Raw genomic sequence first — 51,019 nt, 5'->3', positions numbered from 1 at the left:
CAGCGCAAAGGACGGATCAGCCATCGCCCAAACCCTCGGCCGCGCGCTTCAGCGTGTTGCTGACCGCGTGACTGATGCTCGCCAGGATGAACTCCTTGTTCACGTCGTACGCCGGACGCAGCCAGGGGTGAGCTGGGCGCGCCGGGATCTTCGGGTACTTACCGAAAAAGTGAGCACCGTCAGATTTGTTGGTTGCGCGCTTGTTGCGACCGCCCGCCCGCTTACCCTCGGCGTAGCCCTTGGTGCCGTATTCGATGAAGCGAAGGTAATAGAAACGCTTGTTGGCTTTCTTCCCGCGCAGACCGATCTCGGCATCAAGACCGCTCTTCGAAACGAAAGCTGTCAGAGCAGCCGCGCCATCCCCGCTATCCTTGGGAACAAACTCCCTCATCGTTGCCAAGAGCCTGTCCGCCGCCTCCTGCATCGCCGGCTTCAATTCGTTGTCGAGCTGGGTATGGATGTTGCGAAGCGTCTTCCTCAGCTTGAAGTCGCCGGACATCCGGGATCTGCGGGCTGCCATGTCTTACTCCTCGGCAGCTGCCTTGGACTTCGTAGGCTTTTCGGCAGGTGGCGCCGGCGCAACCTCTACAGGCACCGGCTCTACCAGCTTGCGGTCAATCAACGACTGGGCATCGCCAGCACCGACGACAAACTCATCGCCCGCGACTTTGCGGCCCATGGGGCCAGAGATACTGGCCAAGGCACGTACTTTCATTTTGATAACCTCTAGGGGTTGGTGACGCTCGAGCACAACAGCCGGAGCATCGCGGGATCTCGGTCCGGCAACGCCGCACCGATCAGGTAGGTTCCGATTTGGCTTACTAGGCGCATGCCGGCGACCACATCAGCCCGGTACCGGATTTTGATTTCAGCGGTGACAATTGCTTCAAGGCGGTCCGCCACTGGGGCAGTACGCCCGGTTGGAATGGAGATTTCAGCCCAAACCTTACAGATCTCAACCCAGGTTACGGGGCGCCCACCACCTGGTCGTTCGACCGACTGAGACTGCATTAAGGTGCAGTGCTTGTTCATTGAGCCCGCCCGCATTCACACCCCCCAGCCGACGCGATAAGGTGTCAGCAGCGAACGCGACCCCATAGGCAGCTCGCTCGAAATGGTTCCGACCACAACGTCCTCCCGGTTCGCGTACAGATTGCCAAGGATCAAAAGGCAGGCTGCTCGAACAGAGGGATTAATCAGGATCGGATTAACTCCGCCTGTGCCGTCCAAAACCGCAGCCGTCAACGCGTCTTCGTCACCATAAAAACGCCGATTCATGAACTGAGCAGCACTATCTTCTGCAGCCGCCAACAGCAGCTCAACATGTGCGCGGTCGTCTTCCTCCGCACGCACATGCTGCATGGCCTCGTCGGTTGGGATTGCGTTCATGTCATGCCTTTGGATTCTTATCAGTGGCCAGGCCTGCGGCGATGAGCGACACAGCATCGTGCTTAGGTGACTTGTAGCCGGCACCGCCAGCACGACGCACTTCTTGACCGTCGAGATAGCTTCGCAATGGGTAGATGGTGACCTCGGCAGTCTTGGCGCCTTCCGACGACAAGGCTTCAAGGGCGGCTTCATCGGAGGCAGCCAAGGCGGGATCTGTCGATGCTTTGGCCTCAGCAGGCGGAATGCCAACTTGACCTACTGCTTCACCAGCATCAGCCGACAAGTTGTCAGCCACTGGTGCGGCCTCGTGTGCTTGCGGCGTGCCTGTCGCCGGTTCGGGCGCTACAGCTTTGTCCGTAGCGTTTGTGGAGGTACGGGCCATTTGATGTTCTCCTGGAAAGCGAGGCCGCGCTCGGGCGGCGCTCTGTGGTGTGATATCAGGCGGCGGTCAGCTCACCGGTCACGAAGGCTTCAGGGCGATACACGGCGAAGGCCAATCGCTCTTCAGCGCGGATCGTCACCATGTTGTTTTCGAAGTCCTTGTCGTTCTCGGTCGAGACCAGCACTTCGATGCCCATGCGATCGTAGATCTGCGCGGCCAAGCTGAAGGCGCCCACCAGGAACTGGTCCTGAACAATCGCCTGGGTCTCTACAACAGGCAGATTCCAAAGGCGCGGCGCGGTACCGTCCTGAGGCTTGCCAATGATGTAGCGGCCCTCGCCATCCTTCAGCAACTCGATAGCGGCCCAATCGATAGGGTTGAGCACGATGCCAGTCGACGGAAACTCGGCCAACATCGCCTGAAGCAGTGCCAGTCGAATTCGGTCGATCCGCTGTTCGGCCTCGACTACGATGCCTGTCGGCGGCGCATAAGCTTGCGCTTGCGGAATGATGCCCTTGAGGTTGTTTCCTGTGCCGTTGCCGTAGAGCAACTGAGCCTCCTCGGCCAGCAGCAGGCCGTAACGGGCACGGGCGTCGATGTAGCTTTGCAGAGCTGCCGCATCATCCAGAATCTGGCGGCTGCCTTTGAAAAGGTGCGCGATGGTACGCACGTTGGCATTTTCGAGTGCGAAGGTTAGATCGCTGTAAGGCTTGGCCATCCCCTCGCCCACGATTGCCGCATTGTTCGTAAAGCCTGTTTCACGAACGTACTCAACAGCATTGGCTCCGGTCGTGCCAGGCGCGACCAGGTCGCGAATAGTGAGACGGCGCTGGGGCGCCAGAATCACTCCAACCCGCTCAGGCTGGACCAACGCGCCACCAGAAGTCGGCACTGAAGTGATTGCAGCGCGGGGTACTTCTACGCGACGAGAACCGCGAAACGAGCTGGTGACGCCTTCTTCGGCCATCTTTGCCGATACCAACGCGCCTGCAGATTGCTGTACCTCCGGCTCATGCTGTTTGCCAGCATTGACCAGCTTTTGCTCAGCATCCTGCATACGGGCCTGCAGCTCGCCCTGCTTCATCAGCAGCTCGTCTACCTTGCCACGGGTTTCGGCCTGCATTTCACCGGAGGCCTTGATTTCCTTCTCGGTGCGCTCGGCGTAGGTTTTGATCTGGTCACCGACAGCTTTCAGGTCGGCCTGGGTTTGCTTCTGGGAAGCTTCAATGGCGGAAAGATCTACAGGCATGGTTTTGTCCTTTCAGAAATGAAAAAACCGCCACGCGGGCGGTTGATAGTCGATTGCGATTCCAGCCGTTCAGCAGCCGGGGATGAGGCTCCGGAGTGCCGACGCCTGGCTTGCGGTTTCTTCAAACGCAGATACATCAAGGGCAGCGCTAGGCTTGCCCGGCACGACAGCGCGAGGCGTGTCGCCGCCAGCAGCGTTATGCGTGCTGGTCTTGATTTCAGAAATGAGCTTGCGCCGCTCACTACGCGGCATACCGGATTTCGCCAGTGCGGCGTCCAGCTTGCGGGCCGAGTGGGCCTGCGAGCTTTCTTCGCTCGGAGCTTGCTCAACCTCGGAAGCAGAGATCAGTCCGGTGGCGAAGCCCTTCTCGACGGCATTCGACCCATTCATGTAGGTCTCGGCGTCGAGCATCTTCTCCACCGCCACCTCGTCCTGACCGCTGGTGTCCGCGTAAAGGCTGATCATCGCGCGATCGAACTCTTCCATCGTGTCGGCCAGTTCGCGAATCGCGTGTCGGTTGCCAGCGAAGTACGTCCAGCAATTGTGGATCATCAGGAAGGCAGTCTTCGCGACTTCGCGCTTGGTGCCGGCCATAGCGATGACAGAAGCCGCCGACGCCGCCAGACCCAGCACCTTGGTGGTGACGTCCTGAGAGTGCTCGAGCAGGCGGTTGTAAATCGCGATGCCCTCGAACATATCGCCGCCCGGAGAATTGATATAAACCGTCACCGGCTTATCGCCGATAGCTCGCAAGGCTGCATCCACACGTTTGAGGGTTACACCCTCCCCGTACCAGTCTTCACCGATGATGCCGTACATGGTGATGGTGTCGGTGCCGGCTTCCAGCGCAGCGCGCAGATCCGGGTTCCACAGATCAAGCGCGCGAGGGCTCAACTCACAGTTGAAGCTGCGAGCATTGATGTTCAGTGGCATGTTTACTCCTGATCCTGGCCGAGCCAGTTCTTCAAAGCGGCCTGAGCGGCCTGGCTATCGGTGGACGTACCCAACTGATCAATGGGAGCCAAGTTAGTCTGTACGGTAAGCACTGCGGCATTGCCGCCATGACGTGGAAGATTCTCTTTAACCCGGCACTCGTCGCGGGTCATGATCCCGTTTTGGGTCATCTTGCTGTACCACTCGGCGCGTCCGGCGCTGTCAGCCTTGAGAAACGCTTCCAGCGAGAATTCCGCGTAGTACGACTGGCGCTCCACCGGTGTCAGCAGACGCTTGTTCACACACTGCTGGATCTGACTGGTGATGGAGCTGATGCTAAATGTCAGGAACGCGATCATCTGCTGTTCAAGACCGGTCCCCCAGTTGCTGCCGGAATCCGTCTTGCCCACCATCCAAGGCGGAACGCCAAACCAGCGGCAAACCTCCTCAATGCTGTACGCACGGGACTCAAGCAGTTGAGCGTCAACTGGGTTGATGCCAATCGACTCCGGTGTGATGCCCTGCTCAAGTACCGGCGAACGGCCGGCGTTAAGCGCACCCGAAACCTGCTTTACATAGTCCCGGAACTCTTCGCGCTGCTCAGGCTTTAGTACCCGGTCGACCTTGAAGGCCACCGCGGGTAACAAGCCATTTTTGAAAGTGCCGTTTGCCGCGTCATCCGCCGACATGGCAGCACCGAAAACATCTGCTCCGTAGCGGATGGCCGATAGGCCCACCCGACCGTCCAAGCTGAACGCAGGGATATGCAGTATGTTCGGGCGCTCGATCTGACGCCGCGCACCTTTGCGTGGCCGGTACCAATAGGTGATCCGGCCATCATCATCCAGGTCCAGATCTACCCGGCCCGGTAAGAGGAAGTCCAGCGCAACGATACGGCTCCCGGAGCGGTGGATCTCTGCGAAGGCATTTCCGCGCAGCAGCATCGACGCCACCATCGCTTGCCAGAACTGAAAGGCGGTCATGTCCTCATTCGGGCTGGTGTGGATGATGTCGTAGAGGCCGAAGTCCCGAGCGTCCTTGCGACCGCCATCGGGCTCCCTCCGGTAGACGCCCATTGGTAGACCTGCAACTGATGTCGAAATGATCCGTACGCACGACCAAACCGCGGACAACTGCATCGCATTGTCGACGGTCACCGTCTTGCCCGAGCTGGATTGGCCGCCGATAAACTGACTCCAGAACCCGCCATCGCTCAGCTTTATGGATTTGCCGAACCATTCACCCAGCGAGGCGCTGGGTGCTCTCGCAGCGCGATCTATCACGGCCGATAAGGATCTATTCACCTGTCAGCCCCTTGCGCAAAAAGCCTGCTATGAGAAGCAGCGAAACTGCGCCAGCCAGCAATGCCCAGCCCAATCCAAGCAGGACGTACACACCGGAAACCGCCAGAGCGAGTCCGGCCAAAGCGGTCAGAATGAATATGAGAAGTGGATTCATACGATAATTGGGTCCCGAATGGCGGCCATGAAGTCGTCATTCCCCCGGCCTTCAGGGTTCAAGGAAATCAGGGTCACTGCGTTAAAAAGAGCCATCAACGGGTCAATCTTGGCCGACCCGCTGGCTTGCTTGGTGATGAGGATCGAGTTGGCGCGCGGCTCGACTTTGGCGTTACCTACACACCAGGCCATCATCGGCTGACCACCGTGCTTCATTCCGCCTTCGGCCAGCTTGCGCTCAGCAGTCTTGATAGCACCGCCAAGCTTCCACCCCTGACTCACGGCTGCGATCTTCTCCGGTGGAATATCACGCTCAATCATCGCGTCGTAAATTGCGCCGATTCCCACCGGGTCACAGCCCACCTTGTCCAAAAGACCTGACGCCTCAATCTGCTCGACGAGGTCGGCAACGTCATTGACGTCATCACCAATACGGGTGGACAACGTAAGGTTTCCTTGCTTCTCAAAATCGTGGAATCGGGGAGCCTCTGCTTTGCGTCGTTCCAGCACCGAAGGGTGGGCCCAAGCATGAGTCCAAACGAGCCAGTCGCGGGTCCGCTTGTCGCGCCCGACCGCTGCAAAACCAAGCAAGTCATCGAGGCCGCCGCCATCAATCCCGACGGCGATCACCTCAGACATTTCGATTAGCAAATCCAGCGTAAGCACTGGCACTGCAGCCGCCTCCCAGAAGTCGGCCCCCGCCCAGCGGCTGGACAGTAAGGCCAGACCGATCTCTACATTCATGTGCTTGGCGAGAAAGTCGCGTATGGCCTCCTCTCCGGTCTCCCGGGCTTCCTGGTACTTTTGCTCAATGACCTGCTGGTCAACCGATACCCCCCAATTAGGGTTCGTGACGTAGGCGTTCGACAGATCCTTATGCAGGTCCTTTTCGATCATCCACTTTGGAAACTCGTAAATGATCGGCAGGAACCGCTTGTCAATGATCCTTCCGTCCCGGACGCCGCGTGCGTAGTCCAGTTTGGCTTTGAAGACGCCAGCGGGCGGCGAGGCCGACTGAGTAGTGCAATAAAAGACGAAACCCTCAGGCCGCGAAGCCAAGCCACCAGTGGCCTCCGTCAACATGGTTGCAGACTTGGCCTGTTTGCCAAATTCATGCAGCTCGTCGATGAAGACGCCAATCGCTTTCTTTCCCGTAACCGTCGCGCTGTCCGCGGCGACGACTTTGAGCGTCGCCTGGTTGAGCCGGTCCGTGACGGTTCGCAGATGCTCCTGCTCATGGAAGCGGGCCTCAAGCTCTTCGTCCGCCTTGATCATGTCGCGGATCGGCTTGTACGCGTTGTCTGCAGCTTCCTTCGTTGGCGCAAGGATGATGAACTCACCAGAGGCCCGAGCATTCAGGATCAGTGCGGTGAGCATGATGCCGGCCGCAATAGTACTTTTACCGTTCTTCTTGCTGACCATCAAAAAGTAGTTAGTGATCAGGCGTCGCCTGGCTTCCTGATCGTAAGAGCCAAACAGCACCGCAACGAGATCGAGCACCCATGGCTGGCACGTTTCACCCATCAACGGGCTGCCAGTCGCATCCACCATCCTCAGGTTGCAGAAGACATCAAGGGCATCATCGGCCTGATCTTGAAATATCGGTGCCAGGGGCATGATCGACTGGCGGTCAGCAATGCGAGACTCCCAGTCAGGGCAAGCGGTCGTCCACTCCATTACTTCACCGCCCTAAGCTGACCCGGCTTGCGTAAGCCAAACCTGCCAGACGCTACCTGCTCGGCAGCCTCTTGGACCTGTTCTTTCTTTCCCTTTTCGCCTGGTTTACTGACTGTGAAACTTGCCAGCGCTTTTGCAGCATCCAATCTAAGTTTCGGATCTATTTCTTCGTCCAACATCATTGACTTGAAGAAATACAAAGGGTCGTCATCCAAATTTACGGGAGGGCTAACTGCCCGCTCAATGCGCTTACTCGCAGGCAGTGCCCCGCGGACTACCCCTTCTGGCGTGCTGGGGTTAACACCCGCTTTAACATGGGTTTTAACATCAGCTTTAACATCCGTTTTGACAGGAAAAAGCGCGTTGAGCTTGTGCAGCTCACGAACCACGTCTGGGTCTTTCGCGAGCCTAGAACCAGCTGCGGACGCCGTCTTTTCAGGACATCCGGCCGCTATGGCCGCATCTTTATTAGACGCACCTTCCCTAACCGCGACGATGAAAGCGCGCTTTTTGGAGGTGAGTGCCATCTTTAACAGAATCCTGTGAGGGGGAAAAAATCTCTAAATGAGATCGGGGGCGGTGTCCGAGGCGAAAGGTCCCACGGTTTTGACCCACCCCACCGGGGCAGTGGCGTGCCGCACCACAACAGTGCGATTTGGGTCAGGTTTCCGGGCCATCGGCACGACCGACCTAACAGCCCGCCCCAACAGCCGACTCCACCGCAGTCTTCGTCTTGTGGCACGGGACACAAAGCGACTGGAGGTTGGCGTCATCGTCAGTGCCGCCCTGGGCAATGTTGATGACGTGGTCAACCTCTAGATCGAGAGTGACCAGGCCGCAGGACTGACACGTGTATTTGTCACGCAAGAGAATCGACTCTCGCTTGCGCCGCCACGGGCGCCCGCCACGGCCAGAACCCCAGCCGCCTCCTGCCTCAGGAGCAACCGGCGCTGCGTACTGTCGGCCCTCAGCCTGATTCATTCGAGGCTTGAGCGTCGTAAGTCGGGACATCACCAACCTCCTACCATCTTGGCGCCGAGCGCAAAACCAGCCAGAAAAACAGCGGCTACCAGCATTACTGCGAATCCATCTGCGTGCGGCATTGACCCGCCGCGCATAGCCGGCGGCTCAGGCGGCGGCTTATAACCTGCAGACCTGCCCGGCCACTCAGTAGTAGGTGGAGGGTTGCGGTATGGAGGCTTCTGACTATTCACCTACGTCAACCAGCTTCGGCTCAACCCGTACATCACCCCAGGCGTAATGGCTGTCGAGGCGCTCTGTTCCGGGGATAATCTCAAGCGGGTCGTGGTGGGCAATGATCAGCCCAAGCTGGGTGTCAGCGAAGGTGACGTGGTTCACCTTGAAACCATCGAGATACACGTCGCGTGCGCCTCGTCCATCATCGACGGTATGGACGTGGTCCTGGGCGAAGTAGTCGGTCTCTGCCTTGGTGCTACTCATGATAAGTCATCCGCTCAAGCTGGATGGCCAGCAGCGCATCAAGGTGAGTGCCGAGCCGGTTGCATAGTGTTGTGTCCTGCTTGGCACCTGTCTCCGCCATCTGCTGATGCTCGTCGCGCAGCATGCGTACCGTTGATTCAATGGCCTGCTCCAATGGATCAAGGCTGAGGCCGACGACTTCGCCCAGAGTGGCGGTGACAGTCTCAACTGTAGGTGCGCAGCATGCAGGGCGGAACATCAACCGGTTTCCCATGTATTTATCCGGCATGAGTGCCAGGTCACCGCTGTTGGTTAGGCCTTCGAGCAGGACCATGGCCTGCCGAGCCTCAGCACTGAACTCCACAGGTTTGCCGCGCCAGTTGCGACCAACGACGTGCACGTTATCGGGTTGGCTCATTGCGCTCTCCGGACTTGCTGAAGGGTTGCGAAAGGGTGGACGTTGGCGGCTCATCGGGCTACTCGACGGTTGCGTCAGGCCAGATAGCCCTGACGAATGCCAGCGCTCCAGCGTGGTCGTGGGCTTCCGGCATGATCATTGGGAACGGTGGATAGCCTGGTGTGGTGACCAGCCATGACTTCTTCACTTGATCACCACCGTGAAGCCGCGTGCGATGGTGGCCGCTACCTTGTCGTAATCGGGATCTAGGCCTGTCAGATCACTGAACAGTTGAACGCCGTAGATGTACGGCATTACCCACCAGGCGCGCTTGATGGTGATGATAAGGCTGATGTTGGCCATGCGCGGCTCCAATACCACGCCACGATTTGACGCATTCGAAAACGTGGCGCGAGATAGGTAGCCAAGTCTGGCTTAGGGATTGCAGGTCGATCGCTGTAGCTTCAGAGCGTCGGTAATCTGACGCGATGGCAACCAAACAATGTTCAGGAACTCGGCGATACGCTTGTTCAGCCCACCGGAGATGTAACGTGTCAACTCTCAATGAAATCGCAATGAACCACTCGAGAATGACCAAGGCAAAGGAAGACCCCGCGACCAAGTTAAGCGAGCGACAGCTTCAAGTAGTCAGCGATTTCGAAATCCTAGCCGTTGATACGCAACAGCTGAATTCTTTCCGTCTCTCGATCACTACGCAGGACAGTTCGATTGATCAAGGCGCAGGCTATTCACTCTGACTGCGCATGATCTGCGCGTCCACCTGGTCTGCGCAGGTGTCCAGCAGGTTCACTGCCCTATCCTTCAACGCCCATAGATCACCATTCAGAGCGAGATCGTCCTCGCTCTCAGCGATCCGCTCACATGGGATCAGCTCAGGGGGTTCGAGCCTTACTGCTGTTGTCTTTACCACCACCGGCGGCTGGCTTCCCGCGCAGGCCGTCAGGCAGAGGCTGAGCAGCCCAATCACGAACAGGCTTACTGTTGCGCTTGAGTTCTTCAAAGTCTTTCCTCGCCTTCTCGGCTTTCTTCTCGCTGGCCTTGATTCGCTTGGCCAGGTCAGCGGTGTAAGCGGCGTTGCGAAGGGCCTCGGCGCGCAGCGTGGTGATGGTGGCCTGGCTCTCAGCGTTCGCGTCGACGGCTTTCTTTTTCTCGGTCGCCTCAAACTGCACTTCGGTGCGCAGGGCGATAACCCGGTACTGCTGGATGCCGACGAGCAGAATGCCGACCAGCGCGATGATGATTGCCGCAGCGATCGCCTTCATGCTGAGTCCGCCTTTCTGCCCAAGAACCTGATGATCAGGTCACGGATCGCCGTCACGCCGATGAAACCAATGGCACCGCCGGCTGCAACCGAAAGACTGGGCGGCCACTCCATCCATTCAATGATGCTGCTGGCCGAAAGGCTCAGGGCTCCGCAGATCAGGGCTTCGAACACGATCCGCCACTTGTTGGGCTCTTTGGCCTCATAGAGCACACGCAACAAGGTGATCGTGAACGCCATGATTGCGCCCTGCCAGAGCGGCGTGCTGAGGACGAGCCACACCTGCGCCCAGAAGTCAGGGTTCTTGTCCGGCATAGGTTTCATCCGCTGTCCTCCCTTTCGGGGAGCGTGATAGATCGGCCCCATCAGCACTCCCGGCCATAGCAACGGGTGTGGTGGAGCCGAAAACAAAAAAAGCCCCGACATATGCCGAGGCTCGAAATAGGTGTGAGGGTATTTCCCCTCGGTCCATCAGCGCTACCCGCGAGGTAATGGAGCATGGGCACGCTGATTGCGGGTGTTCTGTAGCACGCGCGACTACCGGCTATACCGCGTCCAGGCCTTCCCGAAGGACCACCCTGGCAATGGTCTACCCACAAAAACGAAGGCATAAAAAAACCCCGCACTAGGCAGGGTCAGGCGTATCACTAGATACAAAGGGAAATCTATGGATCCTTATGATTGAGAGAGCCGCCACAAATATAGGGGCTCAGGTCAATCGGATCAAAAAGGCCCAACACATGGTCGGGCCGTCTGCCAGCCCTGGAACAGCTCCCAAGCGAGAGGGAATGGAGAGCTAACCAGAGAAAGCAGTCTCAATAATGCCTAAGTGCCACTACACAAGCAAGAGGCGATGACATTGAACCGGCCAATACGCCTAGAAGGATCACCCAGCTCAGAGCGCAACCCTCCTAGTGCCGCTGTCCAATACGCCCCCCCCCTAGGGTATCTTGCGCGCCTTATTGACTAGGAGATTCTCGTGATGAGGGTAAAACGCACCTTGGAAACTGATCAGTTTGAGGTTCAAAACGATGCAGGAAAAATCTACACAATCGTTGAAGAGACTCAGCAGAACGGTCGCATCTCAAGCGGCACGACAGAGTGGGAAGACGGAACCAAATCCTATCGCATCATGGACAACGGCTATGCCAATAGGCTCAGCGAGACGACATTCCATAACTCCCGAACAGGCGAAACCTTGATTCGCTCTTTGCGCCACTGAGTCAAAACTCAAACGTGAACCGCTGAACCTGCAGGCTGCGAAATCGGCATCTAGAAACGAAAGAGGCCTGCACTGTGGTGGGGCTCAGAATTTTTGTTCATCTCTCATAACGCGCAAGATCGACATGATCGGGTTAATTTACGGCCAGTCGGCCAATGGGTCAAGCGGCATCTACAAAGATTTGTTCGCTGTCGAATATCTCGGTCGCATGGATCACGGCCTGCTCTTCGAGCTTCTCCAAACGCTTGTGGATTCCGCCTCGCCAGTTGCGACGAGTGCGCTCCGGGGAGCCAGCCAGATCCCAGGTGTTCATGTCGTAGAACTCGGGAGGCAGCACGATCATGTCGGTGGAGCGCTTGCCGACCTGCACGCCTTTCAGCTTCGGTATGGCCCAGGCAGTCAGAGCCTTATAGATGAACAGCTGAGGCGCCGGGGAAACCATGCGAGCTACGAGGCGGCCAATGGCCCCGACCTTGTTGGCCTTATGGGTTGAGTACTTTGCCACCAGCACATCCCATTGAGCTGGCTCAAGCTGCCGGTGAAGCAGCGCGTAAAGGCAGCAGTCGTAATCGAACTTGTCACGCACTGACAGCGTGCTGCCGGTGCCACCCTGGCGAAGGTCGGCGTCGATCAGCTTCTGCCATGACTGCTTCGTGCTGTTGTCGATGTTGTCGGCGGCCAGTACGCGTACCAGGGTGCCCATCACGTCTTTATAGATACCCATCGATCAATCCCCTGTGTAGTTCGATCCGCCGGCGCCGCGACGGTTGTTCTGTTCGTATTGCTCGTGGGCTCCGCCGATAACGCGGCGATCCTTGGCGATCTCGGAGAGCGCGTCTTTCAAGCGAGCGTTCAGCACCCGCACCACATCGCTCAACGGAAGAGTCTGGAGTGTATGACCGCAGACCCATCCAGAGCCCAGGCAGTGATCGCACTCGAGGTAATGGAAAAGCCCGAGCAGTTCGCCCTTTCCTAAACAGATGTTGCACTCGACGATGAATTTCAGTTCGCGGCGGAAGGCTGGGCCGTGGGACTTCTTCATTGAGCCTCCAGCAGCTGCTCGTGCAGGCGGTAGACGTTTGGGCCATCACCATGCGGCCAATGCTCCACCGAAAGCTCTTTGCCGGTTTGCATGGTCAGCACCAGGTGCTTGCCTCCATTCCAGTTCTCGTACCGCATTGAGCTGACTTCGGCTGGATTCACGGCGAGGCCGGATGCCTTATCGAGCAAAATCATCATTTTTAAACCTCGCCTTTTATGGTTTCTGGATTTGGCTAGAGGCCGCGCCATTCAAGGCATCGGCGTCATTGTGCGAATTTCCGTTTCTAGTCATGGTCGAGCGGTGAATCAGGTTAAAACCCTTCCCGTCTAACCAGTCGTGCCACTTGTTCAGGGCCTCGCGCTTGAGCAGTTCGGCCGAGGTGTGGATATAGGTCTGCACGTTGCGGGTCATGGTGTGGTTCACCAGCATCTCGCCAATGAGGAAGTCGACACCCAGGTCCGTCCAACCGGTTCGGGCTACCTTGCGCAGGTCGTGGCTCGTCCACTCACCTTTGCCGAGCCTGGCGAACACTGCGCACGCCTGGCTGTCACTGATCGGCCCACGCCCCCGTGCAGGAAACACGTAGGTGCCCTTGTACCCCTTGGCCGACTGCCAGTCCCGGTACCGCTCCAGCAACGCGCACACCTGGTGGGTGAGTGGGAGGTGATGCTCGCAGCGGGTCTTGGTGTTCTCGGTGGGAATGAACCACTCGCCCTGCTCACCCAACGTGAAGTGGGACCACTGCGCTTGCCTGGTCTCGCCGGCGCGGGTGCCGTGGCACAGCATCATCAGGGCCAGCATGCAGTCCTGTGGGTGCTGGTCGAAGCCGGCAGCCAGGTCGCCGATCACTTCCTCGAGCTGCACGGCGCGCAACCGTGACGGCTTGGGCTGGATTCGGGCCTTGGTGAAGTCAGTGAACTTGAAACCGGCAATGGGGTTGGCGGTGATCAGGCGCAGTTTCTCGGCCTGGCGGAACGCGACCACCAACACTCCCCACATCAGACGGACGTAGGACAGGGACATTTCAGCCTGCATCGGCCACATCACCAGCTTATCGAGGGTGGAACGGTCGACGTCTTCCACGGCGATATCGGCGAGCCGCGGCTTCAGGTGGCAGGAAATGATCGAGGTGTTGGTAGAGCGGCGCTTGGACGACAGGCTGCGGTCAACGGCCTGGCGGGCGGTGAACCAGTCCAGCAGCTCGCCAACGGTCTGCAACGTGCCGGCCGCGGCTGATGCTTTGGGATCGGCGGCCAGGCGCTCGCGGATCTTCGGCAACGCGACGATCAACCCCTTCGCCGGCAGCTGAGGAAACGCGGCAATCTTGTCCCATTTGCCACCAGACACCAGGTACCACGTGCCGCGATCGCGGTTTCGATGGAAGCGGAAGTACACGCCCGGGTATCGAGCATCGCGCAGATCGCGGATCTGGGCATTACCAGCCTGCCGCCGGATCTCCGCATCTGTAAACGAAGTGAGCATTGTCTGAGTCATGCGGCGGCCTTGGTTTGAGGTTGAAGAAGGTAGGCCCTGATTGCCTCAATAGCGTCGAAGTGCCCACGGCAGACAATGGCCAGGTAACCCTGATCGGTCAGTGCCTGCAGGTATGCGTCCTGGGCCGGGGATACAGCGGCGTCGTGCGGCGCGGTCGCCTTGAATTCGATGTACAGTCCGAAGTAACCGCCGCGCGCCATGGGCAGCACCAGGTCAGGAACGCCAGCCTTCACGCCCTGCTCTTTCAGCTTGATCGCCACCAGCTTGTGCCGGTGCCCACCGTTCGGGACGTGGTAGATCAGCTTCGCGGCCGCCGGATAGCGCAGGCTGATTTCCTTGATCAGGGCTGCTTGCTCCAGGCCTTCCCGGTCCACGGCCTTGGCCCGCGCCGGCTTCGGGCTGAATGGCTTCACAGTGAAAGGCCTCATTGCGCAGTCGCCTTTTTTCCATCCGGCTGATGTCCGGGAGAGGTGCAAAAATCGAATGCCCAGCAGCCCTTCCCCCAAGTCCAAGGCTTCCATGTTTCCGCGAAAGAAACCCAGCGGCCGACCACATCACGAAAGCCTGTTCGGCTTCCGCATGAACCACACACCCGGCGGTGATCGAACGCGTTTTCGTGGCTCGCACCAAATGGGCAGTCGTGCACCGCTGAACAGTCCTTGCAGATCACCACGTTCTCGCAGGGGCCGGCGCGCTCTTTGAGGACAGTCATCTGCTCAAGGAGCCGGTAAAAGTTTGACGTTGTCAGCGACGCCGCATCCATCCGGGGAGGGAAACCGATGCGTTTGAGTGCCTCAGCCTGAATTTCTATGTTGTCTTTCAGTTTCAAAGCTTCACCTTCCCTTCGCTGATCAGGATGTTCTGGGTTCGCATGACACCCTCGGCGAGAAAGAGGCGGACCTCATAGCGGGTCAGTTGGTTGGGTGCACGCAAGCGACCGTCGGCAACGTCATGGCAGTAGCCGCAGGCCCAGGCCGCCTGGAAGTCGTTGGGTTTCATCCCCATTCCGCAGGTTCCGGCCAGCCGGTAGTGAGCCAAGACGGTAGTGGACGGTTCGCACGAACAGCCCGGAAACCGAACTTGGCATTCGCGATCGCGGGCGGCGTTTGTGAGTTTGCTCATCGCGATCCACCTGCAAGACGGGCACGTAGCTCGGCAATAGCGCCCTTCCCCACCTCGGGAGTGATTCGCCCGTCAACCTTGGCGGGCAGCGCCTTTGGCATCGCCTGCAGCGGCAAGCCATCGAGCAAGCGGCGAATGGTGATCGTGTAGTTCCGCTCGAACAGCTTCAGGCTCAGCGCGGCGTCGAGCTTGTTCAGGCTCTCGAACCCGCATTCCTTGGCCGTGTGCCAGACCGCATCGTGTGACCACTTGCCCTGCCCTGCCATTCCGGGATGCGCGTTTCGCACGGCCTCACGGTGAGCGGTGGCCAGCGGTGGTAAGCCGAGCATTTCCGGGGTTGGCTTGCACCACTCGATGAACTGCCCTGGACTCGGAATGAAATCGGAAACCTGCTTGCGCGCTTTGATCATGCCGAACTCGATCTGCCCCTGTGTGCGGATACCTTCATCAAGGAATGCCTGCATCCACTGGACCTTGGCGGCGCGGTAGGTCTCCTTGTCCGGCCATGCCTGACGCCACGCCGAACGAATCAGGCGAAGCTCAGTGAAGAGATCGTTGATCGCCACGGCCATCTGGCGGCGGCCTTCATCCTGTGGAGCCTGGACCTCATCTTTCGGGATGAACTCACCGGCTGCGGGGTTGGCCCAAAGGCCCTGGGTAACGGCGGATACCTGTTTCATCACGATTGCACCCCGTTTTGCCAGTCGGTGCTGTCGTCATCGAAGTCCGAAGCAGCTGCTGGCCTCTGGCGAATGGGCGTGACGTTGTTGGCGGCCGCTCGGTTCTTGTCGTTCAGCACCCACTTGACCAGCATCTGCACCCACTCAGCCTGAGTATTCACTTGGCCGCGCGGCTCGTAGTGAGCAGTGAATGCGCGGCGCGCCTCTTCGGTGAATAGGTCCATCGCTACACCAGAATGAACCGAGTAGGTCTTCAGCAGCTTGTCATCAGGATTCCAGTCGAGTGCCATCTCGCTGGGCATGCGAGGATCGACACGCTCATGCGCAGAGAGAGGGTTTTGATCTTCTCTTCTCTTCTCTTCTTTAGGTAACGCACCGCTAACGTTCACAGCGTTACTTTTACCGTTACTCGCTTTGTGGTTTGCCACCCGTTTTGCCGTGAGAAGCCTGTTTTTAGCGGTCTTCCCGTTGTGCCGGTCGAAATGAGGGAGGCTGATAACACCGTCGCTCTCGATCATCCAAGCGACCGATTTCATGTGCTCGCAGAAACCGGTAACGCCTACCAGACGATCCAGTAACTTTTTGCTAACGCTCGGAGCGTTACCGTTTTCAGTTTGTTGATCGAACCATCCCCACACGCGCATCAGCTTTCCGACGACGGCATCAGGGTCGATGTCGGCAAGGTCAGCAATCTGGCAGACCTCTGGCTTGTCCAAGGTGGTGAGTTCGAATTTGATCCAGTCGCCGGCCATTACAAAGCCTCCTGCATGACTGTTGCGAGATGGGTGATGCCTTTGCGGGTGACCATGACCTGCTCGACAACCTTGAGGTCTTCCTCGACGCCCTTCCCGACCTTGACCAGCTTGTGCTCAAGCAAGCCGGCGGTGAGGCGGGGCTGATACGCAGACCAGGCCGAGAACGCAGCGCGGCGATAGATCCAGCGGTTGTCGCTGAGCCACTTGAAGAGCTTCAGCGGGCCGATGCCAAGCTGCTTGGCGGCCGAGGTAATGCAAATTGAACCGTTGGTGGCGGACAAGAGCTCCAGGGCTTGAACCTTGGGAGCCTGCTGCTGGATAACCTGGTGCAACGAAGCGTTCTGCTTGGCCTGATCAGCGGCGAGTTGAAGGGCTTCGGCGAAGTTGGAAGGCATTGATACTGCGTGTCGCGACACGTTTTCGAGTTCTCCAAGGCGTGTCACGACACGGTGGCGAAGCGCGATGCTGTACCCGGTCAGAAGCGTCTCGGTGAGCAGTCGGTCAAGTTGGAACTCGGCGGTGTAACCCCGTCCGTCCTTCTGCTCCTGAAGATGGCGCAGATTTGCGCCATCCTTCGCCAGGGCGTCACGCATCACGCGGATGTCGCGGATGACATCCTTGTGTTGTTTGCCGGTGAGGTCGGCGATCTCCCGGCTCGACATGGTGACGGTATTGCTTGGAGCGACGAGTGTGTTCATAATGGCCCCACAAGTTTTATTGCTGTTGAAAGGACCGCCCTGCCAGGCGGTTTTTTTATGCCTGCGATTCAGGCGGCCTTCAGCGATTCGCGCAGGATGTGCAGCGCTTCGATTGCTTCCTGAATGGCTTTCTCGCCCTGGGCTTTCTCGTGCTGGCTGATGTGGTTGTCAGCGGCTGCATCGAAGATCAATCGACCAACATCACCGCACTCGGCGGACAAATGACCGAGCGCGACCATCAGTGGTTTGGCAGTCGGCTTCTCGCGCGACACCATGTCGAAACCGAATTGATCAGCCAGTGCAAGCAAGGGACGCATGTCGCCGGTGTGCAGCAAGACCCCAAACAAATGCTCGATGGTCAGGTGGTGCGCGGCGTTGTCTGGGTTCGATCGCTGTAGCAGGCTCACATGCGCCATGCACATTTTTCCCGCGAGCTCCTCTGCCCCGCTTTCCTTGATGGTGGTGTGGCAAGCCCTCAAGAAATTTTCCATTCGTAAAACCTCAAATTTGTTTCCGTGGTAGCGGACGCCAGGTGCGGCGATCATTTGCTCAATGGAACGGCGGACAGGGATGTCAGGCGGCGGTTTTCTTGGCGCCTTGGGCGTCCAGCTCCTTGAAAACCTCCGGCCTGGCAATGCGCAGAAACATCATTCGCGCCCTTGGAATGCCGTGCTTCCTCCAGTCGCTTACAGATGGAGGTCGTACTTCACACAGCTCGGCGACACGGAAAGTGCCGCCGAGAGCGTCGATAATTTCATTTGGGTTCATGCCTGATTTCTCCGGCTATTCGCATAGGTACGGATATTAGGCATACCTTTTATTTAGGTCAATAGGAATACCTTAGATGCCTGGTGTTAGGCTCCCCTAATGAGGACACTTCAAGAACGGTTAAAACTGGCGATGGCCGGCCCGCCAAAAGTTACGCAGGCCGCCCTGGCTCGCGCTTGCGGCATTCGCGCGCCGTCTGTAAACGACTGGATTTCAGGGAAAACCAAGACGATAGAGGGGCAGAATCTTTTGATCGCTGCCGACTATCTGAAAGTGATGCCGATGTGGCTGGCTACTGGAAAGGGGCCGATGCGCAAGGGGTCGGATGGTGAGGCGCAGCCTGCGAGCAAGGAGAGCAATGTCGTGCCGATCGAATCTCGCCGAAAGTCGCAGGATTCCAGCTTCATCACGATCCCACAACTTGACGTGGCTGGTTCGATGGGGCCTGGAAGAGTGCCGCCCGATCACATCGAAGTGATCAGGGATATTACCGTTCATCTCGACTGGCTGAAGACGCAGGGCTTGTCGTATTCCAAGCTAGAGAACCTGGCCATCATTGATGGCGACGGTGACAGCATGGAGGGCACGTTCCGTAACGGTGACGCCCTGCTGGTGGATCGCGGAATAACCGAAATACGTACCGACGCGATCTACGTCTTCACGCTGGAGGGCGAGCTTTTCATCAAGAGGCTCCAACGCCTGACCGGCGGATCTCTGCGCATGATTTCAGATAACCCGGTGTACCCGGCAATCATGATCGAGGGCGATATGCTCGCCAAGGTGCATATCCAGGCTCGTGTTCTGCTTGTCTGGAATGCTCGCAAGCTATAACGACCACAAGGAGGTGGTGAATGGGCATGAGATTTCAAAAGCGGATTCAAATACTCCCCTGGGTTTGGCTAAACATCAGCAAGTCCGGTTTCAGCTTTTCGTTTGGTCCACCAGGGCTGAGCGTCAACAATAGCAAGAAGGGAGTGAGGGTCACTGCCGGCCTTCCAGGGACAGGCCTATCAGCTAGCCATCTGATCAACGGCGAGCCCGCCAACGAGCAGGAGCATGAGCGAGCCGTGGCGGAGGTCCTCGCGAGCGCCGATCAAACAATAGCTGATCTAGATATTCTTCTTTCTGAATGCAGATTCGCTGGCTGGCTGGAAAACTACCTGGATCCTGACAGCTACGCTGCCGACCCTATGTACGGCAGAGCGGTTATTGCAGCCCTAACAGGGAAGCACCTAAGCGCAGCTTTTGTTGCTCGCCATCTGAACGTGGGCATTGCTCGCGGCAAAAAGCTCGTCGAATTGATGGAGGCTGATGGAATTGTTCCAGAGGAGCCTGGCTCGATTACCCCGAAGTCGCCGCTGGATATTGTTGCACTTAGAGAGACTTTCGATAGGTACGAGGCGGAATCTGGTGAATGGCAGTCCGCGCACTGAGTTTGGAGCCATAAATGTCCCTCACTAAACCCAACCAAGACCTTAAGCGCGACCTCCAAGGCATTGCCTCAGACCTCAAGTGGTCAGCCGTAGAGCTGATGAGGATTGCAGAGCGACTGAGCCTTGCCGGGAATGAGGCGGACGCCCAGGCCGTGCTGAAGATGTGCACGGTGCTTCATGCGGACGAGGATCGGCTGGCTGGATATGCGGATGAGGTGAAGGCGGGAAGGATTGCGCGGGGGCGCGCCACCTAGGTTGACAAATCCCAGTTTTAGCAATGAAATCTGGTTGACAAATCATTAAATCAGCAAGAACATGCTACCCATCAAAACTTGGTGAGAGCAAGTCACATGCCCCATAACCCCTCCTTTTTTCACTCAGACCTTACCGATGACCGCCTTAGCGTGATCGCTGAGGCGTTGCTGGACATCAGGTTTACGACAATCCAGGAAATGCAGTCGGAATTCGACTCCAATTTCAGTCGCGAAGTGGCCGCTTTCGAACGCTCAAAAAACATGCTGATTTCCATGTGCATGTCCAAGTCCCACAAGTGGCTTTCACTGTTGAATCCGGGCATGGATGTGACTTTTTGCATCGGCGGCGTTCCGTGCCGATTCTTTCGCGATGACCCTGAGAGCCCCGACAAGAAAGGGTTTTTCAAGCGTAATGCAGTTGATGACATGTTCTCGGAGGATGACGGCCACCCAGTGATCTGGCGTTTTGTCATTGAGCGAGCGGAAGGAGATGAAAGCGAGGATCGAGCGCACTTCATCGGTTACAACGTTTACCAGGAAAAAGTCTCTCAGTGGACTCATGGCTCCAAGGGCGCTTACCTGCATTCTGTTGGCGGCCCTGCTCCTGCACCTAAGACGTTGCTTCCCGCCCAGATCGATATCCTGGAAGATGACATTGATAACACTGGCAACAATGATGCGGTTAACGAGTAATACATGAGCCTTGCATTTGACGGAGCATCTCTCAAACTTGCGCGGGTGTTTTCCGCGATGGCTCTTGAAGAGGTTGGTTCTCTGGTTGGAAAAACCAGGCAATATGTTCACAAACTTGAAACAGGGCAGAGCGCGCCGACTGAGACGCTAATTATCAGTCTTGCTGAAGCACTCAATGTCGAGCCTGAGTTTTTTCAGTCCAGAGTCAATCGCCTTCATGAAGATCAGTTCCACTTCAGAAAGCTTCTTTCGACAACCAAAACCACCAAGCAAGTAGCTGTTGCTAGGGGTGAAGTTGTCCATTCGCTCATTGGCTATCTTGAGAAGCAGCTTAGGCTCCCGTCCGTCAACATCCCTAGCATTCCAGACATCCATAGCCATGACTGCATTGAGCGAGCGGCCGAAAGCTGCCGTAAAGAATGGGAACTGGGGCTTGGGCCCGTGGATAATATGACGCGGCTTGCAGAAAATCTTGGCGCCGTTGTTTTGAGCTTCGAAGGTCTTACAAAAGAAATTGATGCGTTATCAGTCGCAGTCGAAAGACCATTCATTGTGAGGAACAACGCGAAAGAAAGTACTAGTCGGTATCGATTCGACATCGCGCACGAGCTTGGCCATCTTGTTATGCATGAAGGCGTTGTAACTGGCGATCGAGTCACCGAAAACCAAGCCAACCGATTTGCTAGCGCTTTTTTGTTACCAAGAAGCATGATGATTAAGTTTTTCCCACGTCCAAACGGGACAAGACTTGATTGGAAAGGTATTCGAGAGTTCAAGGGAAACTGGAAGGTCAGTAAGGGCGCAATTCTGTACAGGGCTCGTCAGCTTGAAATAATTACAGACGCCCAATACAAGACAGGCGTTATTACTTTAAAGAGGCAGGAAGGTACACGGGAGAAGGATGACTATCTAATCCCGGAGGAGCCACCAGAGGTGTTGCTCAAGTCTCTGACTTTGCTCGCCTCTAAGAAAGGACTTAGTGAAGAGCAACTCGCAAAGGCGCTTAATGTGAAGCCTGCTTTTCTCCGAGAGCTTCTTGGCTCATCGACCTTGGCGCCTCTGCAGCAAGTCACTAAGCAAGCTCGCCACCTTCGAGTTATTAAGTAATACACATCAGCCCGGCCCTGCGCCGGGCTTCTTGTTTCTGGCAATCATTCGATTCTGTTATCGTGGCACCCTCTGAACGCAACGGATGCAACGAAGAATGAATTCATGGAAGGCTCTGGGGGTTGCCCTGCTAGCATCGGTCAGCACACAGGCCGTATCAGGTGATGACGTCAACCCTATCGCTGCAGGGATATTTATCACAATCTCCGCGCCAACCATTTTAATTGGTGCAACCACGTCTCTCACGACCGACCCGCCTAAGATCTTCAAGTCAGCCAAGACCGACGCTCTGGCGTTCATTGGTTCGGAAGGCGAAATAAGGGGCGCTCAATTTGAGCAAGCCTCCCAATACTATCGCGCAACCTACGCCCCGCCGTTGATGTCGGACACGCAACTGGCCCTGGCAATCGCAACCTCCCTCTGACAGCGACTCTCAAGCCGTCCCTAGCGCCGGGCTTCTTGTTTCTAGTAAGCGTACTCTCACGGCCTATCGATCAGCGGCCATGCCGTCCCATGCGGCTATGGCCTAAAATCAGGTTGAGCTATGGAGGGACCGCCTATGGATATGCCGAAAAACGCTGAAGATATCCGAGCGCTGCTACTCAGCCAGCACCCAGATCTGAAAGATGACCTTGCGAAGATTTCAGACCTTGATCTGCTGCAGTGCTTGATCTGCGCCTACGAATGCGCGACCGACATCAAGCAAGCCGACCTGGCGGAGATCGAGAGGCTTCTGGACGATGTCGCAAGGACACTGTTCTCTCCCGTGCCGCATTGACCTCCCCAAGCCCGCCTGTATCTGCCCTCTCCCATCTGAATCCGTAGCCCGCCACTGAGCGGGCTTTTTCATGCGTAACAAAAAATAATTAGGCATACCTATTGACTACAAAAGAAGGAATGCCTAATGTTCACTCCATCGAGTCACCCAACAGGGACTCGCCAGGGCCTCACGGCTCGCCGCTCTTTAAAAACTTGATGAACGCCGAGCTGGCCGATGCATAGCCAGCGGACGTACCGCGCAACGGTACGCAGCGATTCGACCTCATGTCGGCGCTGGGCATAGGAGACCTCATTCGGAGGACGTAGCTGGAGAGGCTGCGTGGTGGTGAGTAAGCGTTTGGCCTTGGGACCTTGATCCCGTGTCGCGCTGAAAGTCACTGACGGGAAAGCGACCGTTGGCCTATGCAAGGAATAGAGATTACCTGCCCGTTACCAGCGGGCAGGATGCTCTCCAAAGAACTTTCGCAGAGAGCTTTTTGGAGAGCTTTACTTGCGCCTATTTGATCCTGGCGCACCGCCAGAAACCGGACGTTTTGGAGTTCTATAACCAGAGATGGAATGCATTTCCTCTCTTCTTATCCGCTGCTCAAGCTCCCGAATCTGGGTCAGTAGCCCGACACCTTTGCCGGATGGCTGGCTCTCGAACTCAGATTTTAAGCGAGCAACTATGCGCCTCAGTCGGAGCAATCTTTCCGCATGAGTCTCATTAGGTTTGTTCTTGGTAGTCATTTATGGCGGCCCGCCCCAGGTGAGCCGCCGTGAAACACCTGCGTATTGGAATAGAGCGTGTCGCCCTTGCCGGGTTTGTAGCGAGTCTTCCGCTCGTTGCGGCATCCCTCGCACATGATCGGAGGATTAACCCAGTCAGCCCTGTAGCTGAACTTGGTCGTCTTGCAGAAGCGACAGTTTTTCACGAGCCATCCGGTTTTAGATTGCGGAGGCTCCGGCTCTATATAGGGGGTTCGAGCTGGAGATGGGCTTGCCATTTCCATAGCGTTCTTCAGCTTCATCAATACGGCAAGGTTCTTCGGATCCATGGCTACAGCCTCTGATTTCACCTGGATCTGAGATTAACAGCGGCATAAAGCCACTACCATCCCCCCCCGAACAACCAGCGCCACGACAGCCTGTCGTTAACTGCCCGAGGCCCTGGTACTCCCCAACACCAGGTCGCATCGGGGTGTGATCTGAATGAAAACGCTGTGGTCGAGTGCACAAATAGCCGGTGTGGTGCCGGTAGCCGCAAACAGAAGCCAGCAGTAGTCATAGATCACACCCCGATGCGGAGGATTGGCAGCCATGTGAACTTTAAAACCAGGCGCTCAACCGCCACCCCGCGCTACATAGGGAGGTCTATGTGTCGTAATGAAAAGCCCAGTCCCTACTGGGCTTTTTTACGCCTCGCCTTTACCCGTCAGCACCCTCCCCTGCGCCCAACGGCAACCAGCAGGCGGTCAGGCTGCTGACGAATAAACGCAAGCACAACCAAGGAGTCGGCATGAACCCAGCCATCCAACAAAGCCAAGCCGTTCTGCAGGCCCTGCGGGAACGTGTTTCGCTTTCCACTTCGGAGATGTACATGAAGATCGGTCGCGAAGAGCCAGTGAAGGTACTGCGTTTCGGCGTGGTGCCGCTCGGCAAGAACCTGTTCGATGTGGTGGAGCGCTCCACCGGCGTTTCCCGCGGCGCACGCACTGGCCATGACGGCGCGTGCCATTACGCTGAACAGCTTGAGCGCAACGCTGACTTCTTCAGCGCTACCAAGGCAACGTCACGGCGTTTCGGGCTCAGCATGCTTCGCTGGACGATCGGCTTCACCATGATGCTGGCGGTGTTCGCCTACTACGGTGCGCAGCCATGATCGGCGTGCCTATGCCAGATCCGCGGCAAGCGGTGATAGCGGATCTTCACCGCCAGAAGGACGCGTTCTTCGGCGCCGGCGGCCAGGTGCACCAGATTGCACCCGGCGTTAGTGCCGAAGTGCCCGGCGCCAGCATGGGGGGCAGCGGCCACGCCGAGCGCCTGCGTGCAGAGCGCAACAAGCTCGCGCCCATGCTCAAGGCCCTGGCTGAGACCGGCATCACCTCCAGCGCAGCAGCCACGCAAACCCGTATACGGCAAAAGCGCATCGAGCTGATCGCCAAGGAAAACGGTTTCAAGTTCGCATGAAGCGCATCAATAACCAGGTGCGCCAGCGCCTTCGACAATCGCAGCTCCACCTTCCACCCAGCGGCCTGCAGGCCATCCCGGAGAAACAGCCATGTCCACAGCAACAGATACAGCCGAGTTTCTTGAAGAACTCAACGGTGGCGCCTTCGCCAGTCAAATTGGCCACGCCATCTCCGAAGTAGCGGCTGGCGTGGTTGACCACGGCAAGGCCGGAAAGCTGGTGATAACCCTGGATTTCAGCCAGATCGGCGAATCGCACCAGGTGAAGATCAAGCACAAGCTCGATTACAAGGTGCCGACCAAACGCGGAACCCGGAGCGAGAACACCAGCCTCGACACGCCCATGCACGTCGGCACCGGCGGCCGCGTGACCCTCTTCGCGGAGAAGCACGACCAGCTGTTCAGCCGCGACGACGCGCCGATTCCTAAGCGCACCTGACCCACCCCGCTCACCCTCCCCCCCGAAGTCAAAGGAAATAAGCGATGTCACTTACCAAAGATGCAATCCAGCTCATCACCGATACGGCGCTGGAAGCCAACGGCAAGAAGCTGGAAACATTGGTCCCTACCGTGGTGCTGCCGGAAAGCTCTAAAGTCATCGACTTGGAAAAGTTCCAGCCCGGGCGCAGCCGCTTCCGTGGCACCTACAGCACTCACTCGCTAGCAGACTTCAGCGCGTACGTGGTGGAACGCGCGGCACTTGGCGCCCGCGGCTTCATTGATCAGGACGCGATGAGCTGTGTGCTGCTGTTCAACCTGGGCACCGCCGATGTGCCCGGTCACGCCGATGACCGCGCCGTCCTCAAGCTGAAGCCAACCGCCGGCTACACCGCCGCCCAGCAAATCGGTGGGCGCGGCATCAGCCAGAAAGACCTGAGCGACTGGATCGAAGACTGGCACCAGTACCTCACACCCGTTGATGAGGCTGGAAACTCCATCCCGGTGGCCAAAGCCATTGCCGCAGTGCGCACCATCACCATCAAGGCTTCCAGTGAATCGGAAACCACAGTGGGCGAGACCAGCGCCAGCCGCAGCGCCATGGATCAGATCGAAGCGCGTAGTAAAGAAACACTGCCGGTGTCGCTGCAGTTCAGCACCATCCCTTTCGAAGGTCTGACCGAGCAAGTCATCACGCTGCGCCTGTCGGTCATCACCAGCGGCGCGCAGCCAGTGCTCAAGCTGCGTTGGGTTGGCGAAGAAGTCCAGCGCGAAGACATTGCTCAGGAGTTCAAATCAGTGCTGCAAGAAAAAATCGGCGAGGCCGCTGTTTTGTCGCTTGGCGCGTTCGATCCGAAGTAAAAACAAGGCCGGGTGACCGGCCTTCCTACTCGCTGCATCCGGTAACCGGAGGGGGTACCTTAGCGAGGAGGTTATCCGCCCCAGTTGACAAAGTTTTCCTCAACAAACTTCAACCACTTGGCATGCGCTGCGTATACAGCGCGTTGGAGTTCGACGGCCGTCTCGCGATGATCATCTTGGGAAGTGTCGTGCTTTATGCAGAAATCCCTGAGCTTCGATGATGCGTCGTTCATGACCATCAAGAGCGCGTCACTCTGTTCATAAATTTTCAGATCAATCATTTTCTATTAGCTCTTTTTGCTTTGTTAGAAACCGTAATCAATAACTCATCTTGTGCACTCATACCAGCCTTATCAAGCTTGCCCATACAAGGAGAAGCCCATGAGCAACTACATGTACAAGACAACCGCCCCTGCCGTGGTTGCCGCGGTGAACGCCTGGGACACCAAGCGAGCGAACTGGAACGCGCAGCGCGCCAAATTGGGCCAGGCGTTCGGCGGCGAGACTTCGCCAATGCGCTCCGGCAGCCGCAGCTACGTTGGTGGCGTGAAGCTCAGCGCAAGCCGTGATCTGGATGTGCACTGGTGCCGTCCGGACCAGTACGGTTACCGAGCGCTACGCTCCAGCGCCAAGCCTGCGAAAGGGACGCCGAAGGAAGCGCGCGCAGCCCAGGTCGCAGAGCATGAACGCCTGTCCTTACTGTGGAAGGAGCATTGCCCGGCCAGCATCGACATGGATGAGGCCTGGGAGGCGATTGGCCTGAACCCGGGCGCACTGTGGATGTGCGGCGGCGTGTTCTTCGAACTGGATGGGGTTGTTTACCTGAACCTCGGCCTACGGCTTGAGGATGGAAACGAGAACATCGAGGGCGCCGCCGAAATCCTCGGCAGCGAGTTTGAAGCAGCGCGGCAACTAGTGTTGGGGCAGCGCAAGGCCGCTTGAGATTGCGGTTAGCCTATCTCAGGCATTAAGAACGTGAAGCTCCCAGTCAGGCCTTTGCGCAAAGCTACAGGCATCTGGTATCCGAAATAGATGAGCCACCGACCGTCAGGCCTCAGATCGGAGTTGACACGATAGGTGCCGACCTCGTTCTCGGTTATGCCAATCAGCTTAGCCACTTCACAGTCTGAAGGCTTCTCGCTCATCTAGCTCTCCTTAATCCGGCTCAATGCCGGTCACCCGTAATACCCCAACCAAAACCAAATTGCCACCACCGGTCACCGGATGGCGACGCTTACCCGAGGCAACTGCATGAAAACCGAAATGATCACCCTGAAACACGGCGACGCTTCTATCAAGATGCCCGCCTCGGCCTTGGCACAACTGGCTATGGCCAGCGTGTTCGCCCAAGTGCTGCCGCCGGCGGCGAACGTTCCGCCGGTTGCACACTACGACACCCCGCAAATAGGCCAGCCATGGCCGGGCCAGGGCGGTCTCAACGGCGGGTACGTTCAAGCCCGCGGCGACGTGCCAGCGCATTACCTGATCATCGCCGCCAATGACGTTGGCGACCATGAATGGGGAGGCCGTGGAGTTGAGGTGAAAGGCCTGAGCAAGACTGACGGCTACACCAATACCCAGGTGTTGATCGGCAACGATGACGAACGGAAGTATCCGGCTGCCGATGCCTGCGCCGAGTACAAGGCTGATGGTCACCATGACTTCTACCTGCCAGCCGCTGCCGAGCTGTATCAGGGCTGGCTGAACTGCCCTGAGGTATTCGCCCAGGACCGCTACTACTGGTCGAGTTCGCAGCGCTCAGCCTACGTCGCTTTCACCATGAGCTTCGATGATGGCTATCAGGGCCTCAACTTCAAGAGCTACGAGCTCCGTGTCCGCCCCGTCCGCAGATTCTTTATTTGATCCTTTAACCATTCGTTCTTGATCCGGCATACCAGGGCGCACAGCGCCTTTTTTGTTGCCTTCGAAAAGAGGAAGCATCATGTCCACAGCAGCTAAAGCAGCACAAGCATCAGCCCTCCCACTCATCGGCGAGGCCTACGGCGGCGGTTTCTTCACCGGCATTACCCGCGACCCCGACACCGGCTCCCGCTTCTTGAACATCACTGCCGGCGCTGCTCATGAACTCGTCGGCGAGTGGGGCAAGTACGGCGTGAAAGTCGAAGGCGCCGGCAGCTTCACCGACAGCCTCTTCAATACCCACGCCATGGCGGCGGCGGGTAGCGAGCTGGCCGCAAAGGTGATGGACCTGAACATTGGCGGCTTCACCGACTGGGCAATCCCGGCTCGCGACGTGCAAGAGCTTCAGTATCGCCACTTCAAGCCAGGCACCGGCGATAACTGGGAGTACGGACGCAGCGGCGATAACCCGAACAGCGAGCCGGTCGGTCTGCTGTACAGCGGGCAAGACCCGGCCCAGACCATCCATGAGGCATTCCGAGCCGGCGGTCCTGAGGCGTTCCAGCAACGCGCCTACTGGTCATCTTCGCAGCGCTCAGCCAGCAGCGCATTCTTCATGCACTTCGTTGATGGCCCTCAGAGCTGCCTCGGCAAGAGCCTCGAGCTCCGTGTCCGCCCCGTCCGCAGAGAACTTATTGATTAATTCGCTTATTTAATCCGGTCGCTTGCGGCCGGCTGCTTTTGCTTTTTGGAGCTGTACCGCAATGGGAATGCACACCGATCTGTCGATCTATCGAGCGGCCATGGGCCTGCTGCACATGGCAACCATCCTGACTCGCAACATCCCGCGAGACCTCAAACAATCGCTGGGCAAGCGAGTGATCGACGAATGCATCGAGGTCGTGATGCTGATCGCCCGTGCAAACGCAACCCAGGACAAACGCCCCCATCTAACCCTGCTGGTCGAGAGGATTCAAGTGGTCGAGTTCCTGATGCGCCTATTCAAGGACAGCCGATTCATCAGTGTCGAACAGCATGCCAAGGCGATCGAGGTAACAGCCTCTGTCGGCAAGCAAGCCAACGCCTGGAAACGCTCCACCCCAACCGCGCCCGCTACCTGAAGGTTAAGGCTTTCTGGTCTGTGCGAATTGAATCTGGTCGTGCCGCTGACCTGATAGGTCACCGCCATGCGCATAAGGGATACCGACGGTCTAAAGCGTCCGTGCAGGTCTCGCGCAGTTTCCTTGCTGATCGGCTATGCCTTCGGCTCGGCGACGTAGATAGCACGATAGGTCGCAGCGCTCAGCCAACAACGCATTCAACATGAACTTCGATGATGGCAATCAGAACAACAACGACAAGAACAACGAGCTCCGTGTCCGCCCCGTCCGCAGATTCGACTTTGGATCCCTACCCGTTTCAGGATCTGGTCCAGGCCTATTACGACTGCCGACGCACCAAGCGCAACAGCGACAGTGCATTGGTATTCGAAATCGACCTGGAAAGGAACCTGATCCAGTTGCACGACGACCTGGTCAGCGGCAATTACCGCCCAGGCCGATCCATTTGTTTCGTGGTCACAAGGCCGAAAGCCCGCGAAGTTTGGGCGGCAGCCTTTCGGGACCGAGTCGTCCACCACCTGCTGTACAACCATGTGGCACCGCGCTTCTACGCCAGCTTCATAGCGGACAGTTGCGCATGCATTCCAGGTCGCGGCACGTTGTACGCCGGCAAGCGCCTCGAATCGAAGATCCGGAGCGCCAGCGAGAACTGGTCGAAGCCGCTCTTCTACCTCAAGTGCGACCTGGCCAACTTCTTCGTCGCCATCGATAAGGCGGTGCTGCGCAAGCAGCTGGAAGCCAGGATCACCGAACCCTGGTGGCTGGCCTTGGCCACTCAGATCCTCATGTACGACCCGCGTGAGGATTACGAGACGCGAAGCCCGGCCCATCTGTTCAATAGGGTGCCGCAACACAAGCGCCTGGTGGCGCAGCCTGCCCGCCTCGGCCTGCCGATCGGCAACCTGTCCTCGCAGTTCTTCGCCAACATCTACCTCGATGCCCTGGACCAGTTCGCCAAGCACACGCTGCGCGCCAAGCACTACATCCGGTACGTCGATGACTTCGTGTTACTGCATGAGTCGCCGCAGCAGCTCAACCAGTGGCTGGCCGAGGTCGAAGCGTTCCTGCCAAGGCTCGGCGCCAAGCTCAATCCGACGAAGACGGTTCTGCAACCTGTGGATCGCGGCGTCGACTTCGTTGGCCACGTTATCAAGCCGTGGCGGCGCACCACCCGTAAGCGATCATTGGCCCAGGCATTGAAGCGCACCGCCGCAGCGCCCGCCGAGGATCTGCGCGAGACCGCTAACAGCTACTTTGGCCTGCTCAGTCAGGCCAGCCACAGCCACACGGACCGGGCAGCACTAGCTCGCGTCGTGCTGAAGCGCGGCAACAGCGTCAACGCGGCGCTGACGAAGACCTACCAGAAGAAGTAACCCACCCCATTTTCGAATAGCGCCAGCCGGCGAGGACCCCCTATGCATACTGCAATTGACCTGTTTTCCGGCTTCGGCGGATGGACCCGTGGAGGGAAGGACGCCGGGCTAAACGTCCTTTGGGCCGCCAACCATTGGCCCGCCGCCGTAGAGTGGCACACCAAGAACAACCCGGAGACGCAGCACGTCTGCCAGGACTTGCACCAGGCTGACTGGTCGCGAGTGCCAAAGCATGACGTGATGCTGGCCTCTCCGTGCTGCCAGGGCCACACCAAGGCGCGCGGTAAGGCGTCAGGCAACCCGCAGCACGACAACTCGCGGTCGACGGCCTGGGCGCCGGTCGCGAATGCAGAGGTCAACAGGCCCGACTTCGCCATCATCGAAAACGTACCGGAGTTCATGGACTGGATCCTCTACCCAGCCTGGGCGGATGCGATGCAGCGCCTGGGTTACTCGCTGGCTCCGCATATCGTGGACTGCGCCGACCTAGGGGTTCCGCAACACAGGGTACGCCTGTTCATGGTCTGTTCCCGCAGCAAGGCGCCCCTACATCTGCAGCTCCAACAGCACCAGCATGTGCCGGCCAGTGAGATTATCGACTTCAACGCCGGAAAGTGGTCTCCGATCATCAAGCAAGGCCGCGCAGAATCCACGCTGACTCGCGTGAAGAATGGCCGGGAACGGTTCGGAGAGCGGTTCGTGATGCCCTACTACGGTTCGGGGTCGGGACTCACCGGTCGCAGCCTGGAACGCCCGATCGGCACCATCACTACGCTGGATCGCTGGGCCGTGGTCGATGGCGACCGAATGCGGATGATCACCGCTGACGAGGCCATGGCCGCGCAGTCCTTCCCGAAAGATACACAGCGCCCGGATAACCACCGGCTAACCATGCACATGACCGGAAACGCGGTGCCGCCGCTGGCCGGCCGGCGCATCATCGAAGCGTTGAAAGCTGCCGCATAACTCCCCCACTCCACCGCCCGGGCATGGCCCGGCAAGGACTCCCCATGCCTACAGAAAACAAAACCATCGGCCAGCAGCGCCTGGACCGGATCATCGCTGCGAACGAATTCATCAGGGTGATCGCCAACTGCGGCCGGTGCTTCTTTCGTAACAAGGGCGCCGGGCACGATTCATACCTCGCTCTCAATGGCCGCCGCAACATTGTCTGGCTGTTCGATGACTACACCGGTGCCCGCATCAACGTTACGAGGGAAGGCCCGTGGGACGGCTTCTCGCACGGCGGCACACTGAAGAGCTTGGTCGGATCTATCGGTTCGTTCGTGCTCAGCGGGAAGATGATGCGCTACGGGTATTTCCAGCCCGTGATGGATAACGGCTTCGAGAATCAATGGGGCTATGGCGACGACATCTTGATTGTTCGAGATGAAGGCGTGCGCCTTGGCTTGATCCGCAAGCCGGAAGAGCAAAAGGAGGCAGCATGATCAATCTCTTCTGGCGCCTAATCGCCAAGCTGCTTGCGCGCCCGGCGGTTGCCGCCTGGCTCATCACCCGCGCCCAGCGCACCCCGTACCTGCACATCATGTCCGCCGACGGCGACGAGATGTACATGGGGCGCTGGTGGCTGTTCAACCCCTACTCCCGCGAAACGCACAAGCCAGCGCTGTGGTGGTGCCCGTGGTCGTTCCGCATCCACCACATCATGCGGCACGACGAAGACCGGGACCTGCACGACCACCCGTGGAACGCCCGCACCATCATCCTGCGCGGCTGGTACAAGGAGCAGCGTCGGCATACCTGGGAGTCCGGAGGACACACCGACATCGATTACTGGCGAGAGCCTGGCGATACCGCGAGCCTGCGCCACGGCGAGTACCACCGAATCGATGAGGTCTCCCCCGGCGGCGTCTACACCCTCTTCATCACCAGCAAGTGGCGTGGTGACTGGGGCTTTCTGGTCAACGGAGTGAAGGTGCCATGGCGCACCTACACCGGCACCGACAATTGAGGTTATGAGCATGAGCAAGCCAATTCAAACGGTTGAAGAACTGGACGCCGTGCTGCACTGGCGGCGCAAGCACGCGCTCGCGATCAAAGAGCGTGACTCCCTGCAACAGCGCCTGACCGATGCCGATCAGGAGATAGATGATTTGCGGGATGAACTCAAGGCTGTACGCCTGGGCCCCTGCAAGATGATCGTCGGGGATGAACTGCCATGACCAATCGACCAACAGTGCGGACCACTACCGGCGCAACGGTCACCCTCACTATCGAAATCTCGAACATCGGAAGCTGGGGGCCGGATTGCAAGATCGATCAGGTATATCGGCAGGCCCGGGAAGAGGCAATCGGCCGAATCAATCGTGCGTTCAAAGATGACCAGCGAGGTGTCCGGATCCTTGGCCCGGTGGTCGTGAAGGCGATCACAACGGATGTCGAGTTGCGCGGGTAGGCATTCCGCGATAGGAGTACATCCGTACTCCACCCGCAAAACCTGTAACCCCTCCACCTTCAAAGTCAGCCGCTATAGCGGCAAGGACGAGCTCGACCATGGAAAAGATAAAACTCGGCCCGGACCATTATCGCTACGTCGACGAGCTCGACCCTAAAGGCCTGGAAGTCACCTGCAAAAAGTTCGTGGTTATCGGCGAAACCGAGCAGTGCTGGTACATCGTGGATGAATTCCACAACAACCTCTTCGGTGGCTCGCAGCGCGAGTCCATGCTGAAGCAGTACCGCAAGCGTGTCCTGAAGGATGGCGGGGAGCACGGCCGGCGATTCGCCTACACCGATAAGGCCCTGGCGCTGCGCTCGTATAAGCAGCGCAAGTCCTGGCAGATGCGTCATGCCCAACTGTCGCTTGAGCGCGCCCAGGCCGCCATTGCCTATTTCGGCGACATCAGGACCGAAAGCACGGTGCCACCCGACCGCCTGATGGTTCCGTGCGAATACATACAGGCCATGAACTGGAGCGAGTGCTGATGGGCGGGCGCGCAGTTCACCTCTATCCATGGGACGGCGGTACCGAGGCCGACCAGGATCCACCAGAGCACGTCTACTGCGGCACCGAAGGCGTTATGGCGGATGAACAACTCACAAACGACTGGCGTTACGTGACGTGCAAGCGATGCCTGAAGATCCGGGAAAAAGAGCTTGCAGCCCGTGCATCGGATGACCGTGACCAGAAGGTCAAGCTATTCGACGAGGCCCAAGCCATCACCATCAAGCTTGGCCACCAAAATATCTCGACAGCCATCAAGGCTTTGATCAGGGAGAACGATCAGCTTAGGGCTGAGCGAGACAACCTGCGCGAAGACCGGGACGGCTTGCTCGAAGCAGGAGCACACCTACTATGATCGCCACCCTCTGGTTCGCCTACGTCTTCATCTACAAGGTGGGTAGGCCATGAACATAGTTCGCGAAAACTTGATGACTCGTCCCGGCTACACCCCGTACTGCGGCAACGGTCATTGCAGCATGCCGCGCACCAATTGGACGGGCGAACAGTTCAAGTGCCCCTACTGCAACTGGGTATCGCAATTCCCGGCGGACTTCATCGCTGAGTACAAAGCGAAGTGGCACGCAGCGGTGAAGTCGTGAAGCAGTTCTTCCGGCGCAAAGTCGAAGCCTGGCTGATCCGGCTGGCAGCCAAGATCCTGATCGATCGCAACGTCCAGCGCGCAGCAGTGGTATCCCGTCGCGACAACAACGATATGTGGAGCATGGCCGAAAAGCTCGAAGCCATCGCCCAGCGCATCAGCAAGAACTACCCCTAACCCCAATCCCCCTACATGCCTGCCGGTGAGCGGCTTAAGGCAGTTGGCTGTCGATCCATCGCTCAGCAGCGGCCATAGCTTCGTCCAGTGCCGCTGGATAATCAGGCCATGGCCCTTCCAGTTCAGCGGCAACTTCGCCCATGCCGTCGATTGGAGCGGGCTCGATGATCTTGGCCGCGACCGGCGCATCGTCGTTTGGGCGTCGCCAATCGAACTTGAGAATCATCGTGCGACCCCTATACGCGTGAGCAATCGGAAGATCTAGGTGGTGTGGCACGCGCCCTCCTGGCAATTGGGTGGAATGAGTACCCGTTTTACACCCATCCCAACAACACAGATATCTAGGCATAACGCCATCACTCCACTCCCCTACATGCCTGCCGGTGATCGGCGGGCGAGGTATTCCTGTGCTCAAACAAATCGGAAAACTCATCACTGAACCGCTTCGCAAGGGCGGCTGGACCAAGATCGCCAACCCCTGACCCATCTTCTGCCGCCCAGCGCGGCAAGGACACCAAATTAAATGATCAAGAAAGCGCGGCCCAGAAGGGACTGCGGGAGGTAGGTATGTTTTTGACAGCAGAGGAAGTTGCCGACCTGACCGGATACAAAAAGCCAGGGGCACAGATAAAGTGGCTGACCGCCGAACGATACGGGTTCGCGGTAGGTGGTGATGGACACCCAAAGGTGCTGCGCCAAGTTGTCATTGGGCGGCTGGGTGGTATTCAATCAAGGAAGGGGCCGGAGTTGCGGCTGTGCTGAGGTGAGATAGATGCGACCGCGCAAGAAGGACCGGCACCTGCCGGCGTGCATGTACCAGAAGCACGGCGCCTATTACTTGGTCCGCAAGGGCAAGTGGTTGCGCCTCGGCACAGATTTTCAGGCGTCCCTCGCTGAGTACGCCATGCTGCTGGACAAGCGCAGCCTGGGCGGGATGCCCAAGCTGATCGACGACGCGCTCGAGAACATGCGCACCAGGACGAAGCCGGCGCTGAAGCCGAACACGCTCAAGCAATACGAGGCGGCGGCCGAGCGACTGAAGGAAAACTTCGCCGACTTCGAGCCGCGCGAGGTGCTTCAGCGGCACGTCGTCGCGCTCAAGCTGCACATGGCGGACACGCCGAACATGTCGAACCGGGTGATCTCGGTACTGCGGGCGGTGTTCACCTACGCCCTGGAGCAGCAAATTGTCGATTCGAATCCGTGCATCGGCGTGCGGCGACACCTTGAGCACAAGCGCGACAGGTACATCACCCACGGCGAGTTCCAGGCGATCTGCGCCAACTCAAGCGACAACATGCGCGTCATCTACGAGATGTGCTACCTGACCGGCCAGCGCATTGGGGACGTGCTGGCCATCCGCTTGGCCGACATCAGCCCCGAGGGCATCGCCTTCAAACAGGAGAAGACAAACGCGAGGCTGCTGGTGCAAATGACGCCGGACCTGGAGGACCTGGTGGCCCGGGCAAAGGCGCTCCCACGGAAGATCCGCGGGCTCACTTTGTTCTGCTCGCCGCGCGGCGGAAAACCGGTGCACTACAGTTCGGTTAAAGATGCGTTTGCGATCAGCTGCAAGAAGGCTGGCGTCGAAGATGCCAGTCTCCACGACCTGCGCGCGAAGTCGCTTTCCGACACCGATGACCAGGGCAACGACGCACAGAAGCTCGGTGGCCACACCGACGCCAAGATGACGCAACGTTATCTGCGCCTGCGCAAAATCAACGTAGGCCTGCCGCCGACAATGCCTAAAAAATCCCTGTAGTATTAGACAGATGTGAATTGTCAAATAGACAGGTAGAGCCGAAAGCCCCGTATGACAGACCTTTCAAGTCACACTCCAATGATGCAGCAGTACTGGCGCCTGAAAAACCAGCACCCTGATCAGTTGATGTTCTATCGCATGGGCGACTTCTACGAGATCTTCTACGAAGACGCGAAGAAGGCGGCCAAGCTGCTGGATATCACCCTGACCGCGCGCGGGCAGTCGGCGGGGCAGTCGATTCCGATGTGCGGGATTCCTTACCACTCATTGGAAGGCTACCTGGTCAAGCTGGTGAAGCTGGGCGAGTCGGTGGTGATCTGTGAGCAGATCGGCGATCCCGCGACGAGTAAAGGCCCGGTCGAACGCCAGGTGGTGCGTATTATCACGCCGGGGACGGTGAGTGATGAGGCGCTGCTGGATGAGCGTCGCGACAACCTGATCGCGGCGGTATTGGGCGACGAGCGTCTGTTCGGCCTGTCGGTACTGGACATCACCAGCGGCAACTTCAGCGTGCTGGAGATCAAGGGTTGGGAGAACCTGCTGGCGGAGTTGGAGCGTATCAACCCGGTGGAGCTGTTGATCCCGGATGATTGGCCGAAGGATCTGCCCGCGGAAAAACGCCGTGGGACAAAACGCCGTGCGCCGTGGGATTTCGAGCGGGATTCGGCGCTGAAAAGTCTGTGCCAGCAGTTCTCGGTGCAGGACCTCAAGGGCTTCGGTTGCGAAACCCTGACCCTGGCCATCGGCGCTGCCGGTTGCCTGCTCAGTTATGCCAAGGAAACCCAGCGCACCGCCCTGCCGCACTTGCGCAGCCTGCGTCATGAGCGTCTGGACGACACCGTGGTGCTCGATGGCGCGAGCCGTCGCAACCTGGAACTGGACACCAACCTGTCAGGCGGGCGTGATAACACCCTGCAGTCGGTGGTCGACCGTTGCCAGACCGCCATGGGCAGCCGCTTGCTGACCCGTTGGCTGAACCGTCCGCTGCGCGATTTGAGCGTGCTGCAAGCGCGCCAGACCTCTATTACCTGCCTGCTCGACCGCTATCGCTTTGAAAAACTGCAGCCACAGCTGAAGGAAATTGGCGATATCGAACGCATCCTGGCACGGATCGGCCTGCGCAACGCGCGGCCGCGTGACCTGGCGCGCCTGCGCGATGCACTCGGCGCCCTGCCGCAGTTGCAAGCCGCGATGACCGAATTGGACACGCCGCACCTGCAGCAACTGGCCGTCACCGCCGGCACCTACCCGGAACTGGCGGCGTTGCTGGAAAAGGCGATCATCGACAACCCGCCGGCAGTCATCCGTGACGGCGGCGTATTGAAGACCGGTTACGACAGCGAGCTGGACGAACTCCAGGCCCTGAGCGAAAACGCCGGCCAATTCCTGATCGACCTGGAAGCCCGCGAAAAGGCTCGCACTGGCCTGGCCAACCTTAAAGTCGGCTACAACCGCGTGCATGGCTACTTTATCGAGTTGCCAAGCAAGCAGGCCGAGTCGGCGCCGATCGACTACCAGCGCCGCCAGACCCTCAAAGGTGCCGAGCGCTTTATCACCCCTGAGCTGAAAGAATTCGAAGACAAGGCACTTTCGGCCAAGAGCCGCGCCCTGGCTCGGGAAAAGATGCTCTATGAAAACCTGCTTGAAGACCTGATCAGCGAACTGGCGCCGCTGCAGGACACGGCAGCCGCCCTGGCGGAACTGGACGTACTGAGCAACCTCGCCGAACGCGCGCTGAACCTCGACCTGAACTGCCCGCGTTTTGTCAGCGAGCCCTGCATGCGCATCGTGCAAGGTCGCCACCCGGTTGTAGAGCAGGTATTGACCACGCCATTCGTCGCCAACGACCTGTCGCTGGATGACGATACCCGCATGCTGGTGATCACAGGGCCGAACATGGGCGGTAAATCCACCTACATGCGTCAGACCGCTTTGATCGTGCTGCTCGCACACATCGGCAGCTTTGTGCCGGCGGCCAGTTGCGAATTGTCGCTGGTGGACCGCATCTTCACGCGGATTGGCTCCAGCGATGACCTGGCCGGTGGCCGTTCGACCTTTATGGTGGAAATGAGCGAGACCGCCAACATCCTGCACAACGCCACCGAACGCAGCCTGGTGCTGATGGACGAAGTGGGTCGCGGCACGAGCACCTTCGACGGCCTGTCCCTGGCCTGGGCTGCGGCCGAGCGTTTGGCGCATCTGCGCGCCTATACGCTGTTTGCCACGCACTATTTCGAGCTGACCGTGCTGCCGGAAAACGAGCCGCTGGTGGCCAACGTGCACCTCAATGCCACCGAGCACAACGAGCGCATCGTGTTCCTGCACCACGTGCTGCCTGGGCCGGCGAGCCAGAGTTACGGCCTGGCCGTGGCGCAACTGGCCGGTGTCCCCACGGAGGTGATCACCCGTGCCCGCGAGCACCTGAGCCGCCTGGAAGAAACCGCACTGCCCCACGAGCTTCCGGTGGCAAGCCCGGCCAAAGCCAGCAAAAAAGCCAGCGCGCCCCACCAGAGCGATCTGTTTGCCAGCCTGCCCCACCCAGTGCTGGACGAGTTGGCTAAACTTGACCTGGATGACTTGACGCCGCGAAAAGCGCTCGAAATGTTATATGCACTTAAGACTCGGATATAACGCAGACGCTTGCAAGCTGGTAGACTCTCGCGCGGTTTGGGATGCTGCGGGCTTTTAGCCTGGTCCGCAGACTATCGCTCCCGAACCTCGCGAGCCCTGCCACAAAGGGTTTCGCTGCCGCCGCCTGAGGAGAAAATTAGAAATGACCTTCGTCGTCACCGACAACTGCATCAAGTGCAAGTACACCGACTGCGTAGAAGTGTGTCCGGTGGACTGCTTCTACGAAGGCCCGAACTTCCTGGTCATCCACCCGGACGAGTGCATTGACTGCGCCCTGTGTGAACCTGAATGCCCGGCCGTCGCCATTTTCTCCGAGGACGAAGTCCCGGCAGAGATGCAGGAATTTATTCAGTTGAACGTCGAGCTGGCGGAAATCTGGCCGAACATCACCGAACGTAAAGACCCGATGCCGGATGCGGCAGAGTGGGATGGCAAGAAAGGTAAGATTGCAGACCTCGAACGCTGATAGCGTCGCCGCCCTCTAAAAAGGCCCCTTGCGGGCCTTTTTGCGTTTCTGGATGACGGGATTCACTTTCCTGCAGGCAAAAAAAAGGGGCGGTATGACCCGCCCACATTTTTTCCCTAGTCCCTGTATTCCTTTTCATCGTCCTGATGAATCGCATCCTGCGACGTTCCCTCAAACCATCGTTCCTTGATGGCTGTGTCAATCCGTGGACACAGGGCTGATGTTAGAGAGTTCCCTGGGAAGTTCAACGGGATGCAACGAGCCGACTGACAGATGCCAACGCTAACGCCCACATAAATAGTTGTTATATTTCAACAAGATAGAAAAGTCTTTCGAGCACTCGAGACCTCTACCCCCCAGGAAAAAACCCAAACACTTACGAAAAAGTAAGTGAATGCTTACAAGCGCAATTGCGAAAAAGTGTCATTGGAGACCTTGGGGTGATTTGCAGGCAAGAAAAAGCCCCGACACCGTCGAGGCTTTTTCCTTTCAATCCGCTCAGTCGTCGCTGACCGTTATCGTCGGCATTGCCGGCGCCGCCGCTTCCTGAAGGACGATCCGCGCGCCTACATGGCGGGCCAGTTCCTGATAGATCATGGCGATTTGGCCGTCCGGCTCGGCGGCCACGGTCGGTTTGCCGCCGTCGGCCTGCTCACGAATCACCATCGACAGCGGCAACGAGGCCAGCAACTCGACGCCGTACTGGGTGGCCAGTTTCTCGCCACCGCCCTCGCCGAACAAATGCTCGGCGTGCCCGCAGTTGGAACAGATATGTACCGCCATGTTTTCCACGACGCCCAGCACCGGGATGTTGACCTTGCGGAACATCTCCACGCCTTTTTTCGCGTCGAGCAACGCCAGGTCCTGAGGCGTGGTGACGATCACCGAGCCGGCCACCGGGACTTTCTGCGCCAGGGTCAGCTGGATATCACCGGTGCCTGGTGGCATATCGATCACCAGGTAATCCAGGTCGCCCCAGGCGGTCTGCGTGACCAACTGCAGCAGCGCGCCGGAGACCATCGGCCCACGCCAGACCATCGGCGTGTTGTCATCGGTAAGGAAGGCCATGGACATCACTTCGACGCCCAGCGACTCGATCGGCACAAACCACTTCTGATCCTTGACCTTGGGCCGCGTGCCTTCGGCAATGCCGAACATCACGCCCTGGCTGGGGCCGTAGATATCCGCGTCGAGGATGCCCACGCGCGCGCCTTCGCGGGCCAGCGCCAGGGCCAGGTTGGCGGCGGTGGTGGATTTGCCCACGCCGCCCTTGCCGGATGCCACCGCCACCACGTTCTTGACGTTGGCCAGGCCCGGGATCTGTGCCTGGGCCTTGTGCGGGGCGATCACGCATTGGATGTCGACCTTGGCCGAACTCACGCCGTCGAGGCCTTCAATGGCCATTTGCAGCATCTGCGCCCAGCCGCTCTTGAACAGCCCGGCGGCATAGCCCAGCTCCATCTGGACGGACACCTGGCCCCCCTGGACCTCGATGGCGCGTACACAGCCGGCACTGACCGGGTCCTGGTTCAAATAGGGGTCGGTGTACTGGCGAAGAACGGCTTCCACCGCTGCGCGATTGACGGCGCTCATGGGCAACTCCCGAAAAAAGACTGACTGAAACAGGCGGCTATCCTAACCGTTCCAGCGTCGTTGCGGCATGCTTTCGCCGGCAAGGAAGATTCTGAAACAGCAGCACGGGGTGAAATAAATTTCCCGGCGCTTTATAGTGGCCGACCTCCGTTTCATCAAGTAGCCGAGCCCCATGTCCGAGCCACGCAAGATCCTCGTCACCAGCGCCCTGCCCTATGCCAATGGTTCCATCCATCTTGGCCATATGCTTGAGTACATCCAGACCGATATGTGGGTGCGCTTCCAGAAGCATCGCGGCAATCAATGCATTTATGTCTGCGCGGACGACGCCCACGGTTCGGCCATCATGCTGCGCGCCGAAAAGGAAGGGATCACCCCGGAACAACTGATCGCCAATGTGCAGGCTGAACACAGCGCCGACTTTGCCGAGTTCCTGGTTGGTTTCGACAACTTTCACTCGACCCACGCCGAAGAAAACCGCGAGCTGTCGAGCCAGATCTACCTGCGCTTGAAAGATGCCGGGCATATTGCCACGCGCTCGATCACGCAGTATTTCGACCCGGAAAAGAAAATGTTCCTGGCCGACCGCTTCATCAAGGGCACCTGCCCGAAATGCGGCACTGAAGACCAGTACGGCGACAACTGCGAGAAATGTGGTGCCACCTACGCACCGACCGATTTGAAGGATCCGAAGTCGGCCATCTCCGGCGCCACCCCGGTACTCAAGGACTCCCAGCACTTCTTCTTCAAGCTCCCGGATTTCCAGCAGATGCTGCAAACCTGGACCCGTAGCGGCACCCTGCAGGATGCCGTGGCGAACAAGATCGCCGAATGGCTGGATGCCGGCCTGCAACAGTGGGACATCTCCCGCGATGCGCCGTACTTCGGCTTCGAGATCCCCGGTGAGCCGGGCAAGTATTTCTACGTGTGGCTGGACGCGCCGATCGGCTACATGGCCAGCTTCAAGAACCTCTGCGACCGTACACCGGAGCTGGACTTCGATGCGTTCTGGAACAAGGATTCCACGGCCGAGCTGTACCACTTCATCGGCAAGGACATCGTCAATTTCCACGCGCTGTTCTGGCCAGCCATGCTCGAAGGTTCGGGCTACCGCAAGCCAACCGGCATCGCCGTGCACGGCTACCTGACCGTCAACGGCCAGAAGATGTCCAAGTCCCGTGGCACCTTTATCAAGGCGCGCACCTACCTGGACCACCTGTCGCCGGAATACCTGCGTTACTACTACGCCTCCAAGCTGGGCCGTGGCGTCGACGACCTGGACCTGAACCTGGAAGACTTCGTACAGAAGGTCAACTCGGACCTCGTGGGCAAAGTCGTCAACATCGCCAGCCGTTGCGCCGGTTTTATCCACAAGGGCAACGCCGGTCTGCTGGTCGCCGAGAACGCCGCGCCGGAACTGACCGAAGCGTTCCTGGCGGCTGCGCCCAGCATCGCCGACGCCTACGAGGCGCGCGACTTTGCCCGCGCCATGCGCGAAATCATGGGCCTGGCCGACCGCGCCAACGCCTGGATTGCCGACAAGGCGCCGTGGTCGCTGAACAAGCAGGAAGGCAAGCAGGCTGAAGTCCAGGCGATCTGCGCCACAGGCGTCAACCTGTTCCGCCAGTTGGTGATCTTCCTCAAGCCGGTCCTGCCATTGCTGGCCGCCGACGCCGAGGCGTTCCTCAATGTCGCACCACTGACCTGGAACGACCACGCCACCTTGCTCAGCAACCATCAGTTGAACGAGTTCAAGCCGCTGATGACCCGTATCGACCCGGTCAAGGTGCAGGCCATGACCGACGCGTCCAAGGAAGACCTGGTCGCCAGCCAGACCGACACCGGCGAATCGGCTCCGGCCGGCAACGGCGAACTGGCCAAGGACCCGCTCTCCCCGGAGATCGATTTCGACGCGTTTGCCGCTGTTGACCTGCGTGTTGCCCTGATCGTCAAGGCCGAAGCCGTGGAAGGAGCCGACAAGCTGCTGCGCCTGACCCTGGATATCGGTGACGAGCGACGCAACGTGTTCTCCGGGATCAAGAGCGCTTATCCAGACCCGTCGAAGCTCGATGGTCGCCTGACCATGATGATCGCCAACCTCAAGCCACGGAAAATGAAGTTCGGCATCTCTGAAGGCATGGTGATGGCAGCCGGCCCTGGCGGCGAAGAGATCTACCTGCTGAGCCCTGACAGCGGCGCCAAGCCAGGCCAGCGTATCAAGTAAGCGTCTAGGCCTTCAGTGAGCGGGCCTGGTGTGGTTGGCCGGGCTTGTTGTGATTAGCCGGGCTTGTTGTGGTGAGCGGGCTTGCCCCGCGTTGGGGCGCGTAGCGGCCCTGAACCAGGCACCCAATTCTGTCTGTAGGAATGCGGCGGCCCTGATGGGGCTGCTTCGCAGCCCAACGCGGGGCAAGCCCGCTCACCACAACAGCCCTCCATAAGCTTTAAGCCACAAGCCACAAGCTGCAAGCTTCAAGCTAAGAGCTAAGAGCTAAGAGCCAGCTTATAGCTTGTAGCTTGTAGCTTGAGGCTTGTGGCTTGTGGCTTGTGGCTTGTGGCTTGTATCTAAACGCTCTGTTTGTCCAACCGGCATGCCAATGATTACTCCATGAATCTGATTCAACGTATCGACGCGCTGCTGCCGCAGACCCAATGCGGCAAGTGCGGGCACCCGGGTTGCAAGCCTTACGCCGAGGGCATCGCGCGTGGTGAGGCGATCAACAAATGTCCGCCCGGTGGGCAGGAAACCATCGTCGGCCTGGCGCTCTTGCTGCGTGTGCCAGCGCTGGAGCTGGACACCAGCCGTGGCGAAGCCCCGGCCCAGGTTGCCTACATCCGCGAGGCCGAATGCATCGGCTGCACCAAATGCATCCAGGCCTGCCCGGTGGACGCGATTGTCGGCGCCGCCAAGTTGATGCACACCGTTATCGTCGATGAGTGCACCGGTTGCGACTTGTGTGTCGCGCCCTGCCCTGTCGATTGCATTGAGATGCGCCCAACGGCCAGCGTGTTGCCGATTGTGGGCGGCTTGGCGACCAATGAGTCCCAGCGTCATGCACGCGGCCTGAAACGCGATCGCGCGCGGCGGCGCTTTGAACAGCGCAACGCACGCCTGCAACGGGAAGAAGCCTTCAAGCTCGCTGAACGCCTGGCACGGGCCAAGCGCGCCGCACCAGAGGTCCCCACGCCACCCGATGCCGCTCAGGCGGCACAAGACGCCGCGATCAAGAAGGCCAAGATCACGCTCGCCATGAGCCGCGCGCAACTGCATAAATCCTTGAAGGCATTCGGCCATCCGCCGACCTTTGAGCAGCAGTCGCAATTGATCGTCCTGCAGCAGCAGTTCGAAGCGGCGGAGCAGGCGCTGGCGGCCCTGGAGGTCACCGAGCGAGCGGCGCCGCCAGCGCAAAAAGACCCTGCGCTCAAACGCGCAAAAATCCAATTGGCGATGCGCCGCGCCGAATTGAAAAAAGCTCAGGACCTGAACGCCGACGAGCAGCAACTGGCGACCTTGAGCGCTGCGCTGTCCAGCGCCGAGCAAGCTTTGCATGACGCCGAGATTGACAGTGAGCAGCCCCGGCCCGATTTACAGCGCGTGGAAAAACGTCCGATCGACGCCCAACTGCGGCAGCTGAAAACGGCGTTGGCCTATGCTCGAGCCGATGTCGCCAAGTTACAACGCCAACCAGGCGTCAGTGCCGATCAACTCAAAGCCGCACAACACGCGCTGGAGCAAGCGCGGCACCGCGTGGACACTCACGTCGGCGCTTGACCCACTGCAGGCGACGCTGCCGTGCACCGTGGCGATGGTTTATCCTGCTCGGGTCATCGCCCGCGGGCCCGAAGCCTGGATCCACTTTTCATACTGATGTCGACCGTTTGCAAGGAACCCACCGCCCCATGAACGCCGCAAAACGCCTGGAAATTTTCCGCAGGCTTCACGAAGACAATCCGGAACCCAAGACCGAGCTGGCCTACACCACGCCGTTCGAGTTGCTGATTGCGGTGATCCTCTCGGCCCAATCCACGGACGTTGGCGTCAACAAGGCAACGGCGAAGCTGTATCCGGTGGCGAATACACCCGAGGCGATCTACGCCCTGGGAGTGGAAGGGTTATCGGAATACATCAAGACGATTGGCCTGTACAACAGCAAGGCCAAGAACGTGATCGAAACCTGCCGCCTGCTAGTCGAACTGCACGGCAGCGAAGTGCCGCAAACCCGCGAAGCCCTTGAAGCGCTGCCGGGAGTGGGCCGTAAGACCGCCAACGTGGTGCTCAACACCGCGTTCCGACAACTGACCATGGCCGTGGACACGCATATATTTCGGGTCAGCAATCGCACCGGAATTGCCCGTGGCAAGAATGTGGTGGAAGTCGAAAAGCAGTTGATGAAATTTGTTCCCAAGCCCTATCTGCTCGACTCCCATCACTGGCTGATCCTGCATGGGCGCTACGTTTGCCAGGCGCGCAAGCCTCGCTGCGGCAGCTGTCGGATCGAAGACCTGTGCGAATACAAGGAAAAAACCTCCGACGATTGAGCAATCATTGATTTTCTCGATCAGTCGATTGAAAAAATCTTTTTTACCCGCTCATGGAATATCGTTATAAGGAGCGCCAACGGCAGTCTTAGCCCGGAGTTAACCTTATGAGCACTGGCAAAGAACAACTGGAAGTGGAAGACGACCTCGTTGAGTCGGATGACGATGGGGCAGAAGCACCTGTGGCAGAGGTGGCCAAGACCAATCTGAGCAAACGCCGCACCATCGACAATCTTCTGGAAGAGCGACGCTTGCAAAAACAGTTGGCCGACTACGACTTCGACCTCTGATAGAGCCTGTAACGGCCGGAAGCCTCCTTTACGGAGGCTTTTTTGTGCCGGCACACCTGGATTGACAGCGGCCCTATACCAGACCGTTGCGTTGGGCCAACTCGATCAGGTCTACCAGCGACCGTGCATTGAGTTTGAGCAGCAAGCGTGTCTTGTAGGTGCTGACGGTCTTGTTGCTGAGGAACATGCCGTCAGCGATCTCCTTGTTGGTTTTGCCTCGGGCCAACTGTTGCAACACCATCATCTCGCGACCGGAAAGGCGCTCGACCATGTCAGCCTCGCTGGCGTTGCCCATGGTGGAGCGCACCGAGTTCAGCGCCTGGTTGGGGAAATAGCTGTAGCCCGAGAGCACCGCTTTTATGGCACTCAGCAACTCGGTCAGATCCTGCTGCTTGCACACATAGCCGGCAGCCCCCGCCTGCATGCAGCGCATCGAGAAATGGCCGGGTGCCTGCGACGTCAGCACCAGCACCTTGAACGGTGTGGCTTGCTTGGTGGACGACAGTCGGCAAATGACTTCCAGGCCGTCGAGCTTGGGAATTCCAATATCCAGTATGACAATGTCCGGCATATGCTCGCGCGCAAGTTGCAACGCATCGACACCGTTATCGGTCTCGGCAACGACCTCATAACCATGACGCTCCATTAGCATACGCACAGCAAGACGAATGACGGGATGATCATCCACGATCAGCACTTTATTCATGAGAAAGTCCAATTTCGCTGTTCGAATTATTCAGAGCAAACACAATAGCCTAGTCGTTTCCTAGTTGGCATAGCATTCACCCCCAAGTTAGAGCAACCAGAGACCCAACCCACAACCACTTCGGAATTAACCTACAAAAAAACGCCAACTCGGATGTGTCGAGATTTATGTGGCCTTTCAGACCTTTCCTGGGTCGCACATATTTTGAATGAAATATCCAACCAATTAGGGGGTTGGGGTAAACGCGGCGCACGCAACCTTCAGGAAATATCCCTTGCTTGGGGCGTAGGCATACGCGGGCCGGCGAAAAGCGGCCGACGCCCTCAGTTCCATTTGACATATCCATTTACACTCAAAATCTCCTACAGAACTTTCATAAACGCTTAGTCAAAACACACTTACATGTGTGAATTTTCTGTAAGACATAGTTCCTAGTCAGATGTAAATAATTCGCCCCCCTCCAAGAATCGACAATAAATGTTCAGGATTGAAACTTTTAACCCTTAACAGCTCGGCAACTTTAAACATTTATAAACATGAGACTGTGTTGCTTAATCGACAGGCAAAAAAAATGGCCCCTTGATAAAGGGGCCATTCTCACAACGCGTCTGACACTCAGAACAACTTGCGACCCTTATTGGCCGCAATGCGCATGCGCAGTGCGTTCAACTTGATGAAGCCCGCAGCGTCCGCCTGGTTGTAGGCGCCGCCATCTTCTTCGAAGGTGGCGATATTGGCATCGAACAGCGACTCATCGGACTTGCGCCCGGTGACGATCACGTTGCCCTTGTACAGCTTCAGGCGCACCACACCATTCACATGGGCCTGGGAAGCGTCGATCATCTGCTGCAGCATCAGACGCTCTGGGCTCCACCAGTAGCCGGTGTAGATCAGGCTGGCGTACTTGGGCATCAGCTCGTCTTTGAGGTGAGCCACTTCGCGGTCCAGGGTGATCGACTCAATGGCGCGGTGGGCGCGCAGCATGATGGTGCCGCCTGGGGTTTCGTAGCAGCCACGGGACTTCATGCCCACGTAGCGGTTCTCGACGATGTCGAGACGGCCTATACCGTGTTCACCACCGATACGGTTCAAGGTCGCCAGCACGGTGGCCGGGGTCATTTCGACGCCGTCCAGTGCGACGATGTCGCCGTTGCGGTAGGTCAGTTCCAGGTATTGCGGCTTGTCAGGTGCGTTCTCCGGGGAGACGGTCCAACGCCACATGTCTTCTTCGTGCTCGGTCCAGGTGTCTTCCAGCACGCCGCCTTCATAGGAGATGTGCAGCAGGTTGGCATCCATCGAGTACGGGGACTTCTTCTTGCCGTGACGCTCGATCGGGATCGCATGCTTTTCAGCGTAATCCATCAGCTTTTCACGCGACAGCAGGTCCCACTCACGCCAAGGGGCAATCACTTTGACGCCTGGCTTGAGGGCGTAGGCGCCCAATTCGAAGCGCACCTGGTCGTTGCCCTTGCCGGTAGCGCCATGGGAAATGGCGTCGGCGCCGGTTTCGTTGGCGATTTCAATCAGGCGCTTGGCGATCAGCGGACGTGCGATGGAAGTACCCAGCAGGTACTCGCCTTCGTAGACGGTGTTGGCGCGAAACATCGGGAAGACGAAATCGCGGACGAATTCTTCGCGCAGGTCGTCAATGTAGATCTCTTTCACGCCCATGGCTTGCGCCTTGGCACGTGCAGGTTCGACCTCTTCGCCCTGACCCAGGTCAGCGGTGAAGGTCACCACTTCACAGTTATAAGTATCCTGCAGCCACTTGAGGATCACCGAAGTGTCCAGGCCGCCGGAATACGCGAGAACGACCTTGTTTACGTCGGCCATGCCATCACTCCACGGGGTTGTACGGAAAGCCGTCGATTCTACCGACCAAAACCGTGAATTTACAGAGGCGCGACAGCAAATGAAGATAAAGCGACAGATTATGTCGAGTGAGCGACCGATGGTCGCATCACAGGGACGGGCTTATGACGTGTGTGCCGGGTTGCTCGGCGCAGTAGCCTGGGGCGCCGGTTTCTCGGGAGCGGCCACGCGCTCCAGCTGAATATTCACGCGGCGGTTGCGCGCCCGGTTGGCCGCATTGGTGTTGGGTGCCAAGGGATAGCTTTCGCCGTGGAAACGCATGGTGATCTGCGACTCCTGGATACCATTGGCCTTGAAGTAATCCATCACCGCCAACGCGCGGCGGCGCGAGACATCGCGGTTGGTGAGGCGATTGCCACTGTTGTCCGAATGCCCGTTCAACTCGATATGGTTGACGGTGGGGTCGGCCTTCATGAACGCAAGAATCACCGACAGTTTTTTCTTCGCGGCCGCATCCAGTTCGATGCCGCCACCGGGGAAACCGACCTCGGTCTGCTTGACCTGATCGTAATTCATCGGCAGCAACTTGGTGGTACACAACTGATAGTCGTTGTAGGCCTTGTTGAATTTCACCGGCAACAGGCGAATTTCCGAATAGCCGCCTTCGCGCCCGTAATGCCGCACGGTCGGGCTGCGTCCTTCCAGCAAACCGGTGAACAAGCGCCCGGCCTGGGCCTGAGAGCTGTTGAACAGTACATCGCCACTGCCTGCCCGCACCGCGCCGAGGTTGATATCGCCCCGGCCCGGTTGCCAAGGGGCAGCCGCCGCCAACAACGTAGCCGAGCCCGCGCCCAGCGCGCCGCTGTAGGCTTTCAGACGAAATGTTGCCTGCTCGCCGGCCCGGCGCACGAACTCACCCGAGCCGAAATCAGTGATTGGCTGGGTCAGACGGCACTCGAACTGATCGCCTTCCACCTTCCACTCAATATTCTCCAGACGTGTCTGGAACGTGAGGGCCATCGCAGGCAGGCTGGCGAACACACTGAGCAGGGCTAGATAATGCTGGCGCACGGGAGGCTCCACTGGTTTCTACAACACTTCAAAGCGTCATACATCGTTAAGGCATACCTAGGGCTATCGGTTGCATCCGGCAAAACTTGATAGCGAGTGCCTGCAAGAGTCTTTTCCGGTAGCATTCCCACCAGATTGACCCGCCTGGAATCCCCAATGTCCGACCGCCTGACCCTGCTGCGTCCCGACGACTGGCATATTCATCTTCGCGATGGTGCTGCGTTGCCTCAAACCGTGGCCGATGTAGCGCGCACGTTTGGCCGCGCCATCATCATGCCCAACCTGGTACCTCCGGTGCGCAACGCCGCTGAAGCCGACGCCTATCGCCAGCGTATTCTCGCTGCGCGGCCGGCCGGCAGCCGCTTTGAACCGTTGATGGTGCTCTACCTCACCGACCGCACCCAGCCTGAAGAGATTCGCCAGGCCAAGGCCAGCGGTTTCGTGCACGCCGCCAAGCTGTATCCGGCGGGCGCGACCACCAACTCCGATTCCGGCGTGACCAGTATCGACAAGATCCTGCCGGCCATCGAAGCCATGGCGGATGTCGGCATGCCGCTGCTGATCCACGGCGAAGTGACCCGTGGTGATGTCGACGTGTTCGATCGCGAGAAGATCTTCATCGACGAGCACATGCGCCGCGTGGTCGAGCTGTTCCCGACCCTGAAGGTGGTGTTCGAGCACATCACCACGGCCGATGCGGTGCAGTTCGTCACCGAGGCTTCGGCCAACGTGGGCGCGACCATCACTGCGCATCACCTGCTCTACAACCGCAACCACATGCTGGTGGGCGGGATTCGACCGCATTTCTATTGCCTGCCGATTCTCAAGCGCAACACCCATCAGGTCGCCCTGCTGGATGCCGCGACCAGCGGTAATCGGAAGTTCTTCCTCGGCACCGACTCCGCGCCCCATGCCCAACACGCCAAGGAAGCCGCGTGTGGCTGTGCCGGCTGCTACACCGCGTATGCCGCCATCGAGTTGTATGCCGAAGCGTTTGAACAACGCAACGCCCTGGACAAGCTCGAAGGTTTCGCCAGCCTCAACGGCCCGCGTTTCTACGGCCTGCCGGCGAACACCGACCGCATTACCCTGGTCCGTGAAGACTGGACCGCCCCTGCCAGCCTGCCGTTTGGCGAGCTGACTGTTATCCCGCTGCGCGCCGGTGAAACACTGCGCTGGCGCCTGCTGGAGGAAAGCAAGTGAGTGAAGACCATTACGATGACGAACACGAGCACAGTGGTGGCGGTTCCCGTCACCCGATGGCCGAGCGGTTTCGCGGTTATCTGCCGGTTGTCATCGACGTAGAGACCGGTGGTTTCAATTGCGCCACCGACGCCTTGCTGGAAATCGCCGCCACCACCATCGGCATGGATGAACAGGGTTTTGTGTTCCCGGAGCACACCCACTTCTTTCGCGTCGAGCCGTTCGAAGGCGCCAATATCGAAGCAGCAGCCCTGGAATTCACCGGGATCAAGCTAGATCACCCACTGCGCATGGCGGTGAGTGAAGAAGCGGCGCTGACCGACATTTTCCGTGGCGTGCGCAAGGCGTTGAAGGCTAATGGCTGCAAACGCGCAATCCTGGTAGGCCACAACAGCAGCTTCGACCTGGGTTTCCTGAATGCTGCCGTGGCGCGCCTGGACATGAAGCGCAACCCGTTCCACCCCTTCTCCAGCTTCGACACCGCCACCCTCGCAGGCCTGGCGTATGGCCAGACCGTACTGGCGAAAGCCTGCCAGGCAGCCGGTATCGACTTTGACGGACGCGAAGCCCACTCGGCGCGCTACGACACCGAGAAGACGGCCGAGCTGTTCTGCGGCATCGTCAACCGCTGGAAGCAGATGGGCGGTTGGGAAGACTTCAACGACTGACGGCGCGGTTGTGGCGCCCTGCTTGCCCTGATGTGGCAAGCCGGTTTGCCCTGATGTAGCAATGTGGCTGCGCTGTTGTGGTGAGCAGGCTTGCCCTGCGTTGGGCTGGGCAGCAGCCCCATTGGCACCCACAGGGTTTATCAGGTAAACCGCAGGGTCTGGTTTTGGGGCCGCTGCGCGGCCCAACTCAGGGCAAGCCTGCTCGCCACAAGAGGCCTGCTCACCACGAGAGGCTTGTTCCCCACACGAAGCCTATTCACTAGAAGAAGCTTGTTCCCCACGGGGAGCCTACTCACCACAGCCTGCTTGCCTTGATGCGGCAATGTGGCTGCTGTGTTGTGGTGAGCAGGCTTGCCCTGCGTTGGGCTGCGCAGCAGCCCCATTGGCACCCACAGAGCTTGTCAGGTAAACCGCAGTGTCTGGTTTTGGGGCCCCTGCGCAGCCCAACGCAGGACAAGCCTGCTC

The 51,019-nt window shown here is 58.6% G+C and carries 76 protein-coding genes (1 of these 76 cut by a window edge); 37 read left to right on the top strand and 39 right to left on the bottom strand.

The window, feature by feature from the left end; genetic code table 11:
* The 16 genes from QMX97_RS06335 to QMX97_RS06260 all read right to left on the bottom strand — a co-directional run.
* Nucleotides 1-24, bottom strand: the beginning of a protein-coding gene (locus QMX97_RS06335; protein ID WP_169912390.1) for a DUF3168 domain-containing protein. It extends 369 nt beyond the left edge of the window; the window shows 24 of its 393 coding nt (coding positions 1-24); the start codon lies at nt 22-24; its stop codon lies off the left edge, out of view.
* Nucleotides 17-520 (bottom strand): HK97-gp10 family putative phage morphogenesis protein, encoded by a 504-nt coding sequence (locus QMX97_RS06330; RefSeq protein ID WP_282396515.1) that lies wholly within the window; start codon nt 518-520, stop codon nt 17-19. Before QMX97_RS06330 ends, QMX97_RS06335 begins: the two co-directional genes overlap by 8 nt.
* Before the next feature lie 3 nt (nt 521-523).
* Nucleotides 524-715 (bottom strand): hypothetical protein, encoded by a 192-nt coding sequence (locus QMX97_RS06325; protein ID WP_282396514.1) that lies wholly within the window; start codon nt 713-715, stop codon nt 524-526.
* Nucleotides 716-726: 11 nt separating this feature from the next.
* Entirely contained in the window at nt 727-1,032 is a 306-nt protein-coding gene (locus QMX97_RS06320) for a phage head closure protein (RefSeq protein WP_282396513.1), read from the bottom strand.
* 15 nt (nt 1,033-1,047) lie between these two features.
* Entirely contained in the window at nt 1,048-1,389 is a 342-nt protein-coding gene (locus QMX97_RS06315) for a head-tail connector protein (RefSeq protein ID WP_282396512.1), read from the bottom strand.
* Nucleotide 1,390: 1 nt separating this feature from the next.
* Nucleotides 1,391-1,771, bottom strand: coding sequence for a hypothetical protein (locus QMX97_RS06310; protein ID WP_282396511.1), 381 nt, complete (start codon nt 1,769-1,771; stop codon nt 1,391-1,393).
* A gap of 55 nt (nt 1,772-1,826) precedes the next feature.
* Nucleotides 1,827-3,020, bottom strand: coding sequence for a phage major capsid protein (locus QMX97_RS06305; protein ID WP_282396510.1), 1,194 nt, complete (start codon nt 3,018-3,020; stop codon nt 1,827-1,829).
* Nucleotides 3,021-3,089: 69 nt separating this feature from the next.
* Nucleotides 3,090-3,953, bottom strand: coding sequence for a head maturation protease, ClpP-related (locus QMX97_RS06300; protein ID WP_282396508.1), 864 nt, complete (start codon nt 3,951-3,953; stop codon nt 3,090-3,092).
* Between the two features lie 2 nt (nt 3,954-3,955).
* Complete coding sequence (locus tag QMX97_RS06295; protein ID WP_282396506.1) at nt 3,956-5,257, bottom strand: phage portal protein; 1,302 nt, start codon at nt 5,255-5,257, stop codon at nt 3,956-3,958.
* Complete coding sequence (locus tag QMX97_RS06290) at nt 5,250-5,411, bottom strand: hypothetical protein (protein ID WP_169912398.1); 162 nt, start codon at nt 5,409-5,411, stop codon at nt 5,250-5,252. The genes QMX97_RS06295 and QMX97_RS06290 overlap by 8 nt, the downstream gene beginning before the upstream one ends.
* Nucleotides 5,408-7,087: a terminase large subunit gene (locus QMX97_RS06285; RefSeq protein WP_060766222.1), complete on the bottom strand. Its 1,680-nt coding sequence runs from the start codon at nt 7,085-7,087 to the stop codon at nt 5,408-5,410. The genes QMX97_RS06290 and QMX97_RS06285 overlap by 4 nt, the downstream gene beginning before the upstream one ends.
* The gene (locus QMX97_RS06280; protein WP_282396501.1) at nt 7,087-7,614 is read right to left on the bottom strand and encodes a terminase small subunit; all 528 of its coding nucleotides are present in this window, start codon (nt 7,612-7,614) and stop codon (nt 7,087-7,089) included. Before QMX97_RS06280 ends, QMX97_RS06285 begins: the two co-directional genes overlap by 1 nt.
* A 163-nt stretch (nt 7,615-7,777) precedes the next feature.
* Nucleotides 7,778-8,068, bottom strand: a complete 291-nt coding sequence (locus QMX97_RS06275) for an HNH endonuclease (RefSeq protein ID WP_282396542.1) — start codon at nt 8,066-8,068, stop codon at nt 7,778-7,780.
* 225 nt (nt 8,069-8,293) lie between these two features.
* The gene (locus QMX97_RS06270; protein ID WP_282396499.1) at nt 8,294-8,548 is read right to left on the bottom strand and encodes a hypothetical protein; all 255 of its coding nucleotides are present in this window, start codon (nt 8,546-8,548) and stop codon (nt 8,294-8,296) included.
* Entirely contained in the window at nt 8,541-8,945 is a 405-nt protein-coding gene (locus QMX97_RS06265) for a hypothetical protein (protein WP_282396498.1), read from the bottom strand. Before QMX97_RS06265 ends, QMX97_RS06270 begins: the two co-directional genes overlap by 8 nt.
* 183 nt (nt 8,946-9,128) lie before the next feature.
* Nucleotides 9,129-9,287: a hypothetical protein gene (locus QMX97_RS06260; RefSeq protein ID WP_282396497.1), complete on the bottom strand. Its 159-nt coding sequence runs from the start codon at nt 9,285-9,287 to the stop codon at nt 9,129-9,131.
* 188 nt (nt 9,288-9,475) lie between these two features.
* Between QMX97_RS06260 and QMX97_RS06255 the strand changes: the two genes are divergently transcribed.
* Nucleotides 9,476-9,682 carry a hypothetical protein gene (locus QMX97_RS06255; protein ID WP_282396496.1) on the top strand — a complete coding sequence of 69 codons (207 nt, stop codon included), beginning with the start codon at nt 9,476-9,478 and terminating at the stop codon, nt 9,680-9,682.
* Here the strand turns inward: QMX97_RS06255 and QMX97_RS06250 are convergent.
* The 3 genes from QMX97_RS06250 to QMX97_RS06240 are packed head-to-tail and all read right to left on the bottom strand — an operon-like array spanning nt 9,670 to nt 10,530.
* Entirely contained in the window at nt 9,670-9,855 is a 186-nt protein-coding gene (locus QMX97_RS06250) for a hypothetical protein (RefSeq protein WP_282396541.1), read from the bottom strand. The two genes, QMX97_RS06255 and QMX97_RS06250, sit on opposite strands and share 13 nt — an antisense overlap.
* Entirely contained in the window at nt 9,818-10,207 is a 390-nt protein-coding gene (locus QMX97_RS06245; protein ID WP_282396495.1) for a hypothetical protein, read from the bottom strand. The genes QMX97_RS06250 and QMX97_RS06245 overlap by 38 nt, the downstream gene beginning before the upstream one ends.
* Entirely contained in the window at nt 10,204-10,530 is a 327-nt protein-coding gene (locus QMX97_RS06240; protein ID WP_282396493.1) for a phage holin, lambda family, read from the bottom strand. Before QMX97_RS06240 ends, QMX97_RS06245 begins: the two co-directional genes overlap by 4 nt.
* Before the next feature lie 658 nt (nt 10,531-11,188).
* Between QMX97_RS06240 and QMX97_RS06235 the strand changes: the two genes are divergently transcribed.
* On the top strand, nt 11,189-11,428 hold the full coding sequence (locus QMX97_RS06235; RefSeq protein WP_282396492.1) for a hypothetical protein: 240 nt from the start codon (nt 11,189-11,191) through the stop codon (nt 11,426-11,428).
* 160 nt (nt 11,429-11,588) lie between these two features.
* Here QMX97_RS06235 and QMX97_RS06230 read toward each other — a convergent pair whose 3' ends face one another.
* From QMX97_RS06230 to QMX97_RS06175, 12 genes are all read right to left on the bottom strand, one after another.
* On the bottom strand, nt 11,589-12,152 hold the full coding sequence (locus QMX97_RS06230) for a hypothetical protein (protein WP_282396490.1): 564 nt from the start codon (nt 12,150-12,152) through the stop codon (nt 11,589-11,591).
* Between the two features lie 3 nt (nt 12,153-12,155).
* Entirely contained in the window at nt 12,156-12,470 is a 315-nt protein-coding gene (locus QMX97_RS06225; RefSeq protein WP_282396488.1) for a hypothetical protein, read from the bottom strand.
* Complete coding sequence (locus QMX97_RS06220; protein WP_282396486.1) at nt 12,467-12,667, bottom strand: hypothetical protein; 201 nt, start codon at nt 12,665-12,667, stop codon at nt 12,467-12,469. The genes QMX97_RS06225 and QMX97_RS06220 overlap by 4 nt, the downstream gene beginning before the upstream one ends.
* Nucleotides 12,668-12,683: 16 nt before the next feature.
* On the bottom strand, nt 12,684-13,964 hold the full coding sequence (locus QMX97_RS06215) for a site-specific integrase (protein WP_282396484.1): 1,281 nt from the start codon (nt 13,962-13,964) through the stop codon (nt 12,684-12,686).
* Nucleotides 13,961-14,392 (bottom strand): VRR-NUC domain-containing protein, encoded by a 432-nt coding sequence (locus QMX97_RS06210; RefSeq protein ID WP_282396482.1) that lies wholly within the window; start codon nt 14,390-14,392, stop codon nt 13,961-13,963. The genes QMX97_RS06215 and QMX97_RS06210 overlap by 4 nt, the downstream gene beginning before the upstream one ends.
* Nucleotides 14,389-14,793 (bottom strand): hypothetical protein, encoded by a 405-nt coding sequence (locus QMX97_RS06205; protein ID WP_282396480.1) that lies wholly within the window; start codon nt 14,791-14,793, stop codon nt 14,389-14,391. Before QMX97_RS06205 ends, QMX97_RS06210 begins: the two co-directional genes overlap by 4 nt.
* Nucleotides 14,790-15,086, bottom strand: a complete 297-nt coding sequence (locus tag QMX97_RS06200; RefSeq protein ID WP_282396478.1) for a DUF1364 domain-containing protein — start codon at nt 15,084-15,086, stop codon at nt 14,790-14,792. Before QMX97_RS06200 ends, QMX97_RS06205 begins: the two co-directional genes overlap by 4 nt.
* Nucleotides 15,083-15,766, bottom strand: coding sequence for a replication protein P (locus QMX97_RS06195; protein ID WP_282396476.1), 684 nt, complete (start codon nt 15,764-15,766; stop codon nt 15,083-15,085). Before QMX97_RS06195 ends, QMX97_RS06200 begins: the two co-directional genes overlap by 4 nt.
* Nucleotides 15,766-16,518 (bottom strand): DnaT-like ssDNA-binding domain-containing protein, encoded by a 753-nt coding sequence (locus tag QMX97_RS06190; protein ID WP_282396474.1) that lies wholly within the window; start codon nt 16,516-16,518, stop codon nt 15,766-15,768. Before QMX97_RS06190 ends, QMX97_RS06195 begins: the two co-directional genes overlap by 1 nt.
* The gene (locus QMX97_RS06185; protein WP_282396472.1) at nt 16,518-17,219 is read right to left on the bottom strand and encodes a phage antirepressor KilAC domain-containing protein; all 702 of its coding nucleotides are present in this window, start codon (nt 17,217-17,219) and stop codon (nt 16,518-16,520) included. The genes QMX97_RS06190 and QMX97_RS06185 overlap by 1 nt, the downstream gene beginning before the upstream one ends.
* A gap of 68 nt (nt 17,220-17,287) precedes the next feature.
* Entirely contained in the window at nt 17,288-17,710 is a 423-nt protein-coding gene (locus QMX97_RS06180) for a phage regulatory CII family protein (RefSeq protein WP_060766207.1), read from the bottom strand.
* 82 nt (nt 17,711-17,792) lie between these two features.
* The gene (locus QMX97_RS06175) at nt 17,793-17,987 is read right to left on the bottom strand and encodes a hypothetical protein (protein ID WP_069557333.1); all 195 of its coding nucleotides are present in this window, start codon (nt 17,985-17,987) and stop codon (nt 17,793-17,795) included.
* Between the two features lie 99 nt (nt 17,988-18,086).
* Here QMX97_RS06175 and QMX97_RS06170 point away from each other — a divergent pair, with 99 nt between their 5' ends.
* The 7 genes from QMX97_RS06170 to QMX97_RS06140 all read left to right on the top strand — a co-directional run bounded on the left by QMX97_RS06170 (nt 18,087) and on the right by QMX97_RS06140 (nt 22,252).
* Complete coding sequence (locus QMX97_RS06170; RefSeq protein ID WP_282396468.1) at nt 18,087-18,818, top strand: S24 family peptidase; 732 nt, start codon at nt 18,087-18,089, stop codon at nt 18,816-18,818.
* Between the two features lie 20 nt (nt 18,819-18,838).
* On the top strand, nt 18,839-19,420 hold the full coding sequence (locus tag QMX97_RS06165; protein WP_073842624.1) for a DUF4236 domain-containing protein: 582 nt from the start codon (nt 18,839-18,841) through the stop codon (nt 19,418-19,420).
* A gap of 14 nt (nt 19,421-19,434) precedes the next feature.
* Nucleotides 19,435-19,674, top strand: coding sequence for a hypothetical protein (locus QMX97_RS06160; RefSeq protein WP_282396466.1), 240 nt, complete (start codon nt 19,435-19,437; stop codon nt 19,672-19,674).
* A gap of 96 nt (nt 19,675-19,770) precedes the next feature.
* Complete coding sequence (locus QMX97_RS06155; RefSeq protein ID WP_282396465.1) at nt 19,771-20,367, top strand: hypothetical protein; 597 nt, start codon at nt 19,771-19,773, stop codon at nt 20,365-20,367.
* A gap of 3 nt (nt 20,368-20,370) precedes the next feature.
* Nucleotides 20,371-21,474 (top strand): XRE family transcriptional regulator, encoded by a 1,104-nt coding sequence (locus QMX97_RS06150; protein ID WP_282396464.1) that lies wholly within the window; start codon nt 20,371-20,373, stop codon nt 21,472-21,474.
* Nucleotides 21,475-21,571: 97 nt separating this feature from the next.
* Nucleotides 21,572-21,898, top strand: a complete 327-nt coding sequence (locus tag QMX97_RS06145) for a DUF2388 domain-containing protein (RefSeq protein ID WP_069557329.1) — start codon at nt 21,572-21,574, stop codon at nt 21,896-21,898.
* 135 nt (nt 21,899-22,033) lie between these two features.
* On the top strand, nt 22,034-22,252 hold the full coding sequence (locus tag QMX97_RS06140) for a hypothetical protein (protein WP_069557328.1): 219 nt from the start codon (nt 22,034-22,036) through the stop codon (nt 22,250-22,252).
* Nucleotides 22,253-22,979: 727 nt separating this feature from the next.
* Here QMX97_RS06140 and QMX97_RS06135 read toward each other — a convergent pair.
* On the bottom strand, nt 22,980-23,291 hold the full coding sequence (locus QMX97_RS06135; protein ID WP_282396463.1) for a hypothetical protein: 312 nt from the start codon (nt 23,289-23,291) through the stop codon (nt 22,980-22,982).
* A gap of 461 nt (nt 23,292-23,752) precedes the next feature.
* On the opposite strand from QMX97_RS06135, the gene QMX97_RS06130 reads away from it, so the two are divergent.
* From QMX97_RS06130 to QMX97_RS06115, 4 genes are all read left to right on the top strand, one after another.
* Complete coding sequence (locus QMX97_RS06130; RefSeq protein WP_282396462.1) at nt 23,753-24,115, top strand: hypothetical protein; 363 nt, start codon at nt 23,753-23,755, stop codon at nt 24,113-24,115.
* A complete protein-coding gene (locus QMX97_RS06125) occupies nt 24,112-24,423 on the top strand; it encodes a hypothetical protein (protein WP_282396461.1) in 312 nt (103 codons plus the stop codon). Before QMX97_RS06130 ends, QMX97_RS06125 begins: the two co-directional genes overlap by 4 nt.
* A gap of 91 nt (nt 24,424-24,514) precedes the next feature.
* Nucleotides 24,515-24,862 carry a hypothetical protein gene (locus QMX97_RS06120; RefSeq protein ID WP_028619156.1) on the top strand — a complete coding sequence of 116 codons (348 nt, stop codon included), beginning with the start codon at nt 24,515-24,517 and terminating at the stop codon, nt 24,860-24,862.
* Between the two features lie 44 nt (nt 24,863-24,906).
* Complete coding sequence (locus QMX97_RS06115; protein ID WP_282396460.1) at nt 24,907-25,722, top strand: DUF2303 family protein; 816 nt, start codon at nt 24,907-24,909, stop codon at nt 25,720-25,722.
* A 71-nt stretch (nt 25,723-25,793) separates the two neighbouring features.
* Here QMX97_RS06115 and QMX97_RS06110 read toward each other — a convergent pair whose 3' ends face one another.
* Nucleotides 25,794-26,003: a hypothetical protein gene (locus tag QMX97_RS06110; protein ID WP_282396459.1), complete on the bottom strand. Its 210-nt coding sequence runs from the start codon at nt 26,001-26,003 to the stop codon at nt 25,794-25,796.
* Between the two features lie 100 nt (nt 26,004-26,103).
* Between QMX97_RS06110 and QMX97_RS06105 the strand changes: the two genes are divergently transcribed.
* Entirely contained in the window at nt 26,104-26,664 is a 561-nt protein-coding gene (locus QMX97_RS06105; RefSeq protein WP_282396458.1) for a hypothetical protein, read from the top strand.
* An 8-nt stretch (nt 26,665-26,672) separates the two neighbouring features.
* Here QMX97_RS06105 and QMX97_RS06100 read toward each other — a convergent pair whose 3' ends face one another.
* Nucleotides 26,673-26,867, bottom strand: coding sequence for a hypothetical protein (locus QMX97_RS06100; protein ID WP_017528191.1), 195 nt, complete (start codon nt 26,865-26,867; stop codon nt 26,673-26,675).
* A 106-nt stretch (nt 26,868-26,973) separates the two neighbouring features.
* Between QMX97_RS06100 and QMX97_RS06095 the strand changes: the two genes are divergently transcribed.
* The 13 genes from QMX97_RS06095 (at nt 26,974) to QMX97_RS06035 (ending at nt 33,816) form a co-directional block, all read left to right on the top strand.
* A complete protein-coding gene (locus QMX97_RS06095) occupies nt 26,974-27,585 on the top strand; it encodes a DUF1566 domain-containing protein (protein WP_282396455.1) in 612 nt (203 codons plus the stop codon).
* A 79-nt stretch (nt 27,586-27,664) separates the two neighbouring features.
* Nucleotides 27,665-28,285 carry a DUF1566 domain-containing protein gene (locus tag QMX97_RS06090; protein WP_282396453.1) on the top strand — a complete coding sequence of 207 codons (621 nt, stop codon included), beginning with the start codon at nt 27,665-27,667 and terminating at the stop codon, nt 28,283-28,285.
* Nucleotides 28,286-28,346: 61 nt separating this feature from the next.
* Entirely contained in the window at nt 28,347-28,703 is a 357-nt protein-coding gene (locus QMX97_RS06085) for a four helix bundle protein (protein WP_282396451.1), read from the top strand.
* Between the two features lie 212 nt (nt 28,704-28,915).
* Complete coding sequence (locus tag QMX97_RS06080) at nt 28,916-30,076, top strand: RNA-directed DNA polymerase (protein ID WP_282396449.1); 1,161 nt, start codon at nt 28,916-28,918, stop codon at nt 30,074-30,076.
* Between the two features lie 42 nt (nt 30,077-30,118).
* Entirely contained in the window at nt 30,119-31,042 is a 924-nt protein-coding gene (locus QMX97_RS06075; RefSeq protein ID WP_282396447.1) for a DNA cytosine methyltransferase, read from the top strand.
* Nucleotides 31,043-31,086: 44 nt separating this feature from the next.
* Nucleotides 31,087-31,524 (top strand): hypothetical protein, encoded by a 438-nt coding sequence (locus QMX97_RS06070; RefSeq protein WP_282396444.1) that lies wholly within the window; start codon nt 31,087-31,089, stop codon nt 31,522-31,524.
* The gene (locus QMX97_RS06065; protein ID WP_282396443.1) at nt 31,521-32,048 is read left to right on the top strand and encodes a hypothetical protein; all 528 of its coding nucleotides are present in this window, start codon (nt 31,521-31,523) and stop codon (nt 32,046-32,048) included. The genes QMX97_RS06070 and QMX97_RS06065 overlap by 4 nt, the downstream gene beginning before the upstream one ends.
* Nucleotides 32,049-32,058: 10 nt before the next feature.
* Nucleotides 32,059-32,259, top strand: coding sequence for a hypothetical protein (locus tag QMX97_RS06060; RefSeq protein ID WP_282396442.1), 201 nt, complete (start codon nt 32,059-32,061; stop codon nt 32,257-32,259).
* Nucleotides 32,256-32,492 carry a hypothetical protein gene (locus tag QMX97_RS06055; protein WP_282396441.1) on the top strand — a complete coding sequence of 79 codons (237 nt, stop codon included), beginning with the start codon at nt 32,256-32,258 and terminating at the stop codon, nt 32,490-32,492. Before QMX97_RS06060 ends, QMX97_RS06055 begins: the two co-directional genes overlap by 4 nt.
* 98 nt (nt 32,493-32,590) lie before the next feature.
* On the top strand, nt 32,591-33,022 hold the full coding sequence (locus QMX97_RS06050; protein ID WP_282396440.1) for a hypothetical protein: 432 nt from the start codon (nt 32,591-32,593) through the stop codon (nt 33,020-33,022).
* Complete coding sequence (locus QMX97_RS06045; protein ID WP_282396439.1) at nt 33,022-33,396, top strand: hypothetical protein; 375 nt, start codon at nt 33,022-33,024, stop codon at nt 33,394-33,396. The genes QMX97_RS06050 and QMX97_RS06045 overlap by 1 nt, the downstream gene beginning before the upstream one ends.
* A 49-nt stretch (nt 33,397-33,445) precedes the next feature.
* The gene (locus tag QMX97_RS06040; protein ID WP_282396438.1) at nt 33,446-33,640 is read left to right on the top strand and encodes a hypothetical protein; all 195 of its coding nucleotides are present in this window, start codon (nt 33,446-33,448) and stop codon (nt 33,638-33,640) included.
* Nucleotides 33,637-33,816, top strand: coding sequence for a hypothetical protein (locus QMX97_RS06035; protein WP_282396437.1), 180 nt, complete (start codon nt 33,637-33,639; stop codon nt 33,814-33,816). The genes QMX97_RS06040 and QMX97_RS06035 overlap by 4 nt, the downstream gene beginning before the upstream one ends.
* Nucleotides 33,817-33,850: 34 nt before the next feature.
* Here the strand turns inward: QMX97_RS06035 and QMX97_RS06030 are convergent, their stop codons facing one another.
* Nucleotides 33,851-34,042, bottom strand: coding sequence for a hypothetical protein (locus QMX97_RS06030; protein WP_282396436.1), 192 nt, complete (start codon nt 34,040-34,042; stop codon nt 33,851-33,853).
* A 341-nt stretch (nt 34,043-34,383) separates the two neighbouring features.
* On the opposite strand from QMX97_RS06030, the gene QMX97_RS06025 reads away from it, so the two are divergent.
* The 4 genes from QMX97_RS06025 (at nt 34,384) to fdxA (ending at nt 38,675) form a co-directional block, all read left to right on the top strand.
* Entirely contained in the window at nt 34,384-34,578 is a 195-nt protein-coding gene (locus tag QMX97_RS06025; RefSeq protein ID WP_005785292.1) for a DUF4224 domain-containing protein, read from the top strand.
* Between the two features lie 10 nt (nt 34,579-34,588).
* The gene (locus QMX97_RS06020) at nt 34,589-35,578 is read left to right on the top strand and encodes a tyrosine-type recombinase/integrase (RefSeq protein WP_282396435.1); all 990 of its coding nucleotides are present in this window, start codon (nt 34,589-34,591) and stop codon (nt 35,576-35,578) included.
* Between the two features lie 51 nt (nt 35,579-35,629).
* Entirely contained in the window at nt 35,630-38,209 is a 2,580-nt protein-coding gene (gene mutS / locus QMX97_RS06015) for a DNA mismatch repair protein MutS (RefSeq protein WP_282396434.1), read from the top strand.
* Nucleotides 38,210-38,351: 142 nt separating this feature from the next.
* Nucleotides 38,352-38,675, top strand: a complete 324-nt coding sequence (fdxA, locus tag QMX97_RS06010) for a ferredoxin FdxA (RefSeq protein ID WP_003208688.1) — start codon at nt 38,352-38,354, stop codon at nt 38,673-38,675.
* Between the two features lie 498 nt (nt 38,676-39,173).
* On the opposite strand, the gene apbC is transcribed toward fdxA, so the two are convergent.
* Entirely contained in the window at nt 39,174-40,268 is a 1,095-nt protein-coding gene (apbC, locus tag QMX97_RS06005; RefSeq protein ID WP_065906755.1) for an iron-sulfur cluster carrier protein ApbC, read from the bottom strand.
* Nucleotides 40,269-40,440: 172 nt separating this feature from the next.
* On the opposite strand from apbC, the gene metG reads away from it, so the two are divergent.
* The 4 genes from metG (at nt 40,441) to QMX97_RS05985 (ending at nt 45,094) form a co-directional block, all read left to right on the top strand.
* Nucleotides 40,441-42,492: a methionine--tRNA ligase gene (gene metG, locus QMX97_RS06000; RefSeq protein WP_282396433.1), complete on the top strand. Its 2,052-nt coding sequence runs from the start codon at nt 40,441-40,443 to the stop codon at nt 42,490-42,492.
* 381 nt (nt 42,493-42,873) lie between these two features.
* Nucleotides 42,874-44,037: an electron transport complex subunit RsxB gene (rsxB, locus tag QMX97_RS05995; RefSeq protein WP_282396432.1), complete on the top strand. Its 1,164-nt coding sequence runs from the start codon at nt 42,874-42,876 to the stop codon at nt 44,035-44,037.
* 128 nt (nt 44,038-44,165) lie between these two features.
* Complete coding sequence (gene nth, locus QMX97_RS05990) at nt 44,166-44,804, top strand: endonuclease III (RefSeq protein ID WP_065906761.1); 639 nt, start codon at nt 44,166-44,168, stop codon at nt 44,802-44,804.
* Nucleotides 44,805-44,911: 107 nt separating this feature from the next.
* Nucleotides 44,912-45,094 carry a hypothetical protein gene (locus tag QMX97_RS05985; protein WP_028619066.1) on the top strand — a complete coding sequence of 61 codons (183 nt, stop codon included), beginning with the start codon at nt 44,912-44,914 and terminating at the stop codon, nt 45,092-45,094.
* Between the two features lie 73 nt (nt 45,095-45,167).
* Here QMX97_RS05985 and QMX97_RS05980 read toward each other — a convergent pair whose 3' ends face one another.
* From QMX97_RS05980 to QMX97_RS05970, 3 genes are all read right to left on the bottom strand, one after another.
* A complete protein-coding gene (locus QMX97_RS05980; RefSeq protein ID WP_017844627.1) occupies nt 45,168-45,800 on the bottom strand; it encodes a response regulator transcription factor in 633 nt (210 codons plus the stop codon).
* A 615-nt stretch (nt 45,801-46,415) separates the two neighbouring features.
* Nucleotides 46,416-47,633, bottom strand: coding sequence for an argininosuccinate synthase (locus QMX97_RS05975; protein WP_007938916.1), 1,218 nt, complete (start codon nt 47,631-47,633; stop codon nt 46,416-46,418).
* A 141-nt stretch (nt 47,634-47,774) separates the two neighbouring features.
* A complete protein-coding gene (locus QMX97_RS05970; RefSeq protein ID WP_065906763.1) occupies nt 47,775-48,683 on the bottom strand; it encodes an OmpA family protein in 909 nt (302 codons plus the stop codon).
* Nucleotides 48,684-48,839: 156 nt separating this feature from the next.
* Between QMX97_RS05970 and pyrC the strand changes: the two genes are divergently transcribed.
* Entirely contained in the window at nt 48,840-49,886 is a 1,047-nt protein-coding gene (pyrC, locus tag QMX97_RS05965; RefSeq protein WP_282396428.1) for a dihydroorotase, read from the top strand.
* Nucleotides 49,883-50,554 carry a ribonuclease T gene (gene rnt, locus QMX97_RS05960; protein ID WP_010564138.1) on the top strand — a complete coding sequence of 224 codons (672 nt, stop codon included), beginning with the start codon at nt 49,883-49,885 and terminating at the stop codon, nt 50,552-50,554. The genes pyrC and rnt overlap by 4 nt, the downstream gene beginning before the upstream one ends.
* Nucleotides 50,555-51,019 lie beyond the last annotated feature (465 nt).

The sequence above is a fragment of the Pseudomonas sp. PS01298 genome, from assembly GCF_029959745.1.
Classification (GTDB): domain Bacteria; phylum Pseudomonadota; class Gammaproteobacteria; order Pseudomonadales; family Pseudomonadaceae; genus Aquipseudomonas; species Aquipseudomonas aylmerensis.
This window is presented reverse-complemented; position numbering and strand designations above follow the sequence as displayed.

Excerpts from the sequence above, each read along its gene's own strand:
- QMX97_RS06330 (WP_282396515.1), bottom strand. The coding sequence starts at position 520 with ATGGCAGCCCGCAGATCCCGGATGTCCGGCGACTTCAAGCTGAGGAAG.
- QMX97_RS06325 (WP_282396514.1), bottom strand. The coding sequence starts at position 715 with ATGAAAGTACGTGCCTTGGCCAGTATCTCTGGCCCCATGGGCCGCAAA.
- QMX97_RS06320 (WP_282396513.1), bottom strand. The coding sequence starts at position 1,032 with ATGAACAAGCACTGCACCTTAATGCAGTCTCAGTCGGTCGAACGACCA.
- QMX97_RS06315 (WP_282396512.1), bottom strand. The coding sequence starts at position 1,389 with ATGAACGCAATCCCAACCGACGAGGCCATGCAGCATGTGCGTGCGGAG.
- QMX97_RS06310 (WP_282396511.1), bottom strand. The coding sequence starts at position 1,771 with ATGGCCCGTACCTCCACAAACGCTACGGACAAAGCTGTAGCGCCCGAA.
- QMX97_RS06305 (WP_282396510.1), bottom strand. The coding sequence starts at position 3,020 with ATGCCTGTAGATCTTTCCGCCATTGAAGCTTCCCAGAAGCAAACCCAG.
- QMX97_RS06300 (WP_282396508.1), bottom strand. The coding sequence starts at position 3,953 with ATGCCACTGAACATCAATGCTCGCAGCTTCAACTGTGAGTTGAGCCCT.
- QMX97_RS06290 (WP_169912398.1), bottom strand. The coding sequence starts at position 5,411 with ATGAATCCACTTCTCATATTCATTCTGACCGCTTTGGCCGGACTCGCT.
- QMX97_RS06285 (WP_060766222.1), bottom strand. The coding sequence starts at position 7,087 with ATGGAGTGGACGACCGCTTGCCCTGACTGGGAGTCTCGCATTGCTGAC.
- QMX97_RS06280 (WP_282396501.1), bottom strand. The coding sequence starts at position 7,614 with ATGGCACTCACCTCCAAAAAGCGCGCTTTCATCGTCGCGGTTAGGGAA.
- QMX97_RS06275 (WP_282396542.1), bottom strand. The coding sequence starts at position 8,068 with ATGAATCAGGCTGAGGGCCGACAGTACGCAGCGCCGGTTGCTCCTGAG.
- QMX97_RS06270 (WP_282396499.1), bottom strand. The coding sequence starts at position 8,548 with ATGAGTAGCACCAAGGCAGAGACCGACTACTTCGCCCAGGACCACGTC.
- QMX97_RS06265 (WP_282396498.1), bottom strand. The coding sequence starts at position 8,945 with ATGAGCCAACCCGATAACGTGCACGTCGTTGGTCGCAACTGGCGCGGC.
- QMX97_RS06260 (WP_282396497.1), bottom strand. The coding sequence starts at position 9,287 with ATGGCCAACATCAGCCTTATCATCACCATCAAGCGCGCCTGGTGGGTA.
- QMX97_RS06245 (WP_282396495.1), bottom strand. The coding sequence starts at position 10,207 with ATGAAGGCGATCGCTGCGGCAATCATCATCGCGCTGGTCGGCATTCTG.
- QMX97_RS06240 (WP_282396493.1), bottom strand. The coding sequence starts at position 10,530 with ATGAAACCTATGCCGGACAAGAACCCTGACTTCTGGGCGCAGGTGTGG.
- QMX97_RS06235 (WP_282396492.1), top strand. The coding sequence starts at position 11,189 with ATGAGGGTAAAACGCACCTTGGAAACTGATCAGTTTGAGGTTCAAAAC.
- QMX97_RS06230 (WP_282396490.1), bottom strand. The coding sequence starts at position 12,152 with ATGGGTATCTATAAAGACGTGATGGGCACCCTGGTACGCGTACTGGCC.
- QMX97_RS06225 (WP_282396488.1), bottom strand. The coding sequence starts at position 12,470 with ATGAAGAAGTCCCACGGCCCAGCCTTCCGCCGCGAACTGAAATTCATC.
- QMX97_RS06220 (WP_282396486.1), bottom strand. The coding sequence starts at position 12,667 with ATGATGATTTTGCTCGATAAGGCATCCGGCCTCGCCGTGAATCCAGCC.
- QMX97_RS06215 (WP_282396484.1), bottom strand. The coding sequence starts at position 13,964 with ATGACTCAGACAATGCTCACTTCGTTTACAGATGCGGAGATCCGGCGG.
- QMX97_RS06210 (WP_282396482.1), bottom strand. The coding sequence starts at position 14,392 with ATGAGGCCTTTCACTGTGAAGCCATTCAGCCCGAAGCCGGCGCGGGCC.
- QMX97_RS06200 (WP_282396478.1), bottom strand. The coding sequence starts at position 15,086 with ATGAGCAAACTCACAAACGCCGCCCGCGATCGCGAATGCCAAGTTCGG.
- QMX97_RS06195 (WP_282396476.1), bottom strand. The coding sequence starts at position 15,766 with ATGAAACAGGTATCCGCCGTTACCCAGGGCCTTTGGGCCAACCCCGCA.
- QMX97_RS06190 (WP_282396474.1), bottom strand. The coding sequence starts at position 16,518 with ATGGCCGGCGACTGGATCAAATTCGAACTCACCACCTTGGACAAGCCA.
- QMX97_RS06185 (WP_282396472.1), bottom strand. The coding sequence starts at position 17,219 with ATGAACACACTCGTCGCTCCAAGCAATACCGTCACCATGTCGAGCCGG.
- QMX97_RS06180 (WP_060766207.1), bottom strand. The coding sequence starts at position 17,710 with ATGGAAAATTTCTTGAGGGCTTGCCACACCACCATCAAGGAAAGCGGG.
- QMX97_RS06175 (WP_069557333.1), bottom strand. The coding sequence starts at position 17,987 with ATGAACCCAAATGAAATTATCGACGCTCTCGGCGGCACTTTCCGTGTC.
- QMX97_RS06170 (WP_282396468.1), top strand. The coding sequence starts at position 18,087 with ATGAGGACACTTCAAGAACGGTTAAAACTGGCGATGGCCGGCCCGCCA.
- QMX97_RS06165 (WP_073842624.1), top strand. The coding sequence starts at position 18,839 with ATGGGCATGAGATTTCAAAAGCGGATTCAAATACTCCCCTGGGTTTGG.
- QMX97_RS06160 (WP_282396466.1), top strand. The coding sequence starts at position 19,435 with ATGTCCCTCACTAAACCCAACCAAGACCTTAAGCGCGACCTCCAAGGC.
- QMX97_RS06155 (WP_282396465.1), top strand. The coding sequence starts at position 19,771 with ATGCCCCATAACCCCTCCTTTTTTCACTCAGACCTTACCGATGACCGC.
- QMX97_RS06150 (WP_282396464.1), top strand. The coding sequence starts at position 20,371 with ATGAGCCTTGCATTTGACGGAGCATCTCTCAAACTTGCGCGGGTGTTT.
- QMX97_RS06145 (WP_069557329.1), top strand. The coding sequence starts at position 21,572 with ATGAATTCATGGAAGGCTCTGGGGGTTGCCCTGCTAGCATCGGTCAGC.
- QMX97_RS06140 (WP_069557328.1), top strand. The coding sequence starts at position 22,034 with ATGGATATGCCGAAAAACGCTGAAGATATCCGAGCGCTGCTACTCAGC.
- QMX97_RS06135 (WP_282396463.1), bottom strand. The coding sequence starts at position 23,291 with ATGGATCCGAAGAACCTTGCCGTATTGATGAAGCTGAAGAACGCTATG.
- QMX97_RS06130 (WP_282396462.1), top strand. The coding sequence starts at position 23,753 with ATGAACCCAGCCATCCAACAAAGCCAAGCCGTTCTGCAGGCCCTGCGG.
- QMX97_RS06125 (WP_282396461.1), top strand. The coding sequence starts at position 24,112 with ATGATCGGCGTGCCTATGCCAGATCCGCGGCAAGCGGTGATAGCGGAT.
- QMX97_RS06120 (WP_028619156.1), top strand. The coding sequence starts at position 24,515 with ATGTCCACAGCAACAGATACAGCCGAGTTTCTTGAAGAACTCAACGGT.
- QMX97_RS06115 (WP_282396460.1), top strand. The coding sequence starts at position 24,907 with ATGTCACTTACCAAAGATGCAATCCAGCTCATCACCGATACGGCGCTG.
- QMX97_RS06110 (WP_282396459.1), bottom strand. The coding sequence starts at position 26,003 with ATGATTGATCTGAAAATTTATGAACAGAGTGACGCGCTCTTGATGGTC.
- QMX97_RS06105 (WP_282396458.1), top strand. The coding sequence starts at position 26,104 with ATGAGCAACTACATGTACAAGACAACCGCCCCTGCCGTGGTTGCCGCG.
- QMX97_RS06100 (WP_017528191.1), bottom strand. The coding sequence starts at position 26,867 with ATGAGCGAGAAGCCTTCAGACTGTGAAGTGGCTAAGCTGATTGGCATA.
- QMX97_RS06095 (WP_282396455.1), top strand. The coding sequence starts at position 26,974 with ATGAAAACCGAAATGATCACCCTGAAACACGGCGACGCTTCTATCAAG.
- QMX97_RS06090 (WP_282396453.1), top strand. The coding sequence starts at position 27,665 with ATGTCCACAGCAGCTAAAGCAGCACAAGCATCAGCCCTCCCACTCATC.
- QMX97_RS06085 (WP_282396451.1), top strand. The coding sequence starts at position 28,347 with ATGGGAATGCACACCGATCTGTCGATCTATCGAGCGGCCATGGGCCTG.
- QMX97_RS06080 (WP_282396449.1), top strand. The coding sequence starts at position 28,916 with ATGATGGCAATCAGAACAACAACGACAAGAACAACGAGCTCCGTGTCC.
- QMX97_RS06075 (WP_282396447.1), top strand. The coding sequence starts at position 30,119 with ATGCATACTGCAATTGACCTGTTTTCCGGCTTCGGCGGATGGACCCGT.
- QMX97_RS06070 (WP_282396444.1), top strand. The coding sequence starts at position 31,087 with ATGCCTACAGAAAACAAAACCATCGGCCAGCAGCGCCTGGACCGGATC.
- QMX97_RS06065 (WP_282396443.1), top strand. The coding sequence starts at position 31,521 with ATGATCAATCTCTTCTGGCGCCTAATCGCCAAGCTGCTTGCGCGCCCG.
- QMX97_RS06060 (WP_282396442.1), top strand. The coding sequence starts at position 32,059 with ATGAGCAAGCCAATTCAAACGGTTGAAGAACTGGACGCCGTGCTGCAC.
- QMX97_RS06055 (WP_282396441.1), top strand. The coding sequence starts at position 32,256 with ATGACCAATCGACCAACAGTGCGGACCACTACCGGCGCAACGGTCACC.
- QMX97_RS06050 (WP_282396440.1), top strand. The coding sequence starts at position 32,591 with ATGGAAAAGATAAAACTCGGCCCGGACCATTATCGCTACGTCGACGAG.
- QMX97_RS06045 (WP_282396439.1), top strand. The coding sequence starts at position 33,022 with ATGGGCGGGCGCGCAGTTCACCTCTATCCATGGGACGGCGGTACCGAG.
- QMX97_RS06040 (WP_282396438.1), top strand. The coding sequence starts at position 33,446 with ATGAACATAGTTCGCGAAAACTTGATGACTCGTCCCGGCTACACCCCG.
- QMX97_RS06030 (WP_282396436.1), bottom strand. The coding sequence starts at position 34,042 with ATGATTCTCAAGTTCGATTGGCGACGCCCAAACGACGATGCGCCGGTC.
- QMX97_RS06025 (WP_005785292.1), top strand. The coding sequence starts at position 34,384 with ATGTTTTTGACAGCAGAGGAAGTTGCCGACCTGACCGGATACAAAAAG.
- QMX97_RS06020 (WP_282396435.1), top strand. The coding sequence starts at position 34,589 with ATGCGACCGCGCAAGAAGGACCGGCACCTGCCGGCGTGCATGTACCAG.
- mutS (WP_282396434.1), top strand. The coding sequence starts at position 35,630 with ATGACAGACCTTTCAAGTCACACTCCAATGATGCAGCAGTACTGGCGC.
- fdxA (WP_003208688.1), top strand. The coding sequence starts at position 38,352 with ATGACCTTCGTCGTCACCGACAACTGCATCAAGTGCAAGTACACCGAC.
- apbC (WP_065906755.1), bottom strand. The coding sequence starts at position 40,268 with ATGAGCGCCGTCAATCGCGCAGCGGTGGAAGCCGTTCTTCGCCAGTAC.
- metG (WP_282396433.1), top strand. The coding sequence starts at position 40,441 with ATGTCCGAGCCACGCAAGATCCTCGTCACCAGCGCCCTGCCCTATGCC.
- rsxB (WP_282396432.1), top strand. The coding sequence starts at position 42,874 with ATGAATCTGATTCAACGTATCGACGCGCTGCTGCCGCAGACCCAATGC.
- nth (WP_065906761.1), top strand. The coding sequence starts at position 44,166 with ATGAACGCCGCAAAACGCCTGGAAATTTTCCGCAGGCTTCACGAAGAC.
- QMX97_RS05985 (WP_028619066.1), top strand. The coding sequence starts at position 44,912 with ATGAGCACTGGCAAAGAACAACTGGAAGTGGAAGACGACCTCGTTGAG.
- QMX97_RS05980 (WP_017844627.1), bottom strand. The coding sequence starts at position 45,800 with ATGAATAAAGTGCTGATCGTGGATGATCATCCCGTCATTCGTCTTGCT.
- QMX97_RS05975 (WP_007938916.1), bottom strand. The coding sequence starts at position 47,633 with ATGGCCGACGTAAACAAGGTCGTTCTCGCGTATTCCGGCGGCCTGGAC.
- pyrC (WP_282396428.1), top strand. The coding sequence starts at position 48,840 with ATGTCCGACCGCCTGACCCTGCTGCGTCCCGACGACTGGCATATTCAT.